Consider the following 56,487-nt stretch of genomic DNA (forward strand, 5'->3'; position numbering starts at 1 on the left):
CTGACCGGCAGTGCCGTGATCGACTTGTCATTGCGATAGGCGAAAACGACGCTGTGCGGCAGGATGGTGAGCGCATCGCTCGCCTTCAGATAGTTGATTGCGCTCACCAGCGAGCCGCCGGAATAGCGGATCTTCGCCTCGGTGGCGCCGAGCGAGAGGACGAGACTGTGCAGATCGGCAAACAGCGGGCTGCCGGTGGGCGGGGCAATCCATGGATAGTCGAGGAGTTCCGCAGGCGCGAGCTTGTGCCTCAGGAGAAGGGGGTGGGTTACACGGCAGGCGACGACATTGCGGCCAGGAAGCAGTTCCTGGAAGCGCATCCCGGAGCCCTCGTCCAGCACGTCGATCGGGCAAATGGCGAGGTCGATGCGATCGGCGTCGATCGCCGCCCGCAGATCCGGCAGGTAGCCGTAGCTCTGCTCGATGCGCACGTCCGGTGTGGCATTCTGGAACTCGGCGATCATGCCGGAGATCAGCGCATCCATGAAGAAGGGCGTGCCGCCGACGCGCACTACGCCCGTCCGTCCGTGTCGGAAGCCGTCGACAAGCGACGAGGCCTTGCGCGCAGCCACCAGCATGGCTTGACCGTGGTCGGCGAGCGCCCTGCCCAGCGGGGTCGGCTGCAACGGCCGGCGGCCCTTGACGAACAACGGTTCGCCGAGCCGCTTTTCCAGCATGCCAAGGGTACGCGACACCGCCGGCTGCGTGAGCCCCAGCAGGGCCGCTCCCTCCGTGACGCCACCGGCCTGTACAACGGCGGCAAGCTGTATCAGGTGTCGTTCATCCATCTTCATAGCAATAAGGTATATTAAACTGCAGAAAAATCATCAACTGCTACGTTTGGAGCTGGTAACGTACGGTTGAGGAGGTGCCATGGTGATCATGTCTTTTACAGAAGCGGATTCGGCTGCGCTTGTGGCAGAGCGACTGGCGCAGTGCGCCGGACCGCTGCCGGCCTTCCTCACCGCGCTGGTCGGACATATCCATCAGGCCATCAAGGAAACGCGGCCGACCCATGCGGATTGGCGACACGCCATCGAATTTCTGACCGAAGTCGGTCACGTAAGTGACCACAAACGGCAGGAATGGGTGTTGCTCTCCGATCTTTTCGGCGTGACGGCGCTGGTGGAGGAGATCAACACCCGCCGCCCGAAGGGCGCTACGCCCAACACCGTGCGCGGCCCGTTCTATCGCGCCGATGCACCCCGGCTTGTGTCGGGCGCGGATATATCGCTCGACGGCATTGGCGACCCGTTGCTGGTCAATGCCGCGTGACCGATCTCGATGGAAATCCCGTCGTCGGCGCGAAGGTCGAGACATGGCAGGCCAATGCGGAAGGGTTTTACGAGAACCAGCAGCCGGATCTCCAGCCGGAGTTCAATCTGCGTGGCGTTTTCAGCACTGATATAGATGGCGGCTTTTCCTATAGGACGGTTCGACCGGGCGGTTATGCCGTGCCCTGCGACGGACCGGTCGGACGGACGCTACATGCGATCGGCTATCCGCTGCGCCGCCCGGCGCATCTCCATTTTACGATCACGGCACCCGGCTTCGAGACGATCAGTACCCACGTCTATGATGGGCGCGATCCGCATCTGTCACAGGACGCATTGTTCGGCGTCAAACAGGAACTGGTCGGCACCTTCCTGCCGGTTGGCGGCATTGAAGGCCCGACGCCGGTCAAAGGCAATTGCTGGTCGCTCGATTTCACCTTCATAATGGTGCGGGCGCGAGAGGAGCGCAGGTCGGAATGACACTCGATTTTTCCTATCAGCCGCATTCGACACGCGTCGTCTTTGCTTCCGGAGCGAGCGCCGGCGTCGCCCAATGGATCGAGACGCTGGGCTGCCGCCGCGCGCTGGTGCTGACGACGCCGCAGCAGGCAGCCGACGGCGAGGCGCTGGCCGCGCGGATTGGCGCGCTTGCAGTCGGCACGTTTGCAGGCGCCACGATGCACACCCCGGTCGATGTCACCGAGAAGGCCTTGGCGCGCGCGGCCGCACTTCAGGCCGATTGCGTCGTGTCGCTTGGCGGCGGCTCGACCACCGGTCTTGGCAAGGCGATGGCCTACCGTACCGACATTCATCAGATCGTCATCCCGACCACCTATGCCGGTTCGGAAGTAACGCCGATCCTCGGTCAGACGGAAGGCGGCATCAAGACGACGGTTCGCAGCCCGAAGATCGTGCCGGAGGTGGTCATCTATGACCCCGACCTGACGCTTGGCCTGCCTGTTGCCATGAGCGTCACCAGCGGCCTCAACGCCATCGCGCATGCCGCCGAAGGTCTTTATGCCGATGATCGCAACCCCATTACCACCATAATTGCGATCGAGGGCATGCGCGCATTTGCCGAAGCGCTACCCGTGATCGTCAAGACGCCGCGCGATGCCGAGGCGCGGGAAAAGGCACTCTACGGCGCTTGGCTCTGCGGCACCGTGCTTGGGCAGATTTCGATGTCGCTGCATCACAAGATCTGCCACACGCTGGGCGGCAGTTTCGACACGCCGCATGCGGAGACGCATGCGATCATGCTGCCGCACACGATCGGCTTCAATGCCGCCGCAGTGCCGGAGCTGCTTGCGCCGATCGGGAGCATTTTCGGCGGCACGCCGGGCCAGGGGCTCTACGATTTCGCCAGATCCGTCGGCTCGCCGCTGGCGCTGAAGGATTTCGGCCTCACCGAGAGCGATCTCGACCGCGCCGCCGAAATCGCGACACGCAACCCTTATGCCAATCCGCGGCCGATCGACCGAGCCTCGATCCGCACGCTGCTTCAGGACGCCTGGGCGGGAGAACGCCCACCACTCTAAAACGCTTGTGTTTACTTTGGGAGGAGGAAACCAAAATGTTTACGAGACGTGACCTGCTGAAAACCGCGGCGGCGACCGGCGCGCTCGCGGCGACATCCAGCCTTGCCATGCCCGCGATCGCCAAGGGAGCGGCGATCAAGCTCGGTTATGTCAGCCCGCAAACCGGGCCGCTTGCCGCTTTCGCCGAGGCCGACAAGTTCATCCTCGATGGCTTCCTGGCCAAGACGAAGGCCGCCGGGCTCAACTACGAAATTGTAGTCAAGGACAGCCAGTCCAACCCGAACCGCGCCGCTGAAGTCGCCAAGGAGCTGATCGTCAAGGACGAGGTCAATCTCGTGCTCGTCGCATCGACGCCGGAAACCACCAATCCGGTCGCCACTACCTGCGAGGCGGAAGAGATGCCCTGCATCTCGACGGCCGCGCCCTGGCAGCCCTGGTTCATCGGTCAGCAGGCCAATCCAGGCGACCCCTCATCATGGAAGCCCTTCAACAGCACTTTTCATTTCTTCTGGGGCCTGGAGGATGTGATCGCTGTCTACACAAACATGTGGCAGCAGCTGGAAACCAACAAGAAGGTGGGCGGCCTCTTCCCGAACGATGGGGACGGCAATGCCTGGGGCGATAAAGTGGTCGGTTTCCCACCGGTTCTCGAAAAAGGCGGCTACACCCTTGCCGATCCCGGCCGCTACCAGAACCTGACGGATGATTTTTCCGCGCAGATCAATGCCTTCAAGTCGGGAAACTGCGAGGTCATCACAGGCGTCATGATCCCGCCTGATTTCACCACCTTCTGGAACCAGGCCAAGCAGCAGGGTTTCCATCCGAAGATCGCCTCCATCGGCAAGGCCATCCTGTTTCCGCAAGCCCTCGAGGCTTTGGGCAAGAGTGGTCACAACCTGTCCTGCGAGGTCTGGTGGTCGGCCCGCCATCCATTCAAATCTTCGCTGACCGGAGAGAGCGCCGCCGAACTCGCAGCAGGCTTTACGAAAGCCACCGGCCGGCCCTGGACGCAGCCGATCGGCTTCGTTCACGCGCTTTTCGAATTGGCTGCAGATGTCATGAAGCGGGCGGACCCGACGGACAGCGCGGCTGTAGTCAAAGCGATCACAGCGACCAAGCTGGACACGATCGTCGGTCCGGTCGCCTGGGACGGTGCCAATGTCCCGCCTTTTGCCGCGAAGAACGTGGCCAAGACACCGCTCGTTGGCGGCCAGTGGAGGTTGAAGGAGGGCGGTGGCTACGATCTCGTCATCACCGACAACAGGACCGCTCCCAATATTCCGATAGGCAGCAAGATGGAGCCGATCGCCTCGGCGTGATGCCTTGACCGGGTTCGGCCCGGAGGCGGTCATGCGCCGGATTCGGCGAAGGACGAAACGGACACCAATCAGGAAGACGATGGTCATACTTGCCCTCGAAAACGTTTCGAAGAGCTTCGGCGCCCTGAAGGTCGCGGATGGAGTGTCGTTTGCACTGGAGAGCGGAGAGGCGCTCGGCATCATCGGGCCAAACGGTGCGGGAAAATCCTCCCTGTTCAATCTCATCAGCGGCAATCTGCGCGTCGATGAGGGGCGGATTATCTATCGCGACGAAGACGTGACGTGCCAGCCGCCGATGGCGCGATGCCGGGCAGGGATCGGCCGCACATTCCAGATCCCGCAGCCCTTCCAGCAGCTAACCGTTTTCGAAAACCTTCTGGTCGCTGCCGCCTACGGATCGCGAAAGACGGAGCGGGAGGTGTCGGAGCGCTGCGCGGATATTCTGGTAAGCACCGGGCTGATCGCGCGCGCCAACCAAGTTGCCGGCAGTCTCGGCCTACTCCAGCGCAAACGCCTCGAACTTGCTCGGGCGCTGGCGACAGAACCCAATGTGCTGCTGCTGGACGAGATCGCCGGCGGCCTGACGGAGGGCGAGTGTGGGGAGCTGGTGGAGACGATCCGGACGATCCACGGAGCCGGTGTCGCCATCATCTGGGTCGAACACGTGCTGCATGCCCTCAACTCCGTAGTGAGCCGTCTTCTCGTCCTAAATTTCGGCAAGGTGGTCGGCCTCGGCAGGCCGGCCGAAATCATGGAATCGCAGGCGGTCCGCCAGATCTATCTCGGGATTGACGTCTGATGGCTCTTCTTGAAACACGGGGCCTCACGGCTTTCTACGGCGACTTCCAGGCGCTCTTCGGGGTCGACATCATGCTTGATGCCGGTGAGACTTTGGCGATCATCGGCGCAAACGGCGCTGGCAAATCCACGCTGATGCGCTCAATTTCGGGCATGCTCGCCAACGAGCCCGACCAGATCAGTTTCGATGGCAGGCCGATCGGCGCACTGCCGGCCCCCGAGGTCATGGCGCTCGGTGTCGCCATGGTGCCGGAAGGTCGCAGGCTCTTCCCCTCGCTGACGGTGGAGGAAAATCTGCTGATCGGCAAATATGGGCGCAGCGTCAAAGGGGCGTGGACGCTTGAGACAATATACGAGCTCTTTCCGGTCTTGAAGGAGAGGCGCGGCAATTCCGGCACCGCGCTATCGGGCGGCCAGCAGCAGATGGTCGCGATCGGCCGTGCGCTGATGTCCAATCCGAGGGTGTTGCTCTGCGACGAAATCAGCCTGGGCCTGGCACCGGTGGTGATCCGCGATATCTACGCAGCCTTTCCCAAAATCCGTGCCGAGGGCGCAGCCATCGTGATCGTCGAGCAGGATATCGGCCAGGCACTCAAGGTGGCAGACCGTCTCTATTGCATGATGGAGGGACGCGTGACGCTGACCGGAACACCGGACGCAATTAGCCGCGCCGACATCCATTCTGCCTATTTCGGAGTGCATACGGGATGAACTGGCTCGACACGATCATACAAGGCATTCTGCTTGGCGGTCTATACGCGCTGTTCGCGGCCGGCCTGAGCCTCGTTTTCGGCATCATGCGGCTGGTCAATCTCGCGCATGGCGATCTTATCGTCCTGGCCGCCTTCCTGCTTCTGGTGCTGGTCAGCGCGCTCGGGCTCAATCCCTTCGTTGCGGCGCTCGTCGCCGTTCCGGTGATGTATGCGGTCGGCTGGGCCCTGCAGTTTTTCGTGCTCAATCGCACCATCGGAGACGACATACTGCCGCCGCTGCTTGTCACCTTCGGCCTTTCGGTCGTTATCCAGAACGCGCTGTTGGAAGGCTTTTCCGCCGATAGCCGCCGCGTTTCGGTGGGCGCGCTGGAAACCGCGTCTCTCAAATTCGGGCCGGTCAGTGTCGGCACTATGCCGCTCCTGACTTTCCTGGCAGCGGTTGTTGTCATCGTCGGACTGAACCTCGTCTTCTACAAGACGAGCCTCGGCCGCGCCTTCCGCGCCACCTCCGACGATCGCGCCACGGCGGGCCTGATGGGCATCCGCTCCGACCGCATCTTCGCGACCGCGACGGGCCTTGCGATGGTTGTTGTGACGATTGCGGCCCTCTTTCTCGGCACGCGCGCCAATTTCGACCCAACGATGGGCCCGGCGCGGCTGATCTACGCCTTCGAGGCGGTCATCATCGGCGGGCTCGGCTCCTTCTGGGGTACGCTCGCCGGCGGCGTGATCATCGGCGTCGCGCAAACGATGGGAGCAGCCGTCAATCCCGAGTGGCAGATCCTTGCGGGCCATGTGGCGTTTCTTCTTGTGCTGTTGGTCCGCCCGCGCGGGCTTTTTCCAAGGGCGGTGGACTGAGATGGTGCATGACAGGCTTTCCTCCGATACCGCTTCGCCCGCGCCGCCGCCCAGCTGGACCGTATCGACGCGCAACCGCGCCTCGTCGTTTGCGGCGCTTCTCGTCGTAGCAATGGTCGCAGCGGGCGTTGCCGCTCCCTTTCTGGTTCCCCGCGCGGTGCTTCAGGACCTTTTCTTTATCCTGACGATGTTGACGCTCGCGCAATGCTGGAACCTGCTTGCCGGCTATGCCGGGCTCGTTTCGGTCGGCCAGCAAGCCTTCGTCGGCTTCGGGGCCTACGTCATGTCCGCTGCCGTCATCCTCAGCGAGCTCAATCCTGTTGTCGCGATCGTGCTCGGCGGGCTTGCCGCCATGATGCTTTCCGTGCCGACGGCCTTTTTCGTCTTCCGGTTACACGGTGCCTATTTCGCGATCGGTACCTGGGTTATCGCCGAGGTAACGCGGCTGTCCCTGGCGCAATGGAAGGCGCTCGGCGGCGGCACGGGAACATCGCTGCCTTCCGGTATCACGCGCGATTTGCCGGGTGCCCGCCTTGCTGCCGAATGGCTCGGCGTGCGGCCGGCCCAGGCCGCGGATATGGTGTGCTATTGGCTGGCGCTTTTGCTGGCGTTTGCCGCCATCGGCTTTGCCTATCGGCTGTTGCGTTCCAAGCAGGGATTGGGGCTTGCCGCCGTGCGTGACAACCGCGAGGCGGCAAGATCGGTCGGCATCGATCCAAACCGCATTAAATTTGCCGTCTATCTCGCCGCCGCCTTCGTCACGGGCCTGACCGGCGCGCTCATCTACCTGCAAAAGGCACGCATCTCGCCGGACGCCGCCTTCTCGGTCACCGACTGGACCGCCTATGTGATCTTCATCGTCGTCATTGGCGGCATCGGTACGATCGAGGGACCGATCGTCGGCGTCATCGTCTTCTTCATTCTGCAGAAGCTCTTTGCCGATTACGGCTCTTGGTATCTGCTCGTTCTCGGCCTTCTCGGCATTGTCGTCATGCTGTTTGCCCCGCGGGGACTGTGGGGCCTATTTGCCGAGCGCACCGGACTTCAACTTTTTCCCGTTCGCCGCATCCTTGCCGGTGGACCATTGACCAGGACTATCAAGGGAGGGCCGCATGGCTGACATCAATACCGACGTTTTGATCATAGGGACGGGCCCTGCCGGCTCGGGCTCAGCGGCACTGCTTGCCAGCTACGGCGTCGAGACTATGGTCATCAACCGCTACCGCTGGCTGGCCAACACGCCGCGCGCGCATATCACCAACCAGCGCACGATGGAGGTTTTGCGCGATCTTGGAAGGGATGTCGAGGACGAGGCCTATCTCTTTGCCACCGGGCAGGATTTGATGGGTCAGAACGTCTTTTGCACCTCGCTTGCCGGCGAAGAGATCGGGCGTATGCGCAGTTGGGGAACGCATCCGGTCAGCCGGGCCGAGCATCAGCTGTCGTCCCCCTCGCACATGAACGATCTGCCCCAGACCTTCATGGAGCCGTTGCTTTTCAAGACGGCATGTTCGCGCGGCGCGCAGGCGCGGATGTCGACCGAATATATTCGCCACGAGCAGGACGCCGACGGCGTCACGACGACCTGCCGCGACAGGCTCACAGGCGCGGAGCTCACGGTCCGGTCCAAATACCTGATTGGCGCCGACGGCGGCAACTCCAAGGTGGCTGAAGATGCAGGGCTCAGCTTCGAGGGCCGTATGGGCGTCGGCGGATCGATGAATATTCTCTTTAAAGCCGATCTTTCGAAATACGTCGCCCATCGTCCCTCGGTGCTCTACTGGGTCGTCCAGCCGGGCGCTGACGTCGGCGGCATCGGCATGGGGCTGGTGCGCATGGTTCGGCCATGGAATGAATGGCTGATCGTCTGGGGATACGACATCAACCAGCCGGCGCCGGATGTAGACACGGCCTTCGCCACCAAGGTGGTGCGCGACCTCGTCGGGGACCACGAGCTGGCGGTGGAAATCCAGTCGGTTTCGACCTGGACCGTCAATAATCTCTATGCAACGACGATGCAGAACGGCCGGGTCTTCTGCATGGGTGATGCTACCCATCGGCATCCGCCGTCGAACGGACTGGGTTCCAATACGTCGATCCAGGATGCTTTCAATCTCGCGTGGAAACTCAGTTATGTGTTGAAAGGCAAGGCTGGTCCCGCTTTGCTCGACAGCTACCAGCGCGAGCGCGCCCCGATCGCCAAGCAGATCGTGACCAGAGCCAACAAGTCGATCGAGGAGTTCGGGCCGATCTTTAAGGCGCTTGGCCTACTCGATTCCATCGACCCCGTGAAAATGCAGCAGAACATGGATGCGCGCTGCGACGATACGCCGGCAGCCGAAACGCAGCGCGCTGCCATCCGTCAGGCGATCGCAGCCAAGGTCTATGAATTCGATGCTCACGGCGTCGAAATGAACCAGCGTTATCGCTCGGATGCCGTTCTCGCCGACGGTGAGCCCGAGCCGGCCTTCGAGAAAGATGCGGAGTTGCACTACCAGCCGACCACCTGGCCGGGTGCGCGGCTGCCGCATGCCTGGATCTTTGCCGATGACGGTGCCAAGGCCTCGACGCTCGATCTTTGCGGCAAGGGCCGTTTTACGGTGCTTACCGGCATTGGCGGCCGCGGTTGGATCGAGGCTGCAAAGCTGCTCGGCCGTGAGCTTGGCCTTGACATCGAGGCACATATCATCGGGCCGCGCCAGCGTTGGCAGGATCTGACCGGCGACTGGGCCAATCTGCGCGAGGTCCGTGACAGCGGCGTCGTGCTTGTTCGACCCGACCAACATGTCTGCTGGCGCCGCGAAACCATCGCCCGGGATCCCATGGCGGAGCTTCGTCGTGCACTGTCCTTTGTTCTAGCTTTGTGAGATTTCGCTATGGAAACGCATGAAAAGGGATTTTTCACGGAGGAGAACTCCGTCGAGGTCGTCACCGGGCGCAATGCCAATGCGCGTGATCCGCGGCTGAAGCAGGTGATCGAGGTCATCACGCGCAAGCTGCACGAGGCGGTCAAGGAAATCGAGCCGACGCAGGATGAATGGTTCAAGGCGATCATGTACCTGACCCAGACCGGTCATCTCTGCAACGAGTGGCGGCAGGAATTTATCCTGCTTTCGGACGTGCTCGGCGTGTCGATGCTTGTCGACGCGATCAACAACCGCAAACCGTCGGGTGCCTCGGAATCGACCGTGCTTGGACCATTCCATGTCGCGGACGCGCCCGAATTGCCGATGGGGGCCAATATCTGCCTCGATCAGAAAGGCGAGGATATGGTCATTCATGGCCGCATTCTCGATATCGACGGCCGACCCGTTGCCAATGCCGTGCTCGACGTCTGGCAGGCCAACGATGAAGGTTTCTACGACGTGCAGCAGAAAGGCATTCAGCCCGATTTCAATCTGCGCGGCGTGTTCCGCATCGGCGCGGACGGCCGCTACTGGTTCCGGGCGGTCAAGCCGAAGTTCTATCCGATCCCCGATGACGGCACGGTCGGCAAGCTCCTGGCGGGACTCGGCCGCCATCCCTATCGCCCGGCCCACCTGCATTTCATCCTCAAGGCCGAGGGGTTCGAGACGCTGACGACACATATATTCGACCCCCACGATCCCTATATCAACTCCGACGCCGTCTTCGGCGTCAAGGAAAGCCTGCTGGCCGAATTCAAACGCGTCGACGATGCGGCGCGGGCTCACGAGCTGGAGTTTCCGGGCTGGTTCTGGGAGGTCGAATACGATTTCGTGCTGGCACCCTCGAAACCGGGCTAGGCTTTGCCGGCGACGCGAAAAGGCCGGAGCGCGACAACCTGTGCTTCGGCCTCACGCAGCCGATTGCGGCGACGGCCGCTCGGGCCGGACCCTTTCATTCACGCTCGGCCATGAAAGGGCCGTGGGCCCAGCGGATTTCCTGCTCGTGCTTTTCGACCGACCGGCGCAGCTCGGAGAATTCGCGTCGCAGATGTCCAATAAGCTTGCGGGCGGCCGGATTTGAATAGGGCTTCGTTCTCGTCATAATCCCGAGCGCGCGCTGCGGCTGCGGGATGTCAAGCGGAATGACGCTAATCCTGTTTTCACGCCGGAACGAGTGAGCGACGGAAAGCGGCAGGATTGCCAGGGCGTCCGTTCCGACCAGATAGTTCAAGACGCTCATCAGGGAGCCTCCGGCGTAACGGATCGAAACTTCCTCAATTCCCAGCGTGAGCAGAATATTGTGCAGGTCCAGTACCAGCGGCGAGCCGGGCAGAGGAGCGACCCATGGATAATTGAGGATGTCCTCCGTCGCCAGATTGCGTTTGCGCATCAGCGGATGGCCCGCACCGCAGGCCAGCACGTTTCGCGCAGGCAGCAGTGGTTCGAACTGCTGGTCAGCGCGAAGGTCGGTGGAGCCCGTCGGTGTAACCGCGACATCGATCTGGCCGGATTCGAGCTCGCTTACAAGGTCGGAATAGTTGCCGTAAGACTGATGCACCATGATCCCCGGTTCATCGTGCTGGAACGAGGCGATCATGGGCGAGACAACCGCATCCATGAAGAAAGGAACGCCGCCGATCCGCACGCGGCCGAACGAACCCGACTTGAAGCTGCGGATGATTTCCATCGCCTTGCGCGAGGACGCGAGAATAGCCTTGCCTTGCAGGCCAAGCTGTTCGCCAAGGGGCGTCGGCTGCATCGGCCGGCGCCCGGAAACGAACAGCGGCTCACCTACACGCTTTTCGAGGATGGAGATGGTCCGCGACACGGCCGACTGTGTCATGCCAAGCATGGCAGCGGCTTCCGTCACGCCTCCGGTTTCGATGACGGCGGCAAGCTGAACAAGGTGATGTTCCACAATCTTCATAGCAAAATGCTATAGTATTTATGAACAATCTCATCAACAGTCGTTTTAGATCGGCTATATTTTGCAAGTGTTGAGTGATTGGCAAGCGGCTGAGATCCTGATTGCCAATCGACGGGGAGAAAGCGGAGGAGGGCCGCGCCCCGGGACGATCGATTGTTTCACGGGAGGAGAACGATGGCACTTGTCAGCGGCTATCATCATTTGACCCTTTGCACCGATGGCGTGCAAGAGGATTACGATTTTTATACCAAAGCGCTCGGCCTTTATTCGGTCAAACGCACCGTGCTGTTCGACGGCACCATCCCCGTCTATCACCTCTATTACGGATCCCGCAGCGGCGAGGCTTCGACGATCATCACGACCTTTCCGTTCCGTAAGCCCGCCGTTTTTGGCCGACGTGGAACGAACCAGTCGAAGATCATCCAGCAGGCGATCCCTGCCGGCGCGTCCGGCTATTGGGTCGAGCGGCTCAATGCCCGTGGTATCGAGGCTAAGAAAATATCGCGCTTCGGTATCGCGCGCGTGGCCTTCAAACACCCTTGCGGCATTCCGCATGAACTTGTCGAAAGCCCTGCAGACAACCGGCCGCCCATCGTCAACGAGGCGCAAGGCGTTACGGCGGAGCATGGTATCAAGGGCATTTACGGCGCGGCGATTGCCGTGTTCGATCGCACCGCCATGGATGACTTCCTGACAGTTGGCCTGTCGATGAAAAAGGAGGCTGACAGCAATGAGGGACTGATGTTCTCCGTCCCGAACGCAAACGGTCCCAACAGCATGGTCGAAATCCTGCATGAAGCAAATAGCCCGCAGGGCACCTGGACGCTTGCTGGCGGTACCATTCATCATCTGGCGCTGAACACTGGCGACGAACAGAACCAGCTGCAGCTGAAGGCGCATCTGGAGGGTTTGGGGTTCACGGACGTTTCCGACCAGAAGGATCGTAACTATTTCAAGTCCTGCTACGTCCGCTCACCGGGCGGCGCGCTGTTTGAGATTGCCTGGTCGGTCGAGGGCGGTTGGGCGCTTGACGAGCCGGCCGACCGTATCGGCACCACGCTGGTCTTCCCGCCGTGGTTCGAGAACCGTCGCGAAGAGCTGATCGCCGGCCTGGAACCGGCGAACTTCTGAGCCGGGGCAATGGCGATGCATCATGAATCTCTCCTGCTCGGCGCTACGCCCGAGGAGGCCCAAGTCCACTGCATCTTCATCCATGGGCGTACCCAGTCGCCCGAAGACATGCACCAGCAGGTGATCGCCAGGCTCAAAGCATCGGGCGTGGCCTTTATTCTACCGCGCGCCACCGGCAAGAGCTGGTACGGAGCGCGGGCGACGGAGCGGCTGACATCGACAACGCGGAAGGAACTGGAAGACTCCCTGGCTTATCTACGTGGCATCACAGGCGACCTGACTTATCGCCGTCATGGGACGCCGCTGGTGATCGGAGGCTTCAGTCAGGGTGCGTGCCTGGCTTTGGAATATGCGATGAAATATGGACCATGGCGGGGTGCCATGGTCAATCTTACTGGTTGCCGTGTTGGCACCTCGGAGTGCGACAGACCCTTTGCGGACCTTGATCGCATGCCGGTTTATCTAACCGGGTCCGACAAGGATCCTTGGATACCAGTCGGGGCCTTTGCCGAAGCTGCCGAAAGTCTTGCCCGAGCACGGGCGAGCTTACGTTGCGAGGTCTTGCCCGATCGTGCCCATGAGGTGTCGGCCCAGGAAATTGGCGAGTTCGACAATTTGCTCTCGCAGATGCCGGCGGTGATCGCGTAGCACTGTAATATGCACTGCTCCTTTGAAAAATTATGGTGATGTTCGCGAGGAATCTGCAAGCGGAGGATATTTAGACTCCGCCAAAAAACGGACAAACCTTCAATTGAGCACCGTGCTGGAGCTACCCTTCCCGGTCTTGCCGCGTGGTAGCACACCAGGGTTTGGCCGCGTCGGCATTCCGGCAACGTTAGAGCAGGACATCAGAACGAAACCATCCTGATCAACCGCTCTCCTCAACCAGCATTTCTGACCATTGACGGGTACCGCGACTTCATCGAAATACCAGACATCTTCTTCGTCGGCACCATCGGCGGATAGTCTCATAAGAAACGACGATCCCGTGATCGAGCAGCGTTTCCGCGACGGCGTTCAGGCTCAGATTAAAACGGAAGCAGAGCCAGACAGAATAGGCAACGATTTCGGTCGGTTGGCGGGCGGTGGTCCCTGTGGGCCGGCTTATTCAGGCATCGCTTCATGGATAGGGATCTGCGGTTCGATACTCTTCAAGAGCAAAAGTAGGAGGGACTGAAGGCAGAGGCATTTCAGGGCTGTCGGCTAACTTAGCAGTAAGAAGAAGCAAGCTGCGCCATCTGAGATCACTTCCAACGATTGGCCGGATCGTTGTCGCTTGCGGGAGACGACTAAGGGGATTTCTACCGGTGCCAGGCTAAATGCCCTGCGTATCGCTTGACGATCCTTGTAGGCAGGGTAGCGATCAAGGGGACTCCCTGAACGGCGGTCAGCACAGTGGAAATTTCGACGCGTCAGGGGAAGACTTTCGACGTACGTCATTCCCAGATCACGGTTTAGTAATTTCCAATCCTGATGACGTTGACTTCCAATTATCATGGTGCAAATTTCCAACTGTCAGAGATTCGGAGAAAGCATGTACGAACGTCTCGTCGCGCACCGGGTGGAGGAAGCCTTTCAGATACCCCGGTGGTCCTGATCGTAGGACCGCGCCGGGCAGGCAAAACCACACTAGCAGCAGAGACATGGTGGTTTGGTAGTCGAGATTCTTTAGGGTCTCTACCTGCGACTGAAGCTGTGCTTTGTAGGTATCGGAGCAGGTAGTGGGGGATGCTTTGCAAGCTTCCAAAGCCTTCTCGGCGTCCGTAAGCTCCTTGGCCTGCTCGTGCGTGAGATAGTTATACTGATAATTCGCAGCCCCGTCGGACCCTCCTTCTCCCCCACCAACTGCCGCACCGACCGCCGAGCTAAGACTCGTTCCGATTAACGTGGCGAGAGTCTGTTTGTCCTGATCGGACAAGGTGCTGTCCTTCAACATACCCTTTACGAGAGCGGCGATGGCCGGTGCCATCAAGGCTGTTGCTTCGCCGCCCAGAGCACCCTTTATCGCCCCTGACCTGCCACTGAACTTTCACCCAGTGGCGACTAGAGCCCCGGCGGTTTTGAATACGCCAAGTGGCGCGGTGTGAGCAACCGGCGGAAACGCGAAGCTTTCATCTTGCGCAGCGTTGGAGCCGGTTGCGGCGATGGTCCCGGCAAAGTCTGCCGGGGTTTTGTATCCGAGCGATGAGTGCGGCCGGAAATGGTTGTAATCGTCCGCCCATTCAGCAATGGCGTTGTGGGCATGATTGAGGCCGAAGAAGAGGCTCTCGTTGAGCAACTCGTCACGCATCCGACCGTTGAAACTCTCGACATAGCCGTTCTGCATTGGCTTCCCCGGCGCGATGTAGTGCCACTCCACCTTGTGATCCCTCGACCAGGCGAGAATGGCATTCGACGTGAGTTCGGTGCCGTTGTCGGAGACAATCATTCCGGGCTTGCCGCGTCGTTCGATCAGCGTCGTCAGTTCTCGGGCGACACGTCGACCAGAGATAGACGTGTCCGGGATCGCTGCCAGGCATTCGGCTTCATTGATGAACACGCGAAGAAGCGCAAAGCATTGCGTGAGGTCGAGGGGGGGGCGCTCGCCACCTTAGCGCGGGAGGATGCCGGGACGTATAAAATCGCCGCATAGTCCAGCGGTTTGGAGAGAGATTGTCCAAGGCCGACCGGACTTAATCACCCAACAGGATGGCGCCATAGTCGGTAGCGCCATGCAACACATGGATGATGACCACCTTCGCGTTTTCGACGCGGTAAAAGATCAGATAATTGCCATGAACGCGGCGGCGGATACCATGGTGTTCGTAGCGGGGCACAAGCGCGAAGCCGTTCGGATTATCGGCGAGATCTTCACACTTGCTCCGCAGCTCTCGAACGAATGAAAGGGCGCGCCAGGGATTGTCCCGTGCGATATAGTCGGCGATCTGCTCAAGATCGCTTTCCGCCTCGTTGGAAAACTCAAGGATCATACCGATTATTCGGCCTGGTCAGCCATCGCGCGGTATTTTGCCTCAAGTCGCTCGAACACATCGTTCGCTGGCCTCGTTCGCTCCGCGTCGGCATCGGCAATGCCGCGCATGACGGAAGCATCCAACGCGGCAAGTCGGGTCTCGCGGTCTTGGACCAGTCGCACACCTTCCCGCAGGACTTCGCTTTTCGAGCCATAGCGACCTGTGTCAACGAGCTGCTGGATATAGCTTTCGAGCTGCTTTCCCAGATCGGCACTAATCATGCTGTACTCCATCGAATGTGATGAAAGAAGATAGGCCGTTTATCAACTATTATCAATCCTCTTCCCTCTCACCCTCCTTCCGAATGTGTGAGGTGAGATTGGAAAGTGGCAAGGAAGAGAAAAAGATGACGCTGCACGGCAACATTGTCCTCCTTCCGGAGCATCTTCATTCGAGATCGATACGCGCGCCATTGTGTTCTCCCATTTCCATGATAAAGGACATTATGAGGGATTTCGAGGACTTGGCGAGCGGCCAAAGTGATTGCGCGTTCGAATCTCATCACATCAACGGCTCCGATTTTGCTGACCGTGGGTCGTGATCTGTAAAAGTGGTGTTGCAGCAAGGGGTGGAACGATTGCTTTCGCCCTCATCGGCCGTTGAGACGCCGCTTCGTACTTTCCCGACCGCGGAAGCATCGTTATCCGCCTTTCGCGTTGTCGCACGACGTGGCGGTGTCTTTATAACGTCAGGCGCAATCCCACAGAACGCAATATTGTTGTTCGCGTTTGTAATAGTCTTCGTCAGCTCTTCCACCGTCATGACGCCCGCCCTCCCTGAGATCTAGTGCGTCATGGAGCTCCCCGGTAGAACCTCGAATTGCCAGAATTTGTCCGGGGTAAAGTAAACTTTCATTGGCGCGCACGGTTTGCATCGTCACATTCTCATAGTCATTTCGATTGCTGCGTAGAAAGTCGATGTAGCGGGCAACTTGCCCTTCGCTAGGGCCAATCGCTCCGCGGTCATCCTGTCACGCGCTGCAGGATCGCGAATGCTCACTACTTGCGTCCTATCCTTGGAGTTCTTGACGCGAAGGCCAGTCCACTCACGATGATCAGCAGCATCGCCGCACAAACGAAACTTGAGGTGAAGAAGATCAGCCCACTGAAGCCAAGAAACCACGGTGCCGCGAGCAGGGCTAGGCCTAGCCAAAATTTCAACCAGTCGATCCAGGCTTCAGGATTGAAAATCCCGAGGATGGAGACGTTCACAATCGTCAGACCGACGGTTGTTCCGGTTGCATATACCATCGTCGATGCGGTAGCCACCGAAAGAAGATCAGGCGCCAACCACGGCGTCAGGAAGATAAACGTTCCAAGAAGAAGGCCGAACCAGTTTTGCCAGCGTGGTTCCTGTATGGAAAATCTTCCATGGTGACGGATTATTCTTGTATTTTTCAACCATAACATCAGTGACATGCATCAATGCCTCCGCGGTTTTTTGCCGCTTCGATTCGATGTCGGAGGCCGATGAAACTGGACGATGCGAGATGCTGAGGTGTCTCATGCGCCAAGCTCAGACTTGAAGTGCTTTCCTTGCGGATAGCTCTTCAGCGGTGTCCATAGCCATGTCGAGGACGACCCGCCCGCCTACCCGTGCCATGGTCAGCAAGGTTGCGATTGGATTGTTCTCCAGGAGATTTCCTAGCTCCTGTTCGATCATGTAGCCGATCATCCCCTCTGTTTCGGCGCCCAGAATATCCAAGGGGAAACCATTGCCGTTGGAGGCTTCCGCCTGCAGAGCAAGGAGCCCGACCTGGGGACCGTTGCCATGGGTGATGACCAAAGAGTGACCGGCATGAATGAGATCAGCCAAGGCGGCAACACCGACCCGGATATTGGCGCGCTGATGTTCAGCGGTCATCGGCTCGCCGCGGCGCAGAAGTGCGTTCCCGCCGAGCGCAGCGACGATCAGCATGTCAGCCTCCAATCGTCGCGACGAGTAAGGCCTTGATCGTATGCATGCGATTTTCGGCCTGATCGAAAACAATGGAGGCATGAGACTCGAAAACCTCGTTCGTCACCTCCATGCAATCAATGCCATATTCCTTAGCGATGCGGGCGCCGACTTCCGTCTCGGTGTCGTGAAACGCTGGAAGGCAATGCATGAATTTCGCATAGGGGTTTTCGGTCGCCTCGATCACCTGGGCGGTAACCCGGAATGGGGAAAGAAGCCCGATGCGCTCTTCCCAAGCCGATTCACTCTCGCCCATTGAAAGCCAGACGTCCGTATAGACAAAATCGGCCCCCAGTACCCCTGAACCGACATGTTCCATCAAAGCGAACTTGCCGCCGCTCTTCCATGCCTCCGATTTCACATGATCGACAAACGCTTGGTCCGGCCACAAGGCCGTCGGCGAGACGAGGCGAAAATCGATTCCGACCTTGGCGGCGCCTAGCGCCAGCGACATCGCCACATTGTCGCGCCCGTCGCCAAGGAAGGCCACGACCATGTCAGACAGATGCTTGTGGGTGAATTCGCGCATGGTCATGAGATCGGCGAGAATTTGCGTCGGATGAGAAACGTCGGTCAGCCCATTATAGACGGGCACGCCGGAATAGGTTTTCAGCGTCTCGACTGCACGCTGCGCGAACCCGCGATATTCGATGGCGTCATAAATGCGGCCGAGAACGCGTGCAGTATCCTTCATCGATTCCTTGTGGCCGATATGGCTGCCGGTGGGACCCATGTAGGTGACGTGGGCGCCCTGGTCATAAGCTGCCACCTCGAACCCGGTTCGGGTGCGTGTCGAGTCCTTTTCGAAGATAAGTGCGATGTTCTTTCGCGTCAGGCGCGGCACTTCGTAACCGCCCAGTTTCGCGGCCTTGAGATCGGCGGCAAGGCGTAGCAGATACCGAATCTCCTCGGCATCCAGATCATCGAGGGACAGAACGCTGCGACCATGAAGATTGATAGGCATGACAAGTTCCTTCGCAACTAAAGGGGGGCACGAGCAATCGGGCACGTCATGCAATGACCGCCGCCGCGGCCACGGCTGAGTTCCGCTCCGTCGATGGTGATCACCTCGATACCTGCACGACGCAGTAGCGTGTTGGTATAGACGTTACGGTCGTAGCCGATGACAACGCCGGGCTCGATGGCGATGACATTGTTGCCGTCAAGCGGTTGCAGCTTGCCTTCGGGCACGTGTCCCATTTCTTCGGCAAATTCCCGCCGGGCCGCGGCCTCAGCTTCCTCATCCTCCTTATACTCGCCCTTGGGAATGGACCACGCGCCCTCATCTCGCTTGTGCCAGAAGGGGCCGCCTGGGTGGACAAGCAGGATCAAAAAACCGCTTTCCGCCTCTTTGTACATTAAGATGCCAGCGCTTTTCTTCATGGCTGATCATTTCCGCCGGGAGGCGAGACTGGCCCTTATGCAAATTCGGATTTGTTGACAGCCAGAACCGCGTTTGAATGTGCTAATAAAGTGGTTAACCGACCCACACTATCCTGATCAGCAAGATATTCACAGGCCTCCAACAAAGGTACGAACAACGGCAGAGAATTGTTTCTCGCCGCAGCACAATGATTGTCGGATCGTCAGGATGGCTATGCCGCCACTGACGACATCTCGCGACTTTTTCTTCGATTGTTATACTGTTTTTCAAAAAACAGATTAGCCGCGAGGTTGTGTCAGCGCCAAGGCGAGTGTCCATACGGCCAGGATGGCGGTAAGCGTCAGAGGGCCGACAGCGCCATAGCGATCGACGATATAGCCGCCAAAAACCGCGCCGATGCTGATGGCGACCTGAAAAGAGACGACCATCAGGCTGCCGGCAGCCTCCAAAGCGTCGGTTGCCCCGCGGGAAAGATTGGTCGGCAGTACAACCGGTGCCATGCCGAAGGCGAAGCCCCAAAGCGCCACGAGGCCGAAGGCAATACCGGTTTGAGCGCCCCAAAGCACCAAGGCAAGCGCGGCAAACGCCATCAGCGCCGCCGTGAGAGCCAGGGCCAGGCGAATGCTGGCGTCGGCCATTCGGCCACCGGCCACATTGCCGATCACGGAAGCGATGCCAAACCCAAGCAGAGCCAGGGCGATCGATCTGGTTTCAAGGAGCGTCACTTGTTCGAGGAAGGGACGCACATAGACCGAGCCGGCAAAATGGCCCGTCATCAGCAAAAGAATGGCAAGCATCCCCAGCTGAACGCTACGCCGCCGCGTCAGCCGGAAAACATCGGCGAGGCTGTTGCTTGTGCTCGCGGGCAGTGTCGGTAAGCTCAGTAGCTGCAGCAGCAAGGCGAGCGCGGCAAGTCCGGCGGTCATCGCCATTGCCACGCGCCATCCCAGCCAGTCGCTGATCAAAGCTCCAACCGAGGGCGCAGCTATGGTGGCGAGCGAGACGCCGAGGGTGACGATGGCCATGCCCCGACCCGTCGAATTGGCGCCGACCAGTCGCGCCACGACGGCGACTGAAAGCGCCCAGAAACCGCTCAGCGCGATGCCCAGCCCAGCCCGGCCCAACAACAATAGCCAAAAGTCCGTCGCCAATGATGCAAGGACATTGGAGCCGATCGCCAAGGCGCTGAGGCCGACCAACACCGTCTTGCGGTTCAGCCTGCCGATCAGAACATTGCTCAATAGGGCGGTGACAGCGCCGACGGAAGCTGTGGCGGTGACGACCTGTCCGGCTGTTCCCTCGGTAATCGCAAGATCGCGCGCCAGCGGGGTTAGCAGACCCGCCGGCAGGAATTCAGCCGATACCAGCGCGAAGCTGGTGGCCGCCATTGAAAGGACGGCGAACCAGGTCGCCGCGCTCCACGTGGATGGTTCCGGGGTATCCGGTTCAATCGTTACCCCATCAAGTTGCGATGTCGTGTCCGTCATAGGTATCTCCTTAAGTTAGGAGAGGTCATAGACGAACTATTCGGGACGGTATGTGTCCTAAAATCCGAAATCCATGTCCATTCGTCCGGAACTTGTGCGTCGCACAACGCCCGGTGAGACGCTGGTGATGCGTTTGAAGGCGCGAGCGAAGGATGCCTCGGATTCATAGCCCAACCGAGAAGCAACTTCGGCGACTGACATGCCGCTTTGCCCCAACAGGTCGCGGGCAAGCTGCATCCGCAAACGGGCGAGATAATGGGCCGCGCCTTCTCCTAACATGGCGTTGAAGCGCTCGGCGAAGATCGAACGCGATTGACCCGCCAAGCCCGCGAGACTTTTGAGGGTCCAGTTACGGCCGGGGTCTCGGTGCATGGCCGCCAGCACACGTCCGACATGGGGATCGCGGATGGCGGCGAGCCAGCCGGTGGTCGAGCCCCCGCTGCAATTGACCCAGCAGCGGATGAGCCGTGCCGCGAGCAAGTCGGCCATGCGCGACAAGACGGTCGCGCTTCCCATCTGTGGCTGTGTCGCCTCCGCCGACATGGCCGCCAGCAGGGGGCCAACGATCGGGTCATTGCCGGCCACATCGCAGCCCTTGATGATTGGCGGCATCAAGGCGACCAAGGGATTAAGTGCATGCGCCCCCAAGACCATGGAGCCGCAGAAGAGGGTGCTCGTCGCACCCGTTCCGTCCCGCACCACGTCGCATACGTTGCTTCCCAATCTTGTTATCTGGCAGCTCTTGCGCGAGTCACCCTCGACATCTGGCGCGCTGGCCAACCGGTGCGCGACGCCTTGCGGCAGCAGAACCAGATCGCCATCGTTCAACTCCTGCCATCCTTGCGCTTCGGTATGGATCCAGCACGGACCCTGGCTGACAAAGTGAAAACGAAGCAGCTGTTGTTGCGGAAAGGCGATGCTCCATGGATGTCTGAGTTCGCAGCGTCCATAATTGACGCCACTCAAGCGAAAGTCTTGCAGGACTTCGCTTAGGGCGTCCATTGGGACATTTGACGGCGACAATGGTTGAGACGAATGATCAAGCATCGAGCCAATTTAGGTCCCAAGCGTCCAGCATTCAAGCGGGTCAGCGATGCAAATGTGATCGCTCCTAGCCAGCAAGGAACGCTGTCTCAATCATACGAATGCCGTCAAACGCGGGCTCCCAATATCCGGCCCGCCGCCGATGGTTCAGCCAAGATCGATTTTCATGGCGAAATCCCAGGTACCGGCGCCGTTCCTGGCCAGGCTGATCATCATCAAGCCGAGCGCTTCCAGCGTCTGGGCCATGTGCAAGCCACCAACGTCAAACGGACGGAGCCCTAGACTTTCAAGGAAGGTCGAGACGCGTGCCCTTCGCCTTCGTGTCGTCGGCTGCGATGAACGCGTCGAGGCGTTCACCCTTGGCCAGCACGTGACCGAAGATGGTGTTGAACGTCTTCACGACAGGCGCGCGGGCGGGGAGGCGCTTGGCGATCTCCTGCGCGCCAGAACCGCCATGCGGAGTGACGAGACCCGAAAGGTTGGGGGCAAGGGGGTTGGTGATGTCGATGATCACCCTGCCGTCAAGCGAGTTCCCGTAATCGGCGATCACAGCCGCGGCGCTGGTGTAAGGCACTGCCAGGACGACGATATCCCCGGTCGGAGCGGCGCCATAAGTCGCTATCGTCGCTCCGGCTCCGATCTGCTCGGCGAGCGCCCGCGCCTTGGCGGGATCGCGGCTGGCCACCTCGACGGTATGCGCGGCCTTGGCGGCAAGGCCGCCGATTGCCGCGGCCATGCCGCCGGATCCAATGATGCTGATAGTGCTCATGCATGATTCCTCAATCGAACTTGACCAGATCCTTAAAGATCAGATGACCCCAGTCGTTGCCGCGCGCCTGAACGAGCAGCCCACCTTCCGAAAGGCCGCCAAGGTTGATCGGCGCGAAACCGAGTTGTTCGGCAAGCGCGGCAACCTCCGCTGTCGCGCCGCCGTCGTCGCTCGCCAGGAACACGACCCTCCTGCCACCATGCACGGCCGGATCTTGGCCGAGCACGGCGGCAGCCAGATGATTGAAGCCCTTGACCAGTCTTCCACCGGAGAAGGCCTGCGCAACGAATTTGGACGACGGCTGCCCTCCCAGTTTCTCGGGAGGCACGCCGTAGGCATTGGTCACATCGACGATCGTCTTCCCCTGCCACGTGGACAGCACCTTGGCGACGTCCGGGTGCTGTTCGAAGCGGACAGCTAGAAAGATAACATCCGCCCTTATAGCTTCCGTCAGGGTCTTGGGAATAATCTCGGGCCCGATCGCGGCTGCATCGGATGCGAAGCTTGCAGGGTCGCGCGTGGTTGCAACGGACACCTCGATGCCGTTGCGGGAAAACGCTTTGGCCAGAGCTCGGCCGATATTGCCGAAGCCGATAATCGCGTAGCTCATCACATTCTCCTTCGATTGTTCGGCGCGGTCAGAGCTTGTAGCCGCCGCTTGCTTCAATCGTCTGGCCCGTCACCCAATGGCCGTCATCGGAGGCCAGGAACGCGACGACGGCGGCGATTTCCGAAGGCTCTCCAAAGCGTCCCATCGCGATTTCGGCCTCGACCGCCTTGATGAGTTCGGGGTTTTCTCGAATGGCGGCGTTCACATCCGTTCGCGTGTAGCCGGGCGCGACAGCGTTCGCGGTAATTCCGCGCGGTCCCAGTTCCGCCGCCAGCGCATGGGTCAGGTTGTTGATGGCCGCCTTGGCCATCGAGTAGACAGGCGCGGCCGTCACGGGCTTCGTGGCGGCGGCGGAAGAGATGTTGATGATGCATCCGCCGTCGGCGAGACGCTTCAGGGCCGCCTGAATGATAAAGAAGGGCGCTCGGGCATAGACCGCGATCAGGGTGTCCCAACTGTCCGGCGTCGCGTCCTTGAAGCCAACCCAGCCGGAGTTGCCGGCGTTGTTGACCAGAATGTCGAGGGCTTTGCTTCCGTTTCGCTTGGTGAACTCGTTGTCGAGTCTCTCGAATAAGATCGGGACGGTCGCCGGGTCAACGAGGTCCGCGTGGATCGCAAACGCGGTGCCTCCAGCATTCTCGATGGCCGCCACCACCTCGTCGGCGCCAGATTTGGAGGTGTTGTAGGTTAGCGCGACCGTCGCGCCATCCTTTGCGAGGCGCTCGGCGATGGCACGACCAATGCCGCGCGACGCCCCGGTTACGAGAGCGGCTTTTCCTTTGAGAGGATGTGCCATTTCATTTCCTTCCGTGGATGTATGCATAATTGGGTGACTGACCCGGCAGTGTGTGGCACGTCAGAGTTGGGCGAGGCCGCCGTCGACGGCGACTTCGCTGGCGGTCATGAAGCTGCTGTCGTCGGATGCGAGGAAGGCGGCCACCGCTCCGATCTCCGCCGGATCGGCCATGCGCTGGAGCGGTGTCATCGCGGCGAAGGCCTTCTGGCCCTCCTCGCCGAGCGCTTCCTTCGCGAGTTCGGTCGCCGTCGCCCCGGGCGACAGCACGTTCACCCGGATGCCCGTGCCCTTCAGGTCCTCGGCCCAGGTCCGCGCGAGATTGCGCACTGCCGCCTTGCTCGCGCTATAGGCGCTGAATGCCGGAGCGCCCGTGGTGCCGGCGCTCGATCCGGTCAGGATGATCGAACCGCCCCGGCCCATCAGCGGCAGCGCCTTCTGGACCGTGAAAATCGTGCCTTTCACATTAGTGTCGAAAGTCTCGTCAATATGCTCTGCGGTGATCTTGCCGAGCGGAAGCGAGCTGCCCGCCCCGGCATTGGCGAAGACGATGTCAAGGGTTCCGCGCTCCGCCTTTACCGCCGCATAGAGCCGATCCAGATCGGCTTCATCGGAAACCGAGCCCGTCACCGCGCGGGCATTCGGCCCGAGATCGACCACGGCGGCATCGAGCGCTTCCTGCCGGCGGCCGAAAATGAACAGGAAGGCGCCTTCCTCGATGAACCGCTTCGCCGCGGCGCGACCGATGCCGGTGGCGCCACCCGTAATGACTGCAATCTTACCCTCAAGCTTTCCCATGACGTCTCCTTACGCCCTGTCGACAGCGCCTGTTGTCATTTGCGCCGACGGACGCTATCTAATGGATCACTGATCCGATTCATAACCGGATCACCGATCCACATATATGGATCACTGATCCATTTAGCAAGGTAGTCCATGCGAGCCGACGCGGAAAAAAATCGCAGCCAAATTCTCACCGTCGCGCGTGACGTTGTCGCCGAGCATGGTGTGGACGCGTCGATGCGTGACATTGCCCGCCGGGCCGGCGTCGGCTTGGCCACGCTGCTCCGTCATTTCCCGACGCGGGAAGCGTTGTTCGAAGCGCTGCTGTGTACCCATCTGGACGCACTGACCCGGAGGGCAGCCGAACTCGAACTGTCGACTTCGGCCGACGAAGCACTTCTCTCCTGGTTTCGAGAATTGGTGGAATTCACCCAAAGCTCTAGGGGCGTTGTCGCCATGATGGCGGCCGCTCACACGAACCCCGACTCCGCCCTTTATGCCTCGTGCGCGGCCGTGCACGCGGCGGGCGCGCGACTACTGCTGCGTGCCCAGGCCGAGGGAACGGCGCGCCCCGATATGAATGGGGACGACCTGTTTGCCTTGATAACGGCTCTCGGCTGGGCGGTCGATCAACCCTCATTCGCGCCACGGGCGGATCATCTCGTTCACCTCGTGGCGAGCGCCATCCTGACACATTGGCCTCGCGATGATGTGAAGAAGGCAGCGGGTTGAATAAGGTCCGGGCACTTTTCCTCAAATTGCCCATGCAACGAAGCGGACTGGATCGCCGCCTGGCACAAAGCCACGCCTTTGAGTAGCGGAAACCTGACGCGGCCGCGCGAACGCCATGAAATGCGGCCGCCAACCCACATGATTTCTTGTGATCGGAAGGGGAGTGGACGTCTGCACCGCTCCATGCGGCGGACGCCAGATAATGCTGGCGGGAAGGATTGCTTTCGCCTCACGCTAGAAAAACTGCCTTTGGATCTTCGGGTTTCGACACGATCATTTCCGCGACGGGACTGGTGCCCGGTAACGCCAATTTTCGGAGCGAGCAAATGTCGATCAATCGCCGTCACTTCAACCAATTGCTGCTCCTTGGCGGCGCGGGTCTTGCCTGGGGAGGCTCTCCGTCATGGGCAAGCGCCGCGGAAACGCCGGTGAGCGGCGGAACCCTGAACTGGGCCTACTATCCCGATCCGACGGCGCTGATCGCGATCAACACGTCCTCCGGTACGGGCCAGGCGATCGGACCGAAGATCAACGAGGGACTGCTCGATTTCGATTACGATCTCAACCCGAAGCCGCTTCTGGCGACGTCATGGTCGGCAAGCGACGATGGTCTGCGCTACACCTTCGCGCTTCGCAAGGGCGTCAAATGGCACGATGGCAAGGACTTCACCTCCGAGGATGTAAAGTTCACCATCCTTCGCCTCAAGGAGGCGCATCCACGCGGGCGCATTACGTTCCAGAACGTGACATCCGTCGAAACGCCCGATCCGCTCACAGCCGTCATCGTTCTGTCCAAACCGGCTCCCTATCTGATCTCCGCGCTCGGCAGTTCGGAATCACCGATCGTGCCGAAGCATGTCTACGAGACCTTCAAGCCGAGCGAGCAGCCGACCCTCGCGCAGACGATCGGCACAGGTCCCTTCATCCTGAAGGAATGGGTGCCTGGCAGCCATCTGATCTTCGACCGTAACCCGAATTATTGGGACGCGCCGAAACCCTATCTCGACCGCGTCGTCCTGCGCGTCATCCTCGATCCAGCGGCAAGGGCCGCGGCTTTGGAGACGGGAGAGATCGATATTGGCGCGAATCCCGTGCCGTTATCCGACATCGAGCGGCTGAAGGCCAATACCAACCTCGTTGTCGACACCACGACCTACGCCTATTCCGGGCCACAGCAGCAGCTGTTCTTCAATTATGAGAACGAGATTCTCAAGAAGAAGGATGTGCGATTGGCGATCGCGCATGCCATCGATCTGCAGAAGCTCGTGGACATCGCCCTCTTCGGTTATGCGCAGGTCTCACCGAGCCCGATCAGCACAGCCTTGCCGAAATGGTACGATCCCAGCATCAAGGCCCGCGTGCCCGATCCCAAGCTCGCCAACAGGCTGCTCGACGATGCCGGCTATCCGCGCGGTGCCAATGGCACGCGCTTCAAGCTGCGGCTCGCCTATAATTCATTCCTGCAGCCCTCCTATGCCGACTTCATCAAGCAGTCGCTTGCCGCGGTCGGCATCGATGCCGAGATCCTCAAGCTCGATCTCGCCACCTTCCTGAAGACGGTCTATACGGATCGTGCATGGGATCTGGTGATCGAATCCTTGTCCAACACCTTCGATCCGACGCTTGGCGTACAGCGCGCCTACTGGTCGAAGAATTTCAAGATCGGCCTGGTCTTCTCCAATGCCAGCCACTATTCAAACCCGGAGGTCGACGCGGTTCTTGAAGCGGCCGCCATCGAGCCGGACGAGGCCAAGCGCCGGCAGCTCTGGTACAAGTTCCAGCATATCATCCACGACGACGTGGTTTCCGTCGATCTGGTGGCGGCAGGCGCGCAGATCGTTGCCAACAAGCGCGTGAAGAATTTCGCGCCCGGGGCACAGGGCATCAACAACAGTTTCGGCCAGATATGGCTGAGCCCGAATGCCTGAACAGGTAGGCAGGGCCGATTGTGAACGGGAGCTGGCTTATCCAGGCCGGTTCAATGCGTTCCTGGCCGCGATCGCGCGGATCATATGGCTTTGCGGTGCGTGCGCCCGGGCGGTGATCGCATCGCGATGATGGCGTTCAAGCTGGAAGTCGCGATTGAGGCCGGGATTGCCGGCGAGCTCCAGCGCAAGACTGGTGACCGCGACGGCGTTGTCGATGACGACATGGCGAACATGCATGCCGTCCATTCCCACCGGCCGGCCGGCATCGACATCTTCCCCAAGCGAGCGCAGCAGCCGGGCGTTCGTCGCAAGCCGCACCTCGATTTCACCGAGGCCGTCCAGGACGCGCGGCACCGTCGCGATTGGTGCGCCAAGACTGGCAGGGCTATGCGTGCTAGCAAAGCCAAGAACGCGGTCCCGCGCTGCTCTGGCAACGCCATGATAAACCGCACCGATCAAGCCGAAGAAGAAGGCGGCGGCATGCTCGTCGCGGCGGATCGGTTCGCTGGCCGGTTGCGCCTCGATGAGATCATCGAGCGGTACCGATACATCTTCGAGAATGATGTCATCGCTCGCCGTGGCGTGCATGCCGGCCGCATTCCAGCTCTTCTCGATCCGCAAGCCGGCGGCATCGGTCGGCACCAGAAACGAAGCAAGGCGCGGTTCCTCCTCGTCGGTAACGGCCAGAAGCGACACCCATTTCAGCACGGGCATGCCGGTCACATAGCTCTTATGGCCGGAAATGCGCCATCGATCGCCGTCACGGCGCGCGATCGTCTCGGGCAGGGCACCATGGGCGGGCGAACCGATGCGCGGCTCGGCTTGCGCATTGTTGATCAGCGCCACGCCCTGCCTGTTTGCCGACAGGACGCGCTCCGCGAGATGGCGGGGCCATTTGCCAAGGCGGCGGATAGTAAAATGCGAGGTGTAGTGCATGGCGAGCACCAGCGCGGTCGAGGGTTCACCACGGGCGATCTCGCTGATGATGGCCTGCGCCGATGTCAGGCCCTCGCCGTGGCCGCGATGATCCCGGTCGCTGACGAGGCCGAGCAGGCCGGCATCGAAAAGCCGGTCGAAATTCTCGAAAGGGAAGGCGCCCGTTGCGTCGTGATGCGCGGCCCTCCTGGAAAAGTCCTCGGCAAGGTTTTTCGCCTTGCCGATCAGATCATCAATGGTCTCTGTCATTTCGTTACAACGTGGTTCAGGCGACGGCGCGTGTGGCGAAACCCTCGAGGTGACGGCGGTCCACCCATTCGCCAATATCGAAATCGCCGGCCAGGAAGCCGAAGTCGCGCAGGAAATTCTTGTAGTGTTCGACTGCGCTGACGAGTTCCGGTTCCAATCCCAGGCCGAGATGGCGATGGATCTCCGGCCCATTGGCGGCAAGAACCTGCTCCTCCGTCGCTCCGGACTCACGCGCCACGAAGCGGCGGGTTTCTTCCGGATGGGCTTCCGCCCAGGCGCCTGCCTTGAAAATCGCGTCGATCAATCTGCGCACGAGATCGGGACGCTCGTCGGCCAATCGATCATCGACGGTCAGCACGCGCGGCGAGCCGGAATTGATGCGGATTTTCGGATCGGGATGAAAACCGAACTCGGCGACCTGCACCGCGCCGATGAGATTGGCGACATTGATACCGGCGGTTCCCTTGACGTAGATCGCGTCCACATCGCCGCGCAGGAGAGCGGCAATCTCCTCGCCATAGGCCTGTCGGCGCTTAAGACCGAAGAGGGAGGGGCCTTCCTGGCTGGCGAGCACGGAATCGGTTAGCGCGATCTCGACGATCTCAACATCGTTGATGGATAAGCCTTCGAGCGACAGGGCCGAGATCAATCCCTTGAGCGCCGTGGCACGCATGAAATCGACGATCCCTTCGGGGCGGCGGGCGATGCCGAAGCGTCGGCCCTCGAGATCCCTGGTCGTCTTGATGCCGGTTCCCGGCAGTGTGATGATCGCCTGAAACTCATCCGTCCAGGTAATGCCGACAAGGCGCGTGCGCCGGCCTTCGGAGCGCGCACGAATGGGCGGCACGTTGCCGCCATGGCGGAAGGACCAATCGAGCGTATGGTTGAAATGGCTCTGCCGGATGTTGCGATCCGGAGAGTCGATAATGGATTTCAGCGTGACGCCTTCGCCGCGAAAACCGTCTTCGAGATAGCCGAGCTGCGCTGCAAGGCCCACAGGGGTCGGAACGGGGCAGCGCGTGTACCAGATTTCGGAAATGGCATTGCTGGTCATGATCGTTCCTTTCAGTGGCGCAGGCCGGCTTGTTTCATCAGCGGCAGGACATCGCTGCCGAAGAATTCGAGATCGTCGCGGAAATCGAAGAAGCTGAGCTGCAGGCCGTCGATCCCGGCCGCCCTCAGCTTGACGAACTGGTCGACCACCTGCTCCGGCGAGCCGATGACACGGATGTTACCGCCGATGAAGCGATAGGGATCCTGTGCGTCGCGACCCTTCCAGGCATGGGCGTCGGAATCCAGCGACTGGAAGCCCTTACGGGAACGCTGGTCGGCATGGGCGACGATCCGGTCGGCGAGTTCCCATGCCTCCTTCTCGGTCGGACGGCAAATGACCATCGGATTGAGCAGGGTGCGCACGTTGCGTCCGACATCGGCGGCGGCATTCTTCACCTTCTTGCTATGAGCCGGGAGGGAGGCGAGGGCACTGTCGATGTCAGCACCGGTCGGGCTGGTGATGAAGACGATATCCGAGTAGCGCCCGGCAAAGGCGATACCGGCATCCGAGCCGGTGGCGTTGACGAGGATCGGCCGACCGAAATTCGGTTTTGGTGTCACGTAGCCGCCACCGAGCTTCCAGCTGCTTTCACCTTCGAAGGAGTAGTTCTCGTCGTCGCTCCAAAGCCGCTGCACGACCTCGAGAAATTCCGCCGCGAGCTCATAGCGCCTGTCATGCTCGATGCGCTGCCAGCCGAACATTTCGTGCTCGACGGCCCTGTGCCCGGTGACGACGTTGATGCCCCAGCGGCCGCCGGTGATGTGGTCGAGCGTGGCTCCGAACTTGGCAAGGTGCAGCGGATGCCATGGACCATAGAGAACATGCATTGTCGAGATGAGCATGATCTTCTTGGTGAGGCCTGCGAGCGCTGCGGTCGAAACGAAGCTGTCGAGTGCGTGACCGTCGAAGACACCGCCATAGCCACCCTTGGGAAGCCATTGCGACAGGGCGAATACCAGATCGAAACCCAGTTCCTCCGCGCGCAGCGTCAGCGCCTTGTTGTAGTCGAAGCGCCAGTCGGTCGAGCGTTCGAGGGTCGACTGCGTCCAGCCGCCGGCCTGGATCGGCAGGAAGAGGCCGAGCAGAACGGGTTGTTTCAGTGCCTGTGACAGCGGGCTATCTGGAAAATCGGTAGGTGCTGCGAATTTCGGCAGGCCCACGATGGAACCGGGACGGTGCTGGATGGACATGGCGTTTCCTTGCTTTCGGTGCTTCAGGCGGTTGCGATGTAGGCATGGGCAAGGCTGCCGGCGATGCCTTCGCCGCCGAGCGTGTGGTCGGCGATACGCTTGTTGTAGATGGTCAGTTCCGGCTGGCTGACGATGTCGAGAGCAGGCAGATCCTCGACGAGGATCTTCTGGATCTCGCGCCATTGCTCGACCCGCTTCTGGGGATCGACCTCGATGGCGGCGGCCTCGAGAAGGGCGTCGACCTTGGGGTTGCTGTAAGCCGAGCCATTGGAGAAGGGCACGCCCGGCTTGAAGTTCTTGCTCCAGTAAAGCCGCTGCACGCCGACCGTCGGGTCGAAGAGATTGCTCATTCCCTCATAGGCGAAATCGAAATCGCGATCGGTGTAGATGCGCTTGGCGTAGGTCGCGAAATCCTGGCTGCGCACCGTCACCTCGACGCCGACCTTCGCGAGTGCCTGGCGGATATATTCCGAGCCACGGCTGTAGGGTTCGCCGCTCGGCACATAGTCAAGATTGAGGCGCAGGCGCACACCGTCCGAACCGCGCGGATGGCCGGCCTCGTCGAGCAGCTTCTCCGCCGCGGCAAGGTCGATCGGATAGGTCTTGAGATCGGCGACAAACCATTTCGCCAGATTGGGATTGATCGGGCCGGGGATCGGTTCGCCATAGCCGTAGTTGATGGTGTTGCGGATCACCTTTCGGTCGATGACATGCGCGAAGGCCCGCCGGACGCGGATATCCTTGAAAACCGGCCTTTCCAGGTTGAATTCGATACGACTGACGCCGTTGGAATATTGATAACCCCTTGTTTCGAAGGCGAGGCTCGCCACGTCCTTGAGGCGATCGAGATCGCTCAAGGGGACGGGCGTCGATGGCGCCAGATCGATCTCGCCTGTTTCGATCGCGATCGAGCGCGCGGCGGCGTCGGGAATGAAGCGGACAATCAGCTGGTCGAGATAGGGACGCGGCTGATCCCAGTAGTCGGGATTGCGCTCGTAGACGATATGGCTGCCGCGCACCCACTCCTTGAACTTGAAGGGGCCCGTGCCGACTGGCGCCAGATTGACGGGATTTTCGGCGGCCTTCGTGCCTTCATAGAGATGGCGGGGAACGATTGGCGATTCCGATGCGGCGAGCGCGGTAATCAGATAGGGAGCCGGTTTGGACAGGACCAGGATCGCGGTCAAGGGATCGGGTGTTTCGATGTCGAGGAGGTTCAGAAAGGTGTTGCGTCCGCGCGGGTGGACATCCTTGAGCGTCCTGATCGAGAAGACCACGTCATCGGCGGTAAAAGGCTTGCCGTCGTGCCATTTGACTCCATCGCGCAGCTTGAAGGTGTAGCGTAGCCCATCATCGCTGATGGACCATTGCTTGGCCAGCAGCGGCTGTGGGTTAAGATCGAAATCATAGGTCAGCAGCCCCTCTGTTACCTTCGGGGAGACATAAACCGAGTTGAAGGCCGTATGGGCGATCGTCGTCAGGACCGGCGGCTCGGCCGAAAGCAGAAGCGTCGCGGTGCCGCCACGTGACGGAGCCGCATGGACGGCTGTTCCCGTTACGGCGATCGCACCGAGCGCTGCCGACGAGAGCAGGAAACTCCGGCGTGTAATCGTGGAAAGTCTGGTCATCTGAAGTTGCCTCACCCGTCTAAACTCGTGTTGCCGTGTCTGAACTGCCGTTGGCTTTATGTTCTCTAAGGGAGCCGTTCTCGTAGGTTGCTTTATTGCCTCGTGCTCACTTCTTGGGAAAATTGATGCGTAAATTTTATCTTTCTGCAAAGATTTTCTAATTTACCTCATTGATCTGACAAATTTCGGAAATATCTACCAATAACGATTTGACAAAACCTACAGATTTAGTCAACTACTATTGCGATGCAGCGCTCGGAATTTCGGTGGCGCTGCCGAGGAGTTTCGATGTCGGCTTACATGCGGATAGGAAGAACGCTACGTCGGACGGCCACGCAGGCGGTGCCGACGATACTTGGCATCGTCATCCTGAATTTCTTCCTGCTTAAGCTGGCGCCCGGCGATGCGGCTGATGTCATGGCGGCCGAAGCCGGGTCGGCAACGGTCGAGACGATGGCGGCGCTGCGTGAGCGCTTCGGCCTGGACAATCCGATCCTCGTGCAGCTCGCGAACTATTTGAACAATCTCGCGCATTTCAGCCTCGGCTTTTCGCCGCGCTACGGCATGCCTGTCGCCGATCTGATCGGCCAGCGATTGCCTGGTACCCTGACGCTGATGGTGGCCGCGCTCGCCGCCGCGATCGCGATCGGTCTGATCCTCGGATCGCTGATGGCAACATTTGCCGGGCGGCTGCCGGATCGGTTGATCTCGATCATCTCCCTCCTCTTCTATTCGATTCCGGGTTTCTGGATCGGGCTGATGTTGATCCTGCTGTTTTCCGTCAAGCTCGGATGGCTGCCGAGCGGCGGCGACAGCACCATCGGTTCACGGCTCACCGGCCTGCCGGCGCTGCTTGACCGGGCGCGCTACATGGTGCTGCCGGCCATATCGCTCGCCCTCTTCTACCTGGCGATCTATGCACGGTTGACACGCGCCGCCATGCTGGAGGTCAAGTCACAGGATTTCGTTCGCACCGCGCGGGCGAAGGGCGTCTCGCCCTTCATGTTGACAACCCGACACGTGCTGCGCAACGCGCTGATCCCGATCACGACCATGGCCGGGATGCATTTCGGCGGCATGCTCGGCGGCGCCGTCGTCGTCGAGACGGTCTACAGCTGGCCCGGCCTTGGACGGTTGGCTTTCGAGGCCGTCATGGCTCGCGACTTCAGCGTTCTGCTTGGCATCCTTTTGCTCTCGTCACTTCTCGTCATCATCGCCAACGCTGCCGTGGATCTTCTACAAGCCTGGCTCGACCCGCGGATCGGAGCAAGCCGATGAAAGCGCAGGAACTCAAGATCTATGCGGACACGGCGCGTGATTTCAGTGCCGAGGAGCCCGAAACAGCGGCAAAGGCCGCGCCCGTTCCCGAACGCCGTTGGACCCACATCCATGCGCCCGATGCCCGCACGACGGCTGTTTCGGCCCCGCGCTGGCAAGGGCGTCGGCGTGAGCTCAGGATCTTTCTTTCCAACCCCAACGCGCTCTTCGGCATCGCTGTCCTGGCGGCAATCGTGTTTGCGGCCCTGCTTGCGCCGATCCTCTATCCTGGTGATCCCCTGGAGATGGTGGCGCGACCCTTCCTTTGGCCGGGCCAAAATCCGGTCTATCCGTTGGGAACGGATTCCATGGGGCGTGACGTGCTGGCGGGCATTCTTCATGGTGCCCAGATTTCGCTGACCGTGGGCATCGCCGCGACCCTGCTCGGCCTGGGCGCCGGCGTGACGATCGGCGCGCTTGCCGGCTACTTCGGTGGCGTCGTCGATGACCTCCTCGTCAAGCTCATCGAGATTTTCCAGACCATGCCGAGTTTCGTCCTGCTTGTCGTGCTGGTTGCTATCGCACAGCCGACCACGACGACGGTGACGATCGCGATCGCGCTCGTCAGCTGGCCGACGGTCGCGCGCCTGACGCGCGCCGAGTTTCGCGGCATAAAGGAGAAAGACTATGTTCTCGCCGCCCGCAGCCTCGGCTTCGGTCATGCCCGCATCATTTTTCGAGAAATCCTTCCGAATGCCTTGCCGCCGCTGATCGTCACATCATCCGTGATGGTGGCGAGCGCGATCCTGATGGAATCGGCGCTTTCCTTCATGGGGCTTGGCGATCCCAATCGTGTCTCCTGGGGCTCGATGATCGGCGCGGGGCGCGATGTCATCCGCACGGCCTGGTATCTCACCGCCTTGCCGGGCCTTGCCATTGTCTTCACGGTTCTATCGCTCAATCTCATTGGCGATGGCCTGAACGATGCCCTTAATCCGCGTTTTTCGGAGGAGCGTCGATGACGGGACTTCTCGACGTTCGCGATTTCTCGGTGGGTTTCGGTAGCGCTCAGCCCGTCAAGGGCGTCAGTTTCACCGTGGCGGCCGGCGAAATGCTGGCTGTTGTCGGCGAGTCGGGCTCGGGCAAGTCGCTGACCGCGCTCGGCCTCATGGGGCTCCTGCCCCTGCACGCCAAGACGGCGGGCGAAATCCTGTTCAACGGCCGCGACCTCCTGAAATTGCGCGAACGGGAGATGCGGAGCATTCGCGGGCACGACATCGCCATGATCTTCCAGGAGCCGATGACGTCGCTCAATCCCGTGCTGACGATCGGCGCCCAAATCGTCGAAGTCCTGCGCATCCATGAAAAACTGAGTGGCAGGCAGGCGCGCCAGCGCGCGATCGACCTGCTGGATCTCGTGAGCATTCCAGAGGCGGCAAAACGTATCGACGACTATCCGCACCAGCTTTCGGGCGGCATGCGTCAACGCGTCATGATCGCCATCGCGGTCGCCTGCAGTCCCCGGCTCCTGATCGCCGACGAGGCGACCACGGCGCTCGACGTCACGATCCAGGCGCAGGTGCTGCAACTGCTCGATCGCCTGCGCGGTCAGCTCAACATGGCGGTCATCCTCATCACGCACGACCTCGGCATCGTCGCGCAATGGGCCGACCGCGTCGTCGTGATGTATGCGGGGCGAAAGATCGAGCAGGGCCTGCCCGGTGCCTTGTTCGAGACGCCGTATCATCCCTATACGCAGGGGCTGCTCGCGGCCTCGCCGCGATTGAAGGCCGACTATCATTATCGCGATGGGCCATTGACGGAAATTCGCGGCTCGATCGTTTCGGCGACCGGCGAACAGGGCTGTTCCTTCCGACCGCGCTGTCCGGTGGCGCGAGCGGCCTGCGGGCAGTCCGTGCCGGCGCTCGTCGAGGTGTCGGCCAGCCGCGAGGTGGCCTGCCCCCATGTTCCAGGCCTTACGGAGAAAGCCCATGTCGCTTCTGTCGGTCGATAGGCTTTCCACGCATTATCCGGCCGGGGCCGGAACGGTGCGGGCCGTGGATGACGTATCGCTCGAGATCCTTGCGGGCGAGACCGTGGCGCTGGTCGGCGAATCCGGCTGCGGCAAGTCGACGCTCGGCAAATCCCTGATGCGCCTCGTCGATCCAACATCCGGGCGTATCGCCTTCAAGGGGCGCGATGTCGCCGCGATGTCGGGCAAGGAGTTGCGGTCGATCCGCCGGCATATCCAGATGATCTTTCAGGACCCGTTCGCCTCGCTTAATCCGCGCCAGACGATCCGCTCGATCCTGACGGCGCCGCTCGCCGTCCATGGCATCGGTGATCGCAGGGGCCGGGACGCCATCGCCGCCGCGATGGTCGCCCATGTCGGCCTGCCGGCGGATTCGCTCGACCGCTATCCGCATGAGTTTTCCGGCGGCCAACGCCAGCGCATCGGTATTGCCCGCGCGCTGATCCTGCAGCCGGAGCTCGTCATCTGCGATGAGCCCGTTTCCGCGCTCGATCTGTCGATCCAGGCGCAGATCCTCAATCTTCTCGTCGAGATGAAGACGGAGCTTTCGCTTTCCTACCTCTTCATCTCCCATGACCTGTCGGTCGTGCGCTATTTCGCCGATCGCGTGCTGGTCATGTATCTCGGCCGCATCGTCGAAAGCGCACCGACGGCAAGGCTCTGGAGCGATGCCAAGCATCCCTACACGCGCGCGCTGCTTACCGCCGTGCCTGATCCGTCGCGGCGCAAGCAGGCCGCCCCGATCACAGGCGATCTGCCGAGCCCGCACAACCCGCCATCCGGCTGTCGCTTTCATACGCGCTGCCTGCTCGCAACAGACATCTGCCGGAGCGACGATCCGGTCTATCGGCAAATCGGCAGTGGCCACATGGTCGCCTGCCATCACGCACAATGAAATGGAGAAATGACATGGTCGACTATCGCTATCTCGGGCGTAGCGCCCTGAAGGTATCGCCTCTCACCCTTGGGACGATGATGTTCGGAGGGCCGACGCCTGACGACGTCGCCTTCCGCATTATCGACAAGGCCCGTGACCAGGGCATCAATTTCATCGACACCGCCGATGTCTACCATGATGGCAAGTCGGAAGAGGTCGTCGGCCGCGGCATCAAGGCAAATCGCGATCATTGGGTGCTTGCGACGAAGTTCGTCAACTCGCACAAGAAGGGCCCCAATCTCGGCGGTCATTCGCGCAAATGGGTAATCGAGACGGTCGAAAATTCGCTGCGCCGTCTCAACACCGACTATATCGACATCCTTTATTTCCATCGCGCTGTCTTCGACGCGCCGTTGGAGGAGCCGGTGCGCGCGATCGCCGATCTCATCCGCGCGGGCAAGCTGCGCTACTTCGGCGTCTCGAATTTCCGCGGCTGGCGCATCGCCGAGATCTCGCATCTCGCCGATCAGCTCGGCATCGATCGCCCCGTTGCAAGCCAGCCGCTCTACAACATCGTCAACCGCACCGCCGAAGCCGAGCAGCTGCCGGCTGCCTATCATTACGGTCTAGGCGTCGTTTCCTACTCGCCGCTGGCGCGTGGCGTGCTGACGGGCAAGTATGAGCCGGGCAAGGAGCCCGCTGCTGATACCCGCGCCGGCCGCGGCGACAAGCGCATTCTTGAGACCGAATGGCGTCCGGAATCGATCGCCATTGCCAAGGAAATCGCCGCTCACGCCGCCGCCAAGAAGGTCACGCCGACTGAATTCGCGATCGCCTGGGTACTGAACAACAAGTTGATCACCTCGGCGATCACCGGTCCACGCACGCAAGAGCATTGGGATAGCTACATCCGTGCTCTCGACGTCAAGCTGACCGCCGAGGACGAAGCTCTGGTCGACCGTCTGGTCACGACGGGCCATCCATCGACCCCGGGGTTCAACGATCCGAGCCACCCGGTCGAGGGTCGCGTTCCCGTCAGCGCCGCCCGCGACAATGAAAACGTCGTGCCGCTTGCTCGCGCCGTCGCCTGATTGCCAAGCCTAGAGCCCCGCTTGAGCGGGGCCGTTCCCTTCCGGCGCAAAGAGCCTCTTCATGCCCATGACAGTTTCATCAACCGCGCCCTCCGTACCCGTTGAGACCAATCGCACGACGTTGCTTGCAAGAATACCCGATCTTGCCGCGGAGATCGCAAAAGGCGCTGCGCGTCGAGACCTCGAACGCGAGCTGCCCCATGAGGCTTTCAAGCTGTTCAAGGAGGCCGGCCTTGGCGCGTTGCGTATACCGACGGCGCTTGGCGGGCCGGGCGGATCGGTGCTCGATTATATCGAGATGGTGATGACGCTCGCCGCGGCCGATTCCAATGTTGCCCACGCGCTCCGCAGTCATTTCAACTTCACGGAAGCGCTGCTGCTCAATCCGCACAGTTCGGTCGATCGCACGCAGCTTGCCCGCGTCCTTAGCGGTAAGCTCTTCGGCGGCGCTCATACGGAGCAGGGGACGAAGCGTCCTGGTGATGTCACAACGCGGCTGACGAAATCCGGCGAGAGCTACAGGCTCAACGGGCGCAAATGGTATGCGACCGGCACGGCATTCGCCGATTTCGCCTCCTTCAGTGCCAAGGATGATGACGACCAGCTCGTCAGCGTGCTTTTACCCATCGACCGTAAGGGGATCAGCATCCTCGACGATTGGGACGGCATGGGTCAGCGTCTGACGGCAAGCGGTGGCGTCCTGCTCGATGACGTGGAAGTGCTGCCGCACGAGATTTCGAGGCGCGGGCTGAGCACGCTGGTCGGCAGGCACACCTCGACCCTACGTCAGCTGCATCTTGCCGCCTCGATGGCGGGCGCGGTCCGCGGCGCGCTGACAGAAGGCACCGATTACGTGCGCAGGCAGGCGCGTTCGGCAGCCCACAGCGCCGCCGAGACGGCCAATGCCGATCCTTTCGTCCAGAAGATATTAGGCGAGATCGCAGCAAACTCCTTTGCCGTCGATACGCTGATCCGCGAGAGCGCTCGCGCGCTCGATCGGACGGCCGCGACCTTCGCAGGGGATGATCCGCGGATCTTGGAGACGGCTTTGGTCGAAAGCGCGCTGACGACGGCGCGCACCCAGATCGTCGCATCGCAGCTCGCGCTTACCGCCGCGACCAACGTCTTCGAGCTCGGCGGCGGGTCGGCGACGTCGCGCCATCTCAATCTCGATCGCCATTGGCGCAACATTCGCACGGTGCTGAACCATAACCCTTTGCTGCACAAGGCGCGGGTGGTGGGCGATTACTACATCAACGGCACCACGACCCATCTGGAAGAAGGCAAGGTCTTCTGAGCCATGTACATCGACCTGCATTCCCACCAATCCGTCGTCATTATCGGTGGCGGCTTTGCCGGTGCGCTGACCGCGATAAAGCTGCTCGACAAGACGGAGGTACCGCTTTCGATCACGATATTGGAGCCCCGCGAGGAGCTTGGGCGTGGGGTCGCCTATAGCACGACCGAGGCCGTGCATCTCGTCAATGGCCCCGCCGGTACCTTTTCCCTTCATCCGGAAGAGCCCGACCATCTCACTCATTGGCTGGCGGAGAACGCGTTACGTTACGGCTGGGCACCGCCCGCCGATATCGCAGGCAGTTTTCCGCCGCGCCACCTTTATGGAACCTATGTCCGCGATGAGTTGCGCCGGGCGAAATCGACAGCACGCTCCGCATCGACATTCCGGCATGTCAGGGCCATCGCGAGCCGTCTCGTTTCCGCTCCACACAGGGTGGAGATCACGACAAGTGCAGGCGAGACTATCGAAGCGGACGAGGTGGTTCTGGCCCTCGGCGTCTTCCAGCCCGATCTTGCGCGACAGGAAGCCGCCGTCGCCCGTCATCCAGGTTTTGCGGCATCTCCGTGGGATGCCGCAGCTCTCGATCGGTTGGTGGAAGCAGACGAAATCCTGCTCATCGGCTCGAGCCTGTCGATGGTCGATGCGGTCGCAAGCATGGAAGCGCGAGGCTTCCAGGGCCGCTATCAGGTCATATCCAGGCGTGGTCAATTCATAGAGGATCGGCGCAATGTCGCGCTGGAGCGTGATTTCCTCGCAGAGAGACCTCTACCGACCACAGCGCGGTCCTTGCTCTCGATCGTCAAGGCCGAACGTCGCGCACTGGCGGCCGAGGCCAAGGATTGGCAGGCGCTGCCGCTCGCCATCCGGCCCTACATTTTGCCTTTGTGGCAAAAGGCTGACGATGTCGAGAGAGCGCGGTTCGCACGTCATCTGCGGGCATTCTGGGATGTTACGGCGCATCGCGCCGCGCCTGACAGCTATCGCGCCGTCTCCAAGGCGATTGCCGATGGCAGGCTCCGGCACGGGACCGCGCGATTGCTTTCCATGAAGCCCGCTGGCCGCTTGATCACGGCGACGTTGAAGACGCGTTCGGGTACCGAGTCCCATTCTTTCGGCGGCGTCATCGATTGCCGTGGCCATCAGTTGCACGACTGGCGACGCATTTCCGATCCCTTCGTCAGGAGCCTCATCGAAAGCGGAGAGGTTCGCCCGCACAGCACCGGTTTCGGCATCGATGCCACGGAGCAAGGGGATGTCATTTCGGAAGAGGGGCGTGTTCACCGCAACATCAGCGCCATCGGCCATCCGCTGCGCGGCGTTGCCTGGGAGTCTAGCTCGATCTCGGAGCAACGAGCGCAGGCGATTGCGCTGGCCGATCGTATTCTCGCCAAACTGACGCCGCTCGCCCGTGCCGCCTCGTAATCCGACATAAAGGAAGGGGGCGCCGCATCGCCCCCGCAAGCAGAACGGGCTGCTTTTAGTGTCAGCCTTCGCCCTCCTTGATATAGACATCGGCGAAATTCGATTGCACGCCTTCCGCGCCGATCGTGTGGTTTTTGACGCGCTTATTGAAGACCGTGACGTTTTCGAGCGAGATCAGATTGATGACGGGCAGCTCATCGGCGATGATCTTCTGGAAGTCGTTGAATTCCTGCTTGCGCTTTGCCTCGTCGACTTCGATCGAAGCTGTCTCGAGCAACCTGTCGACCTCCGGATTTTGATAGTGGCTGGCGTTGGAGAAAGGCAATCCGAGCTTGAAGTTCTTCGACCAGTAGATGCGCTGCACGCCGAGCGTCGGATCGAACTGGTTGCCGAGATATTCCGCCGTGAGGTCGAAGGCGCGCTCGGTATAGACCTTCTGGATATAGGTCGAGAAGTCGTAGGAATCGATCCTCGCGTCGATACCTATGCGAGCGAGGTTCTGCTTCAGATATTCGGCGACGCGTTTGAAGCCTTCATTGTAGGAATTGTGCGTCAGGCGAAGCGCAAACCGAGTGCCGCCGCCGTTTCGCTTATAGCCGGCCTCGTCCAGCAATTGCTCCGCCGCCTTGAGATCGAAGGCATGGGGCTTGATCGCGGCATTGAGATATTGCGGCAGGAAGGTGCTGATAGGCGTTGGCGAGACGTGGCCATAGCCATACCAGACCGTATTGAGGATGACGTTGAGGTCGATGGCATGCGCGATCGCGCGACGCACGCGGACATCCTTCAGGTATTCATTATCGAGGTTGAGGATGAGCTGCGTCTGGTCGCCCTTCGTCTCGTAGCCGCGGGAATCGATGCCGATATTCGGCAGCGCCTTGATGCGCTCGAGATCGGCAAGCGGAATGGGATTGTCGCCACCGAGATCGAACTCTCCGGTCTCGAAGCCCGCCGCGCGGGCGGCGCCATCAGGCACGAAGCGAACCACAACCTGGTCGAGATAGGGTTTGCCGGCATCCCAATAACCGGGATTGCGCTCAAGGATGATATGCGAGCCGCGCACCCACTCCCGGAAAACAAAGGGACCGGTACCGATAGGGGCGCTACCGTTCGGATTGGTCGGAACATCGGCGATCTTGACACCTTCGTAGATGTGTTTCGGCACGATCGGAGATTCGGCCGCGTAGAGCGCTTTCAAAAGGTAAGGCGCTGGCTTGGAGAGACGGAATATCGCCGTCAGGGGGTCTGGCGTGTCGACCGCGATGACGTTGGCGAACGTGCCTCGTCCACGCGGATGAACCTGTTTCAGGAGCTCGATCGAATAGGCGACATCGGCCGAGGTAAATGGCTTGCCGTCGTGCCATTTGACGTTGGGTCTAAGCTTGAACGTATAGGTGAGGCCATCTGAGGCCACCGACCATTCGGTCGCAAGCTGCGGCTTCGCCACGAGACCGAAATCATAGGTAAGCAGCCCCTCGGTGATCTTCGGACTGATCTTCTGCGTGCCGCCAGCGGTATGGGCGAGCGCCAGGATGGTAGGCGGTTCGGGTTCGACGATGAAATTAAGCGTGCCGCCGCGCGGCGGTGTTTCGGCCGCGCGCATCGCGGCGGTTGGCAGAAGGGTTGCTGCGGTCGACAGCAGAAGCAATTGGTTGAAACGGCGGCGGTTGATGGTCATTCGCTTTCCTTGCCGGTTGAACGGATCGGTCCTTCGGTGAACCGCTGGCGGAGATGTCCGCGATCGGCGCATCTTCGGGCGCCGGGCGGGTAAAACGGAAGAATGTTTTTCTGATCGCCCGCGAAAGAAAAGCTTCGCCGGATCGCCTGAAGCGGGCCGGTCAAATCTTTTGTCCATTAAAAATATAGACTATTTCGCATTTTTAGTTTTTGCTTCCCCCACGCCGTCTGGGCATGGAAGAAAATATCCATCCGCTCACCGGTAAACGCAAAGCGCGTTCTCGTCTTGAGATGGCCGATTGTGCTGCAATCGGCTAATGAACACGATTGCCGACACTCGGAGAAAACCCATGCAGCCGACCTTGGCGCGGCTGCCGCCATTGACTTCGTTGCGCGCCTTCGTGGCGACAGCGCGGCACCTGAGTTTCCTTGGCGCCGCCGAGGAATTGCACGTCACCTCGGCGGCCGTCGGCCAACAGATCCGGCTTCTGGAGGACTATCTGGGGCAGTCGCTGTTTCACAGGGTCCGCGGTCAACTCCAGTTGACGGCTGCCGGCATGGCACTTGTACCGGGACTGACAAATGCGTTCGACGTGGTTCTGGCGACGATGACGCAATTCATCGCCAGCGATCACGATCTTCCGATCCGCGTATCGGTCGCGCCGTCCTTTGCCAGCAAATGGCTGATCCCGAGACTGGATGGTCTGAGGCAAGCAGCCCCTGGCCTGGAGATTCTGGTCGATGCCTCGACGCATTTGACCGATTTGAATAAAGGCGACACGGATTGCGCCATCCGTTATGGCAGCGGCGTTTATCCCGGCCTTGTCGTCGATCACCTTTTCTCCGAGGCCGTCGTGCCGATCTGCAGCCCTGAATTCGCCGAGCGGCATTGGCTGTGGAACGGCCCGCGGGCGATCGAAGGGGTGCCTCTCTTGCACGAGGATGGCGCGGAGCATGATCATTCCTGCCCGGATTGGAATGGCTGGCTGCGTGCCGAAGGACTATCCCTGCGTTTGCCACAGGGCGGCTTCCGCCTCAGTCAATCATCTCTCGTCATAGATGCCGCATTGGCGGGGCAAGGACTTGGTCTTGGGAAAATCCGCCTGGCGGAGGCCGAGCTGAAGGCGGGACGTCTGGTGACGCCCTTCGGCGGTTCGCAAGCCGTGAGCTTTTCCTATTTCTTCGTCACGACGCCGGCCAAGGAGCGCCTGATGCGCGTCGAACTGTTCCGCAACTGGCTGCGGGCAGAGGCCAAGGTCGTGCGGACGATCGGCGAGATCCTGTCGCGCGATATATTGCGCGGGCTCGACATTGCCGCCGCCGAATAGCCGGCCGATTATTTCAGTCTGAAGCCGAGGCGGCGAGCCGCCACGCCGAGAAGGTGTCGTCCCTTCAGGGCTTCGACGGATCCGATCCTGTTTTTCACTTGCACCGTCCACTCAATGCGCGGCATGCGCTGTTCGGTCTGAAAGTCCTGCAGGACCGTGTTGTAATGTCGTAGGTCCTCCGACCGCCGGCGGTGATCGTAGCGTTCGCTATGGAGCACGCTCGTTTGCGGTAGCCGCGGCTTGACGGCGGCCCGTATGGCCGGGTCGGGATAGCCGACCGTCAGGCCGAAAACTGGAAAGACACCCTCCGGCAATTCCAGCTCACGCGCCACGGTCTCCGGGTCGTTGCGGATGGCGCCGATATAGCAGGTGCCGAGACCCTGCGATTCCAGGGAGACGACGGCATTTTGCGCCGCGAGCGCGGCGTCGATGACACCGAGCAGGAAGCTTTCGACATAGTCGAGGCCATCGGCGGCTGAACCCTGGTCCGCCGCGATGCGGCGTGGCCTCGAAAGATCCGCGAGCCAGATCAGCAAGAGCGGCGCCTGCGTGATCTGCCTCTGTGTTCCGGCAACGGCATTCAGCTTTTCCTTGCGCGTATCGTCCCTGACGGCAATGACGCTCCAGGCCTGCAGGTTGGACGAGCTCGGCGCCGATTGGGCCGCGGCGACCGCGAGGTGGAGAATGTCGTCCGGAACCGGCTTTGGCAGATAGTCGCGCACGCTACGATGGGACAGCAACGTTTCGATCGTCTCATTCCAGTCGGCGCCGATATGATGGCTGTTGCGATAGCGCTCGCCGACGAGAGAGGCGAGCCGATCATCGTCGGGAAGTTTCGCCGTCGTTGCTGATGTCATGCTGTTTCTCCTTTATTCGGCGGCAACGGCATAGGGGTTGGCCGGCCGGGAAAGGCCGAGATGGTCCCGTAGGGTATGCCCCGTATATACTTTCCTGAACAGGCCGCGGCGGCGCAGGATGGGCACCACCTCGTCCACGAAGACCTCCAGGCCATGCGGCAGCACATCGGGCATCAGGTTGAAGCCATCGGCCGCGCCCGCCTCGAACCATTTTTCGATATCATCGGCAATCGCGTCGGGCGTGCCGACAATGGTGCGGTGTCCGGTCCCGCCATTCAAGGCGCGGATGAGGCCGCGTACGGTCAATTTCTCGCGCTGGGCAAGAGCAAGCGTTGCCCGGAAAAAGGTATGCCCGCCGTCAGCCGGCAAGGGAATATCGTCGGGCAGGGGCTCATCGAGTTTCAGCTTGCCTGGATCGACCTGCAGGACGCCGGACAGGCGCGCAAGGCTGTATTCCAGCGGAATGAGGTCCCGCAGCTCCTCTTGCCGTCGCCTGGCCTCCGCCTCCGTGCTGCCGATGATGGTGGCGAGGCCGGCGAGCACCAGCAGGCTGTCGGGCGCGCGGCCATGGCGGGCGGCCCTTGTTCGGAGGTCGCGCGCGTAATCGAGCGACTCCTCCAGGGATTGCGAGGCTGAGAACACCGCTTCAGCGTGCCTCGCTGCCAACCCCCGCCCATCATCCGAGCCGCCGGCCTGCACGATGACGGGATGTCCTTGCGGCGGGCGTGGGACGTTGTGCGGGCCATGAACGGAAAAATGCTTGCCGCGATGTGCGATCGCATGGACCTTGTTGGTATCGACGAACCGGCCGCTTTCGACATCGCCGATGAAGGCATCTTCCTCCCAGCTGTCCCATAGCGCCTTGACGACCGATGCAAATTCCTCGGCGCGCTCATAGCGGCCGTGATGCGCGACCGGCTTTTCCAGGCCGAAATTCCGGCTTTGCGAGAGATCGGCGCTGGTGACGATGTTCCAGCCGGCGCGGCCGCCGCTGGCGTGATCGAGGGTCGCGAAGCGGCGAGCGATATTGTAGGGCTCGTTATAGGTGGTCGATGCGGTAGCGATCAGGCCGACATGCTCGGTATGGGCCGCCACCGAGGCCAGCACGATGGTCGGCTCGAGAGACGTCAGCGGGCGGAAATCGACGCGATCGGAAATGGCTGCCTGATCGGCAAGGAAGATCGCGTCAAAGGTACCGCGTTCGGCGATTCGAGCGACATTGATATAGTGATTGATATCGAAGGACGCGCGCGGATCACTTCCCTGCATACGCCACGCCGCCGGCGAAAATCCTGAGTGCAATATGTTGATGTTGAGATGAAGTTCGCGTTTTCTGCTCACTGGAATATCCCCGGTTCGGGAAACTCGCCGTCGAGGAACCAGGTCCCGACATTGCGGGTCTTGTATTCGGCGGGGTTGTGAAGCGTGTGGATGCGCACGTTGCGCCAGAAGCGATCAAAATCGAGTGGCCTGACGGCGGATCGTGCACCCATGACCTCGAAGATCTCGCTCGTCACCTCCAGCGCGACGCGTCCGGCAAGCACATTGGCGGAGGCGACCGCGATCGCCGCTTCACCGCGCTCCTTCGCCGTCAAATCGTGTCCCTTCGCATAAACGGCATCAACCGCCGCCAAAGCCCGGTCGGCAAGCGCCGTTGCCGCCTGTACCTTGATCCACAGCTCGCCATATTGCCTCTTGATCCATGGATCGTCGGAATGGCGCTCGACACCGGAATAGATCCAAGGCCGCGATTTCGTGACGGTATAGTCGCGCGCCGCTGCCAATGCTCCCTGTGCGGAGCCGACAAACACGTTGAGGAGCACGCTCTGCTGCTGCAATGGTGCCAATAGGGCGATCGGATCCTGCGGGCGCTCCGGCAGGATCTCTTCGTCGCTGATCTCGACATCCTTGTAGAGAACACGGCCGCTCCCGGTCTGCCGCTGGCCGATCCCGTCCCAATCGTCCGTGATGGTGATGCCGTTGCGGTCGGCCGGTATATAGGCAAAGCTCCGCTTGTTGGTGTTCTCGTCTTCCCAGGCGACCATCAGATAGTCGGCGACATGCGAACCCGAGGCGAACGGCCTGAAGCCGTTGAGGATGACCTTTTCCCCTTTCTTTCGACCGAACAGACTTTTCGAGAAACTGTTCGTCGTGTTGCCCCAGAACCAGCGACCGGTCGCGGAGCGGCGCAGGATGTCTTGGGATCGCTCATCGCGGAGCGTGGTAACGGCGTTTTGCAGCGGGCTGAAATGATAGCCATAGAGATGACCGAGCGAACCGTCTACCTTGGCGAATTCACGCACGATGCGCATGGCGGTGGAGTAGGGTTCGCCGGCACCGCCGAATTCCTTCGGGATGACCAGATTGACGAGGCCGCTCTCCTTCAGGAGCCTGATCTGCTCGGCGGGCCTGCCGCCAGATTGATCTCTCTCGATGGCATCGAGGGCAAATATATCTCGAAGCTCCACGGCTTTGGCGAGATGGGGATTCGATTGATCCGCCTCGAAAAGGGAGGGTGGAGGATAGGGTGGCTCGAAGCCATCTGGTTTCATGGTCATGACGGCCTCATTCTAATGTAGGCGCGGAAAGCCGTGCCGCTCGGCAAGCAGCTCGAGGATGCGATTGGTCGAATTGATGAAGCGCGTTCCGTTCCAGTCGCTGGCGTCATCAGGCGGGTTCTCCGCGAGAATGAGAAGCGGCAGCGACTGGTTTTCCTCGCCGGCAACCTCGATCACCTTTTGGCGTGGTCGCGGGAACGCGACCCTTTCGACATCGATCGCCGAAGCAAGATCCGGGAATGAGGCGAGCAGTCCCTCGATCGCGTTGCAATAGGGGCAGACGAAGCTGACGCCTGGATGTTTCGGATCGGCAAAGCCGGGGGAAATGAGGAACAATTTGTCACGAGCCACTTGATCTTCTCCTATTGCGCCGCGACCGCATTGCCTGCGGAAAAACGATTGGCCGGACGCTTGAGCCCGAGATTTTCGCGCAGCGTCGCGCCTTCATAGTCGCTGCGGAACAGGCCGCGGCGGCGCAGTTCCGGCACGACAAGCGTGATGAAATCGGCAAGGCCTCCGGGCATGATGGGCGCCATGATGTTGAAGCCGTCGGCGCCAAAGTTTTCGAAGCGTTCTTCCATGACATCGGCGATCTGTGTGGGCGTCCCAACAACCTGCCAATGGCCGCGTGCGCCCGCGATGCGCAGGTAGAGCTGGCGGATGGTCAGGTTTTCGCGGCGCGCGAGATCGAGCACCAGTTCCTGGCGGCTCTTGCCGGCATTGGTGACAGGCGGCTCGGGGGGCACGGGACCGTCAAGTGGATAGGAACTCAAGTCGACGCCGGTCAATTGCGAGAGGAGATTAAGACCGACTTCCGGTTGGATGAGGTTCTGCAGGACCTGGAATTTGTCTTCGGCTTCCGCTTCGCTTCGCCCGACGACAGGAAAGATTCCCGGCAGGATCTTCAAGTCGTCAGGCGAACGGCCATATTTGCCGAGCCGGCCCTTGACGTCGGCATAGAAGGCTTTTGCTTCGCCAAGCGTGATCTGCGCGGCGAAGATCGCCTCGGCGGTGCGCGCGGCCAGTTCCTTGCCGGGCTCGGAGGCTCCGGCCTGCACGACAACCGGCCGCCCCTGCGGCGAACGTGGAATGTTCAGCGGCCCGCGCACCTTGAAGTGGCGCCCCTTATGGTCGAGCCTATGCAGTTTTTCGGGATCGAAATACCGGCCGCTCTGACGATCGCGGATGAAGGCATCGTCCTCGAAGCTGTCCCACAGGCCCAGCACGACATCGGCGAATTCTTCCGCTCGGTCGTAGCGGTCGGCATGCAGAACCTGCGCGTCATGGCCGAAGTTGAAGGCGGCGTCCGGATCGGAGGAGGTCACGAGGTTCCAGCCGGCGCGGCCGCCGCTTAGGCGGTCGAGTGAACCGAACTGGCGCGCGAGGTTGAAGGGATCGGAAAAACTTGTTGAGGCGGTTGCGATCAGGCCGATATTGCGGGTGACGCTGGCAAGCGCCGAGAGCAGCGTGATCGGTTCGAACGGATAGATGCCGCTATGCGCCTTCCGGCTTGCCGCATCCAGGTCCCTCAGACGAGCGGCAACACCGTCGGCAAAGAAGATGGTGTCGAACTTGGCGGCTTCGGCGAGCTTGGCGAGCTCGAGATAGTTCTCGAACTCGGTACCCACCGATGCTTCCGGATGCCGCCAGGCGGCGACATGGTGGCCGGTGAAGAGCAGGAAGGCGCCGAGCTTGATCTGATCCTTGCGTCTAGCCATGGAATGTCCTTTCAGCGATACATCGCCGGAACGGGGAACTCGCCCGTCAGCAGCCATGTGCCAAGCGTGCGCTTCTTGTACTCGGCGGGATTGTGCAGCGTATGGGTCCGCACGTTGCGCCAGAAGCGGTCGAAACCGTTTGCCGTCGTTGCCGATCGCGCGCCCATGACCTCGAAGATCTCGCTGGAGACGGCAAGCCCGACTTCGCCGGCATAGACATTGGCCGTGGCTATATCGATGGCGGCGGCGCCACGATCTTCATGCGTCAGGCCCGGTCCCTGGTTAAAGGCCTTATCAAGGCTCAGCGCCGCCTTATCGGCGAGCTCGATGGCAGCGAGCGTGCGGATGTAGAGATCGCCATATTGCCGCTTGATCCAGGGGTCGTCGGTGTGTTTGTCGACGCCGGAATAGATCCATGGCCGAGACGATGTCGTCGTGTAAGCCCGGCCTTCTTCCAGCGCGCCCTGGGCGCTGCCGACGAAGACGTTGAGCAGCACGCTTTGCTGCAGCAGGGAGGTCAGCGACGTATAGGGTGTCAGCGGGACCGCCGGGGAACTGATGAGTTCGTCATCCCCAATCTCGAGGTCGTGAAAGCTGACCGTGCCGCTGCCGGTCTGGCGCTGGCCGATGCCATCCCAATCGTCCTCGATGACAATGCCGTTTCGATTGGCGGGAACGACCGCGGTCAGGCGCTCGCCCTCGGCATTTTCGAAGGAGATTTGAATATAGTCTGATATGTGCGAGCCGGAGGAAAACGGGCGCTTGCCGTTGACCAGCCAGCCGCGGCCGATCCGCCTTCCGGACGAGGTTTTCGACATGGCGTTGCCGGAATTGCCCCAGACGAAATTGCCGGCGGCGGATGCCCTGAGCAGGCGCTCCCGCTGCACGTCCGACCCCCGAAAGAGCACGAGGTTCAAGGGGAGGTGGTGGTAGCCGAAGAGATGCGCCAGCGAGCCGTCGGTACGCGCGAATTCACGCACGATCCGCAAGATGGAGAGCCAGGAAGCGCCGCGACCGCCATATCGGGTCGGAATCTGCGCCGAAGGCAATCCGCTCTCCTTCAGCAGGCGGATCTGTTCGGTCGGCCTGCCACCCAATTTGTCGCGCTCGACCGCATCCCGGTCGAATGCCCGCCGGAGCTCGACGGCTTTTGCGACAAGGGGATCGGATGTGTGTGATGGGAAAGACATGTCTGCTTCACGCCTATGGATTTGAACGGCGCATCGCCGCTTTGAGGCCTGAAGGGTTCGGTGATTGCGGGCCCAAGTCCAGCAATATCTATTTGATCCGTCGGGAAGAAATTCTTCTCCCCGCTTATCGAAAAACTTAGGCGACCGCAGTTTCCAGCCGTTACGTGTCGCCGCGAAATGATCTCCGTCGGTTCGACATGTCGCGTGACGAAGGAATCCGAACTGGTGGCGGTAAATAGAATATAATTTCTATAGATTATAATCTTTAACGTTTAGCCTTCTTCCGCAGCCATGATGGAGAAGACGATGACGGACAGACAAAGGCAACTGAAGCTCGGGGCTTTTCTTTATCCGACCGGGCACCACATTGCCGCCTGGCGGCATCCGCTGACGCAGGCCGACGCCGGTTCGAATTTCGCCCACTATGTCGAGCTGGCGCAAGTCGCCGAAGCTGCGAAGTTCGATCTGATCTTCATGGCTGACGGCGTGGGAACGCGCGGATCCGATACGGAGGCGCTCCATCGCACGGCCCAGCGTTATGTCGCCCAGTTCGAGCCGATCACCCTGCTTTCCGCTCTCGCGGCGGTGACGAAGAATATCGGCTTCGTGGCGACCGCCTCGACCTCCTTCAACGAGCCCTATCACATCGCCCGCAAATTCGCTTCTCTCGATCATATCAGCGGCGGCCGCGCCGGCTGGAACCTCGTGACATCGTCCAGCGATCACGAAGCGCATAATTTCGGCAGGGACGAGCATTATGCCCATGCGGAGCGTTACGAACGCGCCGAGGAGTTCGCCGACGTCGTGCTTGGGCTCTGGGACACCTGGGAGGAAGACGCATTCCCCCGCGATCAACGGAGCGGCGTCTTTTATGAGCCTGAGAAGCAGCACATCCTCAATCACAAGGGTAAGCACTTCAAGGTGCGGGGGCCGCTGAACGTGTCGCGCACGCCGCAGGGCCACCCAGTGCTCGTGCAGGCAGGCTCGTCCGAGCCGGGAAGGGAGCTCGCCGCCCGCACCGCGGAAGTCGTCTTTACCGCCCATCAGACCATCGAGGATGCGAGAGCCTTCTACGCGGATATCAAGGGTCGCCTCGCGAAATATGGTCGGGACCGAGATGACCTCAAGATCATGCCGGGCATCTTCCCGGTCGTCGGCAGAACGCGCGAGGAAGCGCAGCAAAAATACGCCGAACTTCAGGATTTCGTCCATCCGGTGGTCGGCCTCTCAATGCTGAATGGCATGGCAAGCGGTGTCGATCTCTCCCAATATCCGCTCGACGGCCCCGTTCCGGATCTGCCTGAGACCAATGGCAGCAAGAGCCGCCAGAAATTGTTGCTCGATCTTGCCAGGCGCGAAAGCCTGACGATCCGGGAACTTTATCTCCGTATCGCCGGCGCGCGTGGTCATTGGCAGATCGTGGGAACGCCGATCGAGATCGCCGATCAGATGGAAGAATGGTTTAGGACGGGTGCTGCCGATGGCTTCAACGTCATGCCGCCGCAACTGCCGACCGGTCTCTATGATTTCGTCGAACATGTGTTGCCGGAGCTGCGACGCCGCGGCCTCTTCCGCGGCGATTACGAAGGTTCGACACTACGCGAAAACCTCGGATTGAGAGTACCTTTGCATCCGGCGCGGCATGCCGTCGCCGCGGAGTAGTCGGCCATGGGCAACTCCCTGCATCTCCAGATCAACCATGTCACCCGCCAGTTCAAGGTCAACAGTGAGATTTTGACCGCGCTCGACGATGTCAGCCTCGATATCGCCGAGGGTGAATTCGTGACGATCGTCGGAGCGAGCGGCTGCGGAAAGTCGACGCTGTTGCGCCTTGGTGCCGGCCTTGATCTTCCGACATCGGGATTCGTTGGTCACGCAGGCCGGCCCGTCAAGGAGCCGAGCCTTGAGCGCGGCATCGTCTTTCAGGAGCCACGGCTTTTCCCCTGGTTGACCGTCGCCCGCAATATCGCGCTCGGGCTCGAGAATTCCGGGCTGTCCAAGGCAGAGAAGAACAGGCTCGTCGAATCCCACCTCGAACTTGTCGGGCTTTCCGGCTTCGCAAAGGCCTATCCGCACCAGCTTTCCGGTGGGATGGCGCAGCGCGCCGGCATCGCGCGGGGATTGGTCAATCGCCCGAATGTCCTATTTCTCGATGAACCCTTTGGCGCGCTCGACGCCATCACCAAAGCAAGGCTGCAGGACGAGTTGCAGACGATCTGGGCGAAGGAACGCATCACCATGGTTCTGGTGACGCACGACGTCGAGGAGGCCGTCTATCTCGGCGATCGCGTCGTCGTCATGTCACCCCGGCCGGGTCGCATCCGTGACATCGTTCCGGTGGACTTGGCGCGCCCACGCGATCGCACCTCCCCGATGCTGGTCGAAATCCGCAATCGGGTGCTTGAGAGCCTCAACGCCACGACGTCAACGCCTCGCCCGCCAGCGAGCATCACAAGTCCGGCGGTTGAAATCCGGCCTGCGGTCGTCGCAGCAGAATAATCACGGAGCAACAGATGAAACTGTCCATTATTTCCCGCTTGGTCGCCGGCGCGACGGTCGCCCTGGGCCTGTTATCCGCCCCGGCCTGGGCGCAGGATCCCCTCGTCATTCACGTTGGCTACGCCGCGATCGGCGTCGACAACAAACCCTATGCCGAGGGAACGTCGGCTGCGACGGCTCGCGCCGGCGAATTTCTGGAAAAGGAATTCGCCAACGATCCGAACGTCAAGATCGAATGGACTTTCTTCAAGGGTGCCGGGCCGGCGGTGAACGAGGGCTTCGCCAACGACCAGCTCGACTTCGCCTATCAGGGCGATCTTCCGGCGCTGATTGGGCGGGCAACCGGCCTGAAGACGAAGTTTCTGCTGGCGAGCGGCGCACGCAAGCCGCTTTATCTCGCTGTCGCCAAGGGATCCGGCGTCAAGACGATCGAGGATCTGAAGGGCCGCAAGGTCGCGCTGCAGCGCGGTACCAACGGCCACCTCTCCGCAATCAAGATCTTGCAGGCACACGGATTGACCGAGCGTGACATCCAGGTCGTCAATCTGGATACCGCCGGCACGGTCGCGGCCCTGACCAGCAGGGACATAGATGCGGCTTTTGGCGACACGCAGCTCATCAATCTCGCGGCGAAGGACAGCGCCGATGTCATCTACACGACGAAGGGTGACGATCCGCGTTTCGGGCGCAATGCCGGCATCATCGGCCGCGAGGCCTTCATCGACGCCCATCCGCAGATCACGCAGCGTGTCGTCGACGCGTTCGTCAAGGCGGCGCAGTGGTCGTCGGAAGAGCAGAACCGTGCGGCCCTCTTCGAACTCTGGCACAAGTCCGGCACGCCCGTTCCGATCCTGGAGGAATATTTCCGCAACGATACGCTCACCTATCGCAACTCGCCGCTGATCGACGATCTCCTGGTCTCGCAGTACAAGGAGCAGGCGATCAAGAGCAAGGAATACGGCCTGATCCGGCGCGATGTCGACCTTAACGGCTGGTTCGAACCGAAATATCTCAACAATGCGCTGGAAAAGCTCGGGCTGACGAAATTCTGGCAGCCCTATGGCGCCGACGGAAAGCCGGTCGCCTCCTGATCGGAGACGCGATCAAGACTAGGAGATTGGCGTGAGCGCTGTTGTCGAGACTACCGGGCGGGCCGGCTTGCCGCTATCGCCAGCAAGGCTCCAGCGCCTTGTCCTTTTCGTGACGGGCCTGATCTTTCCGCTTGGCCTGTTTGGCCTCTGGTGGGTTGCCTCCGCCAGGGGCTGGCTGCCGGAGCAGATCCTGCCGCCGCCAGCCTATGTCTACCAGGCCGGCCGCGACATGATCCTGAGCGGCGAGCTTCTCTATCACACCGGGGTCAGTCTCGGCCGTGTCGTCGTTGGCTTTACCATCGGCGCCGGGCTCGGCCTGTTGCTCGGCATTGCCATGGGGCTTTCCGAAAGGGTCGAGGACTATGTGAAGCCGCTCTTCCTCGCCTTCGCGCAGATCCCGACGCTCGGATGGATCCCGCTTTTGATGCTGCTTGTCGGCATCGAGGAGAGCTTGAAGATCATCATCATCGCCAAGGGCGCCATCGTGCCGATGACGATGAACACGCTCGCCGGGGTCCGCGGCGTCCCGCCGAAATATCTCGAGGTCGGCAGAGCGCTTCGCTTCAGCCGCTGGCAAACCCTGCGCTTGATCGTGCTGCCGGCTGCCGTTCCCTCGATATTCACCGGTATCCGTTATGGCCTTACCCATTCCTGGACATCGCTTGTCGGTGTCGAGTTGCTCGCCTCGTCCGAAGGGCTCGGCTACCTGTTGGTCTGGGGGCGGCAGATGTTCTGGCTCGATACCGTCATCGTCGCGATGATTGCCATCGGACTTGTCGGCTTCGTCATGGACAAGGGGCTGGATCGCACCGAACTGCTGATCCAGCGGTGGAAGCGGCGGGAGCTTTGACAATGGCAAGAGCAAGCCGTTTCGTACGTTTCCGGCGCGGCATGACGTTGCCGATCCTCCTCCTCGTGGCCTGGGAGGTTTCAAGCCGGACGGGTCTCGTGGACGCGCGCTTTCTGCCGTCGCTAGAGGATGTCGTCGGCACGGCCAAGCGTGAGCTGATCGACAATGATCTTATCGGCGAACTGGGTTTCAGCCTGATGCGCAATATTGCCGGCTTCCTGATTGGATGCGTGCTCGGCATCGCTTTTGCGAGCCTGCTGGCGCTCTCCCGGATTGCCGACCGCCTGATCATGCCGACCTTCAATGGACTGAAGCAGATCTCCCTTCTGGCCTGGATACCGCTGATCTCGGTCTGGTTCGGCTTTGGCGAACAGGCGAAGATCGTCTTCGTCGCGCTCGCCGCCTTCATTCCTATCGTTCTCAATACCTATGATGGCATGCGTGAGGCGCCGGCCGAACTGCTTGAGGTCGCAACGGCGCTAAGGTTCAATGCGCGGCAGAAGGCATTGCGGATCTATATTCCGGCGGCGATGCCGTCGATCGCCACCGGCGTGCATCTCGGCTTGATCTATGCCTGGCTGGCAACGGTCGGCGCGGAATATTTCCTGGCCGTCGGTCCGGGCATCGGCGGCCTGGTCATCGCCGGTCGGGAGCGGTTCGACATGGCGCTCGTCATGGTCGGCGTCCTGGTGCTCGGCTTCGTCGGCTTTACACTAAATCGCCTTGCCTCCGCGCTTGAAGCTTATTTGTTGCGCTGGCGGCCTAAGCAGACCGTATAGGCTGCGAACATCATGCGCTTCAATGTATCAAGCAGCTAAACCCGGTTCCTCGGCTGCTGTTCTCGAGACCGTTCTCGATCTTGGCCCCGCGGACACGTTCAATCGCCCACTGTTGATGCAATGAGCGGCCGGATCGAAATTCCTGCAACTTCTGCCTTGCCTGCCTGACGGCATCGGGCAAGACATATGTTTGCGGACGCCATGAAAACTCTGGCGCCCGCAAACATCCAGAACTAGGCATCGATGATATAGACGATCGTGAATGTCGAGGGATCGACGATGACGATCCGTCCGTCCGCTAGGACGAAGAATCGATACGCCTTATATTGCGGAACGATCTGGACGATGCGCGGCGGCAGCGGCTCCAGCTCGATCTTCCGGGGAATTGTTGCGCCTACCGATACCGAGAAATCCGTCTCGCGAACGGGGGTGACATGGACCTCTTTAACCACCTGCCGGATCTGTGTTTGTTGCTCAACGGAGACCTGGACTTGCGAGCCGCCCTGCGTGTTTGTTTTTGTCGTGGTTTTGCTTCCCGTCTCACCTCCGGTCGTGTCCGTCTGTTGATTCTGCTTGGTGCCGCTAGGGGCTTTCATATTGCTGCCGGAGCTTCCCGCGGAACCCGCTTTGTTGGTGTCTGTACCACCTTGACCAGTCCCTTGCTCATCGTTCGAGCTGTTGGTGCCTCGGGACTGGGGAGATGCTGATTTGTTGTTGGTTCCTGCCTTGGTACCATTGCCTTCTTGAGTTTGGTCTCCGGATTGGCTTCCTGTCTGGCCTGTTGCTCCGGTGTTTGTCGAGCTGTTGTTCTGACTGCCATTCGACTTCGAATCCTGATTGCCTTGAGTGGATTGGGCCGGTGCCTGGCCGGGAGAATTATCTGAATTTCCCTTCAAGTCCTTGGTGGATGTTCCGGACTGTGGCTGTTGCTCGCTGGTCGATGGCTTGCTGTCGCGCGTCGTGCCGCTTTTGGGGATGACCTGGGTATCCTGCGCGCTTGCGGGTGTGATGGCTGCGAAGGAAACACCGATTGAAAGCGCCGTCATCAGAACGGCAAGTCTGTTCGTCGTCTTCATGATTTTCTCTTTTCTCGCTGTTGAGTACATAACGGCGTTTATCCGCCGCTATAGGACGAACAAGGTGACGGGCCTCCATGTTCCGGCATTGGACTTCAGTCGCACGGGCATCCGACTGAAGGCTCGGCCGTGAGCTTCCAACATGCCGCAGCTATTTTTTGCGGTGGGTAAGCCTTGTCGGACTGTGTCGGCATGGCGCAACTTTGATCACTCCGAGCGGGCTCTTTAAAGGAACTTTGCAACGCGATCGGCATTCCCTTCTTTGTTATTTGCGTTCTGAAACAGCGGAAACCTCGCTGAAGGAGCTTACCGTGATCAAACCTTTGATTCTATTTGGCCTCGCGCTGATGCCGGCAGCGGCTTTCGCGCAGTCGGCCGATCTTGAGGCAACCTGCAAGATCGTAGCCAAGAACTTCTTCCTGTCGGATAGCCTCGCGATCGGCGCTATCCAATCCTTTCCGGAACTGAAGCCGCCTGGTGTGCGCATGGCCTATTCCACCCGTCAGGGAACATCTCCCGCGGAAATGACCGACACCTTCGAATGTGAATTCGACAAGCCCGACAAACCCCATAATCTCGCTAAGTTCTGCGTATCAACCACTTGCTATACTGCGAATGAGAGCGATGCGGACCGCAAGCGACGCTTCGAGGAAATGCGCGTTCTCTTGCAACGAGCGGAAAAATAGCCGCTGTGAGTGGTGAAGGAATGTTAGATTTGGTGCCCGCCTTTGAAGCCAAGGATTTGCCTGTCGGTCAGAGCGACCGTTCGGTCGGAATGATCACGGTCCATGTGGCGGGGAAAGGCTCCGCCGAGTTCGCTCAGGTGAAAGCTCGAGCTTGGGTGGCTTTGGCTTGCGGCTTTGGTGA

General features: G+C 60.7%; 51 protein-coding genes and 6 pseudogenes (1 of these 57 running past the window's edge). 28 read left to right on the forward strand and 29 right to left on the reverse strand.

Annotation, left to right across the window (positions count from 1 at the left end; translation table 11 throughout):
- On the reverse strand, positions 1-794 hold the 5' portion of the coding sequence (locus FBZ99_RS29365) for a LysR family transcriptional regulator (RefSeq protein WP_145321087.1). 157 nt of this gene lie to the left of the window's left edge; only the first 794 of its 951 coding nucleotides appear in the window; it begins with the start codon at positions 792-794; the stop codon falls past the left edge of the window.
- A 79-nt stretch (positions 795-873) separates the two neighbouring features.
- Here FBZ99_RS29365 and FBZ99_RS29370 point away from each other — a divergent pair.
- The 9 genes and pseudogenes from FBZ99_RS29370 (at position 874) to FBZ99_RS29410 (ending at position 10,264) form a co-directional block, all read left to right on the forward strand.
- Positions 874-1,754 (forward strand): annotated as a pseudogene (locus FBZ99_RS29370) (dioxygenase family protein).
- Positions 1,751-2,812 (forward strand): maleylacetate reductase, encoded by a 1,062-nt coding sequence (locus FBZ99_RS29375; protein WP_113396029.1) that lies wholly within the window; start codon positions 1,751-1,753, stop codon positions 2,810-2,812. The pseudogene FBZ99_RS29370 and the gene FBZ99_RS29375 overlap by 4 nt, the downstream one beginning before the upstream one ends.
- A 35-nt stretch (positions 2,813-2,847) precedes the next feature.
- Positions 2,848-4,131: an ABC transporter substrate-binding protein gene (locus FBZ99_RS29380; protein ID WP_113421334.1), complete on the forward strand. Its 1,284-nt coding sequence runs from the start codon at positions 2,848-2,850 to the stop codon at positions 4,129-4,131.
- Between the two features lie 79 nt (positions 4,132-4,210).
- On the forward strand, positions 4,211-4,930 hold the full coding sequence (locus tag FBZ99_RS29385; protein ID WP_145636421.1) for an ABC transporter ATP-binding protein: 720 nt from the start codon (positions 4,211-4,213) through the stop codon (positions 4,928-4,930).
- Complete coding sequence (locus FBZ99_RS29390) at positions 4,930-5,640, forward strand: ABC transporter ATP-binding protein (RefSeq protein WP_145636423.1); 711 nt, start codon at positions 4,930-4,932, stop codon at positions 5,638-5,640. Before FBZ99_RS29385 ends, FBZ99_RS29390 begins: the two co-directional genes overlap by 1 nt.
- Positions 5,637-6,500 (forward strand): branched-chain amino acid ABC transporter permease, encoded by an 864-nt coding sequence (locus tag FBZ99_RS29395; RefSeq protein WP_145636424.1) that lies wholly within the window; start codon positions 5,637-5,639, stop codon positions 6,498-6,500. The genes FBZ99_RS29390 and FBZ99_RS29395 overlap by 4 nt, the downstream gene beginning before the upstream one ends.
- A gap of 1 nt (position 6,501) precedes the next feature.
- Positions 6,502-7,620, forward strand: a complete 1,119-nt coding sequence (locus FBZ99_RS29400) for a branched-chain amino acid ABC transporter permease (protein WP_113421332.1) — start codon at positions 6,502-6,504, stop codon at positions 7,618-7,620.
- A complete protein-coding gene (locus FBZ99_RS29405; protein ID WP_113421331.1) occupies positions 7,613-9,367 on the forward strand; it encodes an FAD-dependent oxidoreductase in 1,755 nt (584 codons plus the stop codon). The genes FBZ99_RS29400 and FBZ99_RS29405 overlap by 8 nt, the downstream gene beginning before the upstream one ends.
- Before the next feature lie 9 nt (positions 9,368-9,376).
- Entirely contained in the window at positions 9,377-10,264 is an 888-nt protein-coding gene (locus FBZ99_RS29410; protein ID WP_145636426.1) for an intradiol ring-cleavage dioxygenase, read from the forward strand.
- Between the two features lie 94 nt (positions 10,265-10,358).
- Here the strand turns inward: FBZ99_RS29410 and FBZ99_RS29415 are convergent, their stop codons facing one another.
- Entirely contained in the window at positions 10,359-11,333 is a 975-nt protein-coding gene (locus FBZ99_RS29415) for a LysR family transcriptional regulator (RefSeq protein ID WP_113248730.1), read from the reverse strand.
- A 174-nt stretch (positions 11,334-11,507) separates the two neighbouring features.
- Between FBZ99_RS29415 and FBZ99_RS29420 the strand changes: the two genes are divergently transcribed.
- Both FBZ99_RS29420 and FBZ99_RS29425 read left to right on the forward strand, forming a co-directional pair.
- Positions 11,508-12,464, forward strand: a complete 957-nt coding sequence (locus FBZ99_RS29420; RefSeq protein WP_113396021.1) for a VOC family protein — start codon at positions 11,508-11,510, stop codon at positions 12,462-12,464.
- A 15-nt stretch (positions 12,465-12,479) separates the two neighbouring features.
- Positions 12,480-13,112: an alpha/beta hydrolase gene (locus FBZ99_RS29425; protein WP_246661224.1), complete on the forward strand. Its 633-nt coding sequence runs from the start codon at positions 12,480-12,482 to the stop codon at positions 13,110-13,112.
- A 201-nt stretch (positions 13,113-13,313) separates the two neighbouring features.
- Here FBZ99_RS29425 and FBZ99_RS33665 read toward each other — a convergent pair.
- A pseudogene (locus FBZ99_RS33665) lies at positions 13,314-13,572 on the reverse strand (IS6 family transposase); the annotation flags it as partial.
- Between the two features lie 426 nt (positions 13,573-13,998).
- Here FBZ99_RS33665 and FBZ99_RS33940 point away from each other — a divergent pair.
- Positions 13,999-14,096, forward strand: a pseudogene (locus tag FBZ99_RS33940) (AAA family ATPase); the annotation flags it as partial.
- 397 nt (positions 14,097-14,493) lie between these two features.
- On the opposite strand, the pseudogene FBZ99_RS29440 reads toward FBZ99_RS33940, so the two are convergent.
- The 14 genes and pseudogenes from FBZ99_RS29440 to FBZ99_RS29505 all read right to left on the reverse strand — a co-directional run.
- A pseudogene (locus FBZ99_RS29440) lies at positions 14,494-14,985 on the reverse strand (integrase core domain-containing protein); the annotation flags it as partial.
- Positions 14,986-15,136: 151 nt separating this feature from the next.
- A complete protein-coding gene (locus FBZ99_RS29445) occupies positions 15,137-15,433 on the reverse strand; it encodes a type II toxin-antitoxin system RelE/ParE family toxin (protein WP_113355816.1) in 297 nt (98 codons plus the stop codon).
- A 5-nt stretch (positions 15,434-15,438) separates the two neighbouring features.
- Positions 15,439-15,696, reverse strand: coding sequence for a type II toxin-antitoxin system ParD family antitoxin (locus tag FBZ99_RS29450; protein WP_113355815.1), 258 nt, complete (start codon positions 15,694-15,696; stop codon positions 15,439-15,441).
- A 777-nt stretch (positions 15,697-16,473) separates the two neighbouring features.
- Positions 16,474-16,893 carry an SPW repeat domain-containing protein gene (locus FBZ99_RS29455; RefSeq protein ID WP_145636428.1) on the reverse strand — a complete coding sequence of 140 codons (420 nt, stop codon included), beginning with the start codon at positions 16,891-16,893 and terminating at the stop codon, positions 16,474-16,476.
- A 166-nt stretch (positions 16,894-17,059) separates the two neighbouring features.
- Positions 17,060-17,392: pseudogene (locus FBZ99_RS29460) on the reverse strand (carbamate kinase); the annotation flags it as partial.
- A 1-nt stretch (position 17,393) separates the two neighbouring features.
- Positions 17,394-18,395: an ornithine carbamoyltransferase gene (gene argF, locus FBZ99_RS29465; protein ID WP_113353493.1), complete on the reverse strand. Its 1,002-nt coding sequence runs from the start codon at positions 18,393-18,395 to the stop codon at positions 17,394-17,396.
- 17 nt (positions 18,396-18,412) lie between these two features.
- Complete coding sequence (locus tag FBZ99_RS29470; RefSeq protein WP_281408415.1) at positions 18,413-18,622, reverse strand: arginine deiminase family protein; 210 nt, start codon at positions 18,620-18,622, stop codon at positions 18,413-18,415.
- Positions 18,605-18,814 (reverse strand): annotated as a pseudogene (locus tag FBZ99_RS33670) (NUDIX domain-containing protein); the annotation flags it as partial. The pseudogene FBZ99_RS33670 and the gene FBZ99_RS29470, both read right to left, overlap by 18 nt.
- A gap of 279 nt (positions 18,815-19,093) precedes the next feature.
- Positions 19,094-20,302, reverse strand: coding sequence for an MFS transporter (locus tag FBZ99_RS29480; protein WP_113353490.1), 1,209 nt, complete (start codon positions 20,300-20,302; stop codon positions 19,094-19,096).
- A 57-nt stretch (positions 20,303-20,359) separates the two neighbouring features.
- Positions 20,360-21,349 (reverse strand): AraC family transcriptional regulator, encoded by a 990-nt coding sequence (locus FBZ99_RS29485; protein ID WP_173004543.1) that lies wholly within the window; start codon positions 21,347-21,349, stop codon positions 20,360-20,362.
- A gap of 283 nt (positions 21,350-21,632) precedes the next feature.
- Complete coding sequence (locus FBZ99_RS29490; RefSeq protein WP_210248402.1) at positions 21,633-22,115, reverse strand: NADPH-dependent F420 reductase; 483 nt, start codon at positions 22,113-22,115, stop codon at positions 21,633-21,635.
- Between the two features lie 10 nt (positions 22,116-22,125).
- Positions 22,126-22,725 (reverse strand): NADPH-dependent F420 reductase, encoded by a 600-nt coding sequence (locus FBZ99_RS29495; RefSeq protein WP_145636434.1) that lies wholly within the window; start codon positions 22,723-22,725, stop codon positions 22,126-22,128.
- Positions 22,726-22,753: 28 nt separating this feature from the next.
- On the reverse strand, positions 22,754-23,521 hold the full coding sequence (locus tag FBZ99_RS29500) for an SDR family NAD(P)-dependent oxidoreductase (RefSeq protein ID WP_145636437.1): 768 nt from the start codon (positions 23,519-23,521) through the stop codon (positions 22,754-22,756).
- A 60-nt stretch (positions 23,522-23,581) separates the two neighbouring features.
- Positions 23,582-24,316 carry an SDR family NAD(P)-dependent oxidoreductase gene (locus FBZ99_RS29505; RefSeq protein WP_145636439.1) on the reverse strand — a complete coding sequence of 245 codons (735 nt, stop codon included), beginning with the start codon at positions 24,314-24,316 and terminating at the stop codon, positions 23,582-23,584.
- 138 nt (positions 24,317-24,454) lie between these two features.
- On the opposite strand from FBZ99_RS29505, the gene FBZ99_RS29510 reads away from it, so the two are divergent.
- Positions 24,455-25,033, forward strand: a complete 579-nt coding sequence (locus tag FBZ99_RS29510; RefSeq protein WP_145321165.1) for a TetR/AcrR family transcriptional regulator — start codon at positions 24,455-24,457, stop codon at positions 25,031-25,033.
- Between the two features lie 326 nt (positions 25,034-25,359).
- The gene (locus tag FBZ99_RS29515) at positions 25,360-26,961 is read left to right on the forward strand and encodes an ABC transporter substrate-binding protein (RefSeq protein ID WP_145636443.1); all 1,602 of its coding nucleotides are present in this window, start codon (positions 25,360-25,362) and stop codon (positions 26,959-26,961) included.
- Between the two features lie 36 nt (positions 26,962-26,997).
- On the opposite strand, the gene FBZ99_RS29520 is transcribed toward FBZ99_RS29515, so the two are convergent.
- Genes FBZ99_RS29520 through FBZ99_RS29535 form a run of 4 tightly spaced genes read right to left on the reverse strand, consistent with a single transcriptional unit; the run spans position 26,998 to position 32,018 of the window.
- Positions 26,998-28,146, reverse strand: coding sequence for an acyl-CoA dehydrogenase family protein (locus tag FBZ99_RS29520; RefSeq protein WP_145636445.1), 1,149 nt, complete (start codon positions 28,144-28,146; stop codon positions 26,998-27,000).
- 16 nt (positions 28,147-28,162) lie between these two features.
- Positions 28,163-29,200 (reverse strand): ABC transporter substrate-binding protein, encoded by a 1,038-nt coding sequence (locus FBZ99_RS29525; protein WP_145636447.1) that lies wholly within the window; start codon positions 29,198-29,200, stop codon positions 28,163-28,165.
- Between the two features lie 11 nt (positions 29,201-29,211).
- Positions 29,212-30,390 (reverse strand): LLM class flavin-dependent oxidoreductase, encoded by a 1,179-nt coding sequence (locus FBZ99_RS29530; protein ID WP_113388819.1) that lies wholly within the window; start codon positions 30,388-30,390, stop codon positions 29,212-29,214.
- Positions 30,391-30,413: 23 nt separating this feature from the next.
- Positions 30,414-32,018, reverse strand: a complete 1,605-nt coding sequence (locus tag FBZ99_RS29535) for an ABC transporter substrate-binding protein (protein ID WP_145636449.1) — start codon at positions 32,016-32,018, stop codon at positions 30,414-30,416.
- Between the two features lie 288 nt (positions 32,019-32,306).
- Here FBZ99_RS29535 and FBZ99_RS29540 point away from each other — a divergent pair, with 288 nt between their 5' ends.
- From FBZ99_RS29540 to FBZ99_RS29570, 7 genes are all read left to right on the forward strand, one after another.
- Positions 32,307-33,296, forward strand: a complete 990-nt coding sequence (locus FBZ99_RS29540; protein WP_113388817.1) for an ABC transporter permease — start codon at positions 32,307-32,309, stop codon at positions 33,294-33,296.
- Complete coding sequence (locus tag FBZ99_RS29545; RefSeq protein ID WP_145321177.1) at positions 33,293-34,297, forward strand: ABC transporter permease; 1,005 nt, start codon at positions 33,293-33,295, stop codon at positions 34,295-34,297. Before FBZ99_RS29540 ends, FBZ99_RS29545 begins: the two co-directional genes overlap by 4 nt.
- Entirely contained in the window at positions 34,294-35,289 is a 996-nt protein-coding gene (locus FBZ99_RS29550) for an ABC transporter ATP-binding protein (protein ID WP_145636451.1), read from the forward strand. Before FBZ99_RS29545 ends, FBZ99_RS29550 begins: the two co-directional genes overlap by 4 nt.
- Positions 35,267-36,202: an ABC transporter ATP-binding protein gene (locus FBZ99_RS29555; RefSeq protein ID WP_145636453.1), complete on the forward strand. Its 936-nt coding sequence runs from the start codon at positions 35,267-35,269 to the stop codon at positions 36,200-36,202. Before FBZ99_RS29550 ends, FBZ99_RS29555 begins: the two co-directional genes overlap by 23 nt.
- Before the next feature lie 14 nt (positions 36,203-36,216).
- A complete protein-coding gene (locus tag FBZ99_RS29560; RefSeq protein WP_113353474.1) occupies positions 36,217-37,275 on the forward strand; it encodes an aldo/keto reductase in 1,059 nt (352 codons plus the stop codon).
- A gap of 61 nt (positions 37,276-37,336) precedes the next feature.
- A complete protein-coding gene (locus FBZ99_RS29565) occupies positions 37,337-38,572 on the forward strand; it encodes an acyl-CoA dehydrogenase family protein (RefSeq protein ID WP_145636457.1) in 1,236 nt (411 codons plus the stop codon).
- 3 nt (positions 38,573-38,575) lie between these two features.
- On the forward strand, positions 38,576-39,997 hold the full coding sequence (locus FBZ99_RS29570; RefSeq protein ID WP_145636459.1) for an FAD/NAD(P)-binding protein: 1,422 nt from the start codon (positions 38,576-38,578) through the stop codon (positions 39,995-39,997).
- Positions 39,998-40,058: 61 nt separating this feature from the next.
- Here FBZ99_RS29570 and FBZ99_RS29575 read toward each other — a convergent pair whose 3' ends face one another.
- Complete coding sequence (locus FBZ99_RS29575) at positions 40,059-41,675, reverse strand: ABC transporter substrate-binding protein (RefSeq protein ID WP_145321189.1); 1,617 nt, start codon at positions 41,673-41,675, stop codon at positions 40,059-40,061.
- A 316-nt stretch (positions 41,676-41,991) separates the two neighbouring features.
- Here FBZ99_RS29575 and FBZ99_RS29580 point away from each other — a divergent pair, with 316 nt between their 5' ends.
- The gene (locus tag FBZ99_RS29580) at positions 41,992-43,002 is read left to right on the forward strand and encodes a LysR substrate-binding domain-containing protein (RefSeq protein WP_145636461.1); all 1,011 of its coding nucleotides are present in this window, start codon (positions 41,992-41,994) and stop codon (positions 43,000-43,002) included.
- Positions 43,003-43,010: 8 nt separating this feature from the next.
- Here the strand turns inward: FBZ99_RS29580 and FBZ99_RS29585 are convergent, their stop codons facing one another.
- From FBZ99_RS29585 to FBZ99_RS29610, 6 genes are read right to left on the reverse strand one after another with little or no spacing between them, the layout of a single operon-like run.
- A complete protein-coding gene (locus tag FBZ99_RS29585; RefSeq protein WP_113395172.1) occupies positions 43,011-43,859 on the reverse strand; it encodes an NADPH-dependent oxidoreductase in 849 nt (282 codons plus the stop codon).
- 12 nt (positions 43,860-43,871) lie between these two features.
- Positions 43,872-45,200, reverse strand: coding sequence for an LLM class flavin-dependent oxidoreductase (locus tag FBZ99_RS29590; RefSeq protein ID WP_145636462.1), 1,329 nt, complete (start codon positions 45,198-45,200; stop codon positions 43,872-43,874).
- Complete coding sequence (locus tag FBZ99_RS29595) at positions 45,197-46,417, reverse strand: acyl-CoA dehydrogenase family protein (RefSeq protein WP_145636464.1); 1,221 nt, start codon at positions 46,415-46,417, stop codon at positions 45,197-45,199. The genes FBZ99_RS29590 and FBZ99_RS29595 overlap by 4 nt, the downstream gene beginning before the upstream one ends.
- A 12-nt stretch (positions 46,418-46,429) precedes the next feature.
- On the reverse strand, positions 46,430-46,768 hold the full coding sequence (locus FBZ99_RS29600; RefSeq protein ID WP_113395169.1) for a DUF3088 domain-containing protein: 339 nt from the start codon (positions 46,766-46,768) through the stop codon (positions 46,430-46,432).
- A gap of 11 nt (positions 46,769-46,779) precedes the next feature.
- Entirely contained in the window at positions 46,780-48,135 is a 1,356-nt protein-coding gene (locus FBZ99_RS29605; RefSeq protein WP_145636466.1) for an LLM class flavin-dependent oxidoreductase, read from the reverse strand.
- Between the two features lie 11 nt (positions 48,136-48,146).
- The gene (locus tag FBZ99_RS29610; protein ID WP_145636468.1) at positions 48,147-49,325 is read right to left on the reverse strand and encodes an acyl-CoA dehydrogenase family protein; all 1,179 of its coding nucleotides are present in this window, start codon (positions 49,323-49,325) and stop codon (positions 48,147-48,149) included.
- A gap of 306 nt (positions 49,326-49,631) precedes the next feature.
- On the opposite strand from FBZ99_RS29610, the gene FBZ99_RS29615 reads away from it, so the two are divergent.
- The 5 genes from FBZ99_RS29615 to FBZ99_RS29635 are packed head-to-tail and all read left to right on the forward strand — an operon-like array spanning position 49,632 to position 54,544.
- Entirely contained in the window at positions 49,632-50,987 is a 1,356-nt protein-coding gene (locus tag FBZ99_RS29615; RefSeq protein WP_145636471.1) for an LLM class flavin-dependent oxidoreductase, read from the forward strand.
- A 6-nt stretch (positions 50,988-50,993) separates the two neighbouring features.
- The gene (locus tag FBZ99_RS29620; protein ID WP_113353462.1) at positions 50,994-51,824 is read left to right on the forward strand and encodes an ABC transporter ATP-binding protein; all 831 of its coding nucleotides are present in this window, start codon (positions 50,994-50,996) and stop codon (positions 51,822-51,824) included.
- Positions 51,825-51,838: 14 nt separating this feature from the next.
- A complete protein-coding gene (locus tag FBZ99_RS29625; protein ID WP_145636473.1) occupies positions 51,839-52,915 on the forward strand; it encodes an ABC transporter substrate-binding protein in 1,077 nt (358 codons plus the stop codon).
- Between the two features lie 31 nt (positions 52,916-52,946).
- Positions 52,947-53,765, forward strand: a complete 819-nt coding sequence (locus FBZ99_RS29630; protein ID WP_113353460.1) for an ABC transporter permease — start codon at positions 52,947-52,949, stop codon at positions 53,763-53,765.
- A gap of 2 nt (positions 53,766-53,767) precedes the next feature.
- Positions 53,768-54,544 carry an ABC transporter permease gene (locus tag FBZ99_RS29635; RefSeq protein WP_113353459.1) on the forward strand — a complete coding sequence of 259 codons (777 nt, stop codon included), beginning with the start codon at positions 53,768-53,770 and terminating at the stop codon, positions 54,542-54,544.
- Positions 54,545-54,777: 233 nt separating this feature from the next.
- Here the strand turns inward: FBZ99_RS29635 and FBZ99_RS29640 are convergent, their stop codons facing one another.
- Positions 54,778-55,620, reverse strand: coding sequence for a DUF1236 domain-containing protein (locus tag FBZ99_RS29640; protein ID WP_113353458.1), 843 nt, complete (start codon positions 55,618-55,620; stop codon positions 54,778-54,780).
- A gap of 311 nt (positions 55,621-55,931) precedes the next feature.
- On the opposite strand from FBZ99_RS29640, the gene FBZ99_RS29645 reads away from it, so the two are divergent.
- The gene (locus FBZ99_RS29645) at positions 55,932-56,306 is read left to right on the forward strand and encodes a hypothetical protein (protein WP_112721678.1); all 375 of its coding nucleotides are present in this window, start codon (positions 55,932-55,934) and stop codon (positions 56,304-56,306) included.
- Positions 56,307-56,487 lie beyond the last annotated feature (181 nt).

It is taken from the genome of Rhizobium sp. ERR 1071 (genome assembly GCF_007828675.1).
In the GTDB taxonomy this organism is placed as follows: domain Bacteria; phylum Pseudomonadota; class Alphaproteobacteria; order Rhizobiales; family Rhizobiaceae; genus Rhizobium; species Rhizobium dioscoreae.

Bases quoted from the DNA above. Each gene is read 5' to 3' on its own strand.
- FBZ99_RS29375 (WP_113396029.1), top strand. From the start codon at position 1,751: ATGACACTCGATTTTTCCTATCAGCCGCATTCGACACGCGTCGTCTTT.
- FBZ99_RS29380 (WP_113421334.1), top strand. From the start codon at position 2,848: ATGTTTACGAGACGTGACCTGCTGAAAACCGCGGCGGCGACCGGCGCG.
- FBZ99_RS29385 (WP_145636421.1), top strand. From the start codon at position 4,211: ATGGTCATACTTGCCCTCGAAAACGTTTCGAAGAGCTTCGGCGCCCTG.
- FBZ99_RS29390 (WP_145636423.1), top strand. From the start codon at position 4,930: ATGGCTCTTCTTGAAACACGGGGCCTCACGGCTTTCTACGGCGACTTC.
- FBZ99_RS29395 (WP_145636424.1), top strand. From the start codon at position 5,637: ATGAACTGGCTCGACACGATCATACAAGGCATTCTGCTTGGCGGTCTA.
- FBZ99_RS29400 (WP_113421332.1), top strand. From the start codon at position 6,502: ATGGTGCATGACAGGCTTTCCTCCGATACCGCTTCGCCCGCGCCGCCG.
- FBZ99_RS29405 (WP_113421331.1), top strand. From the start codon at position 7,613: ATGGCTGACATCAATACCGACGTTTTGATCATAGGGACGGGCCCTGCC.
- FBZ99_RS29410 (WP_145636426.1), top strand. From the start codon at position 9,377: ATGGAAACGCATGAAAAGGGATTTTTCACGGAGGAGAACTCCGTCGAG.
- FBZ99_RS29415 (WP_113248730.1), bottom strand. From the start codon at position 11,333: ATGAAGATTGTGGAACATCACCTTGTTCAGCTTGCCGCCGTCATCGAA.
- FBZ99_RS29420 (WP_113396021.1), top strand. From the start codon at position 11,508: ATGGCACTTGTCAGCGGCTATCATCATTTGACCCTTTGCACCGATGGC.
- FBZ99_RS29425 (WP_246661224.1), top strand. From the start codon at position 12,480: ATGCATCATGAATCTCTCCTGCTCGGCGCTACGCCCGAGGAGGCCCAA.
- FBZ99_RS29445 (WP_113355816.1), bottom strand. From the start codon at position 15,433: ATGATCCTTGAGTTTTCCAACGAGGCGGAAAGCGATCTTGAGCAGATC.
- FBZ99_RS29450 (WP_113355815.1), bottom strand. From the start codon at position 15,696: ATGATTAGTGCCGATCTGGGAAAGCAGCTCGAAAGCTATATCCAGCAG.
- FBZ99_RS29455 (WP_145636428.1), bottom strand. From the start codon at position 16,893: ATGTCACTGATGTTATGGTTGAAAAATACAAGAATAATCCGTCACCAT.
- argF (WP_113353493.1), bottom strand. From the start codon at position 18,395: ATGCCTATCAATCTTCATGGTCGCAGCGTTCTGTCCCTCGATGATCTG.
- FBZ99_RS29480 (WP_113353490.1), bottom strand. From the start codon at position 20,302: ATGACGGACACGACATCGCAACTTGATGGGGTAACGATTGAACCGGAT.
- FBZ99_RS29485 (WP_173004543.1), bottom strand. From the start codon at position 21,349: ATGCTTGATCATTCGTCTCAACCATTGTCGCCGTCAAATGTCCCAATG.
- FBZ99_RS29490 (WP_210248402.1), bottom strand. From the start codon at position 22,115: ATGAGCACTATCAGCATCATTGGATCCGGCGGCATGGCCGCGGCAATC.
- FBZ99_RS29495 (WP_145636434.1), bottom strand. From the start codon at position 22,725: ATGAGCTACGCGATTATCGGCTTCGGCAATATCGGCCGAGCTCTGGCC.
- FBZ99_RS29500 (WP_145636437.1), bottom strand. From the start codon at position 23,521: ATGGCACATCCTCTCAAAGGAAAAGCCGCTCTCGTAACCGGGGCGTCG.
- FBZ99_RS29505 (WP_145636439.1), bottom strand. From the start codon at position 24,316: ATGGGAAAGCTTGAGGGTAAGATTGCAGTCATTACGGGTGGCGCCACC.
- FBZ99_RS29510 (WP_145321165.1), top strand. From the start codon at position 24,455: ATGCGAGCCGACGCGGAAAAAAATCGCAGCCAAATTCTCACCGTCGCG.
- FBZ99_RS29515 (WP_145636443.1), top strand. From the start codon at position 25,360: ATGTCGATCAATCGCCGTCACTTCAACCAATTGCTGCTCCTTGGCGGC.
- FBZ99_RS29520 (WP_145636445.1), bottom strand. From the start codon at position 28,146: ATGACAGAGACCATTGATGATCTGATCGGCAAGGCGAAAAACCTTGCC.
- FBZ99_RS29525 (WP_145636447.1), bottom strand. From the start codon at position 29,200: ATGACCAGCAATGCCATTTCCGAAATCTGGTACACGCGCTGCCCCGTT.
- FBZ99_RS29530 (WP_113388819.1), bottom strand. From the start codon at position 30,390: ATGTCCATCCAGCACCGTCCCGGTTCCATCGTGGGCCTGCCGAAATTC.
- FBZ99_RS29535 (WP_145636449.1), bottom strand. From the start codon at position 32,018: ATGACCAGACTTTCCACGATTACACGCCGGAGTTTCCTGCTCTCGTCG.
- FBZ99_RS29540 (WP_113388817.1), top strand. From the start codon at position 32,307: ATGTCGGCTTACATGCGGATAGGAAGAACGCTACGTCGGACGGCCACG.
- FBZ99_RS29545 (WP_145321177.1), top strand. From the start codon at position 33,293: ATGAAAGCGCAGGAACTCAAGATCTATGCGGACACGGCGCGTGATTTC.
- FBZ99_RS29550 (WP_145636451.1), top strand. From the start codon at position 34,294: ATGACGGGACTTCTCGACGTTCGCGATTTCTCGGTGGGTTTCGGTAGC.
- FBZ99_RS29555 (WP_145636453.1), top strand. From the start codon at position 35,267: ATGTCGCTTCTGTCGGTCGATAGGCTTTCCACGCATTATCCGGCCGGG.
- FBZ99_RS29560 (WP_113353474.1), top strand. From the start codon at position 36,217: ATGGTCGACTATCGCTATCTCGGGCGTAGCGCCCTGAAGGTATCGCCT.
- FBZ99_RS29565 (WP_145636457.1), top strand. From the start codon at position 37,337: ATGCCCATGACAGTTTCATCAACCGCGCCCTCCGTACCCGTTGAGACC.
- FBZ99_RS29570 (WP_145636459.1), top strand. From the start codon at position 38,576: ATGTACATCGACCTGCATTCCCACCAATCCGTCGTCATTATCGGTGGC.
- FBZ99_RS29575 (WP_145321189.1), bottom strand. From the start codon at position 41,675: ATGACCATCAACCGCCGCCGTTTCAACCAATTGCTTCTGCTGTCGACC.
- FBZ99_RS29580 (WP_145636461.1), top strand. From the start codon at position 41,992: ATGAACACGATTGCCGACACTCGGAGAAAACCCATGCAGCCGACCTTG.
- FBZ99_RS29585 (WP_113395172.1), bottom strand. From the start codon at position 43,859: ATGACATCAGCAACGACGGCGAAACTTCCCGACGATGATCGGCTCGCC.
- FBZ99_RS29595 (WP_145636464.1), bottom strand. From the start codon at position 46,417: ATGACCATGAAACCAGATGGCTTCGAGCCACCCTATCCTCCACCCTCC.
- FBZ99_RS29605 (WP_145636466.1), bottom strand. From the start codon at position 48,135: ATGGCTAGACGCAAGGATCAGATCAAGCTCGGCGCCTTCCTGCTCTTC.
- FBZ99_RS29610 (WP_145636468.1), bottom strand. From the start codon at position 49,325: ATGTCTTTCCCATCACACACATCCGATCCCCTTGTCGCAAAAGCCGTC.
- FBZ99_RS29615 (WP_145636471.1), top strand. From the start codon at position 49,632: ATGACGGACAGACAAAGGCAACTGAAGCTCGGGGCTTTTCTTTATCCG.
- FBZ99_RS29620 (WP_113353462.1), top strand. From the start codon at position 50,994: ATGGGCAACTCCCTGCATCTCCAGATCAACCATGTCACCCGCCAGTTC.
- FBZ99_RS29625 (WP_145636473.1), top strand. From the start codon at position 51,839: ATGAAACTGTCCATTATTTCCCGCTTGGTCGCCGGCGCGACGGTCGCC.
- FBZ99_RS29635 (WP_113353459.1), top strand. From the start codon at position 53,768: ATGGCAAGAGCAAGCCGTTTCGTACGTTTCCGGCGCGGCATGACGTTG.
- FBZ99_RS29640 (WP_113353458.1), bottom strand. From the start codon at position 55,620: ATGAAGACGACGAACAGACTTGCCGTTCTGATGACGGCGCTTTCAATC.